The organism is Turneriella parva DSM 21527 (assembly GCF_000266885.1).
Lineage (GTDB): Bacteria > Spirochaetota > Leptospiria > Turneriellales > Turneriellaceae > Turneriella > Turneriella parva.
In genome coordinates this window covers 458,640-515,265 of record NC_018020.1, presented here as the reverse complement: position 1 = coordinate 515,265, position 56,626 = coordinate 458,640, and the positions used below count along the sequence as shown (strand labels likewise).

The window sequence follows — 56,626 nt, the reverse complement described above, 5'->3', positions numbered from 1 at the left end:
CGGTGGTGTCGCACGCCGACGTGAACAAAGTGGCTTTCACGGGCTCAACTCTTGTTGGCAAAAAAATTCAGCAGGCCCTCGCAGGCTCGGGTAAAAAAATGACACTCGAGCTCGGTGGCAAAGCGGCAAACATCATCTTTGAAGACGCTGCGATCGATCAGGCGGTCGAAGGTATCGTCAATGGTATCTACTTTAACCAGGGCCATGTGTGCTGTGCGGGTTCAAGGCTGCTCGTGCAAGAGTCGATTCATGACGTTGTTGTGAAGAAGCTTTTCCGTCGCCTGCAGACTCTGCGCGTGGGAAATCCGCTCGACAAAAATACCGACATTGGCGCGATCAATTCAAAAATGCAGCTCAACAAAATCTGTGAGCTCGCCGACTCGGGCGTCGCAGAGGGCGCAGTGATGCACCAGAAGGCTGGCAAGCTGCCCGACAAAGGTTTCTGGTTTCAGCCTACGTTTTTCACCAACGTGACCTCGTCGAGCCGCATCGCGCGCGAAGAAATTTTCGGGCCGGTGCTTTCGGTCATGACGTTCAGAACTCCCGACGAAGCAGTTGAAAAAGCCAACAACACGCCTTACGGCCTTTCGGCCGGCATCTGGACAGACAAGGGCTCAAAGGCGATGAAGATGGCAAATGCGCTGCGCGCAGGTGTCGTGTGGATTAACACGTTCAACAAATTTGACCCGACATCGCCCTTCGGCGGTTATAAAGAATCGGGTTACGGCCGCGAAGGCGGCAAACAGGGCCTGCTCGACTATTGTAAGATAGAATAGCATTGGCTATTCTATCTTTCCTGATAGTCACCGGCAAAGGTTTGCACACACATCGTGCCGTAGACCTTGTGCGCGCCGCATGAGATGCCCACAACACCGAATGCCTCGTTGTAAATATTCTTGCGGTGGCCGCGCGACGGCACGGCATCGTCGACGATCAACTGAATAATTACCGCGCGACCCTCGTCGTTACCGTAACTGATATTTTCACCGGCAGTCTTTTGCCACTTGCCGTGGCGGTTCATGCGGTCGAAAGGTTTTGACCCGTCGGTGCCAAAATGCCCGGTCGAACCGCGCGGGCCGGTGTCTTTGACATGGTCTTTTGCTGCGAGCGACATGCCCTTCGATGGGCGAAATGCATCTAATGGCTTCTGCGATTTCAGCGCGCGAATCGCTTCGTCGACGGCTCGCGTGCCTTCGCTCGTCATCAGATCGATTTTGCCGGGCCTCTTCACGATCTTGCCGTTAAACTGCGCCCGGTAGTCTTCGAGCAGCCGCGCGAATGCCTTTGGGTTGGTGCGCGCGAGATTCAGCTCTTGCAGCACATCGTTCTCGAGTTTCGAGAGATATGAAGGCGTCTCTATAGCGATCGAACGTGCGAAAATACCCGTCGCCAGAATCAGCACCAGCATCAGGCGGATTTCCCATTTATATGTTTGCATGGCTGCACTCGGGGTCTGCACGACTTATCGTCAATGAATTATGCTTGCCGGGTGCTTCGCTGCAGGTATGGTTGTGCGGCATGCGCGCTGACTATAAAAAGCTGATGGCATTATTTGCGTGCCTTTCGATCTCGGCAGTACAGCTCTCTGCAGCCGATAAAACCAAATCTCTCGCGCGCGTCGCGATATTGACCTACGAAGACGACACAGGCACCAAAAACTTTGGTTATATGCCGAATTCTCTGACTGAAGCGATCGACAAATCTCTGCAGCAGAAATTCGAGTACGTGCGCGAAGACCCGGCAAAGTCTGACGCGGCGCGAAGAAAAATTAAATCCACCGGCATTCTGAATGCGGCCGAGGCCGCGCAATATTGCGCAAGAAATGACGTTCAGATTCTGGTTCTCGGCCAGTTCAAGTACGACGCGGCTAAAAAACAAATTGTGGTCGATACCTACATTTCGCTCGGCAGCAAAGAAAATTATCGCGCCTTACCCGAGAGGCGCAACCCGACCGATGCTTCTATTTTTGGTCTCGCCGACAAAGTCGCCGATGACATCGTCGCCGAGATGACAAAAATTGCGAAAGAGCAGAAGCTGAATGCAGGTAAGGCGACTGCCGCGCAAAAGGGCGAAAAGCTCGAGCTTGAAAAACAGATACCCGTTGTCTGGGCGTTCAAAGATTTCACCGCCAATCTCTCTGTGGGTGTAGCGTCACCGATCGACGATCTGAAAGAACCTTACTCTTCGGCAGGCAGCATCGCAGTCTCGGCAAAGCGGCTCGTCTGGCGCGGTATGTACGCGGGAGCATTCATGCAATTCTTTAAGCTCAATTCACGCGAAACGCAGAGTGCTTCGTTCTCGAGTTCGCTGACGGCTATACCGCTGACGCTCAACCTGGGCTATTCATGGTTCTTCTGGTCAGACCGCTGGCGGTTCGACGTCGAACTCGGCGGGGGTTATTACGGTGGCAAATTTGCCGTCAATTCAGGCGGCAATTCGTCGGGCGATATCTACAGCAAGACGTTCAGCAATCCCGCGGCGCGCTCGGCAGTGGCGTTGCACTGGCTATTCTTGCAGAATGTCTCATTCGGGCTTGAGTTCGGCTCTGTGGTGCTGTTCGACAAGGGCAACGAGGCGGGCCGCGTCGTGAATCTGCTGCTGTCAGCAGGGTATGTGTTTTAGAGGTAAAGCGATGAAACGATACGCAAAAATACTCTTACTCGGCCTCGCGGTAACGCATTGCAGCAATATCGGGTTTGTCGAAAAGGCTAAAGCTGTTGCGAATAATTCGTTTGGTATCGAGGTATTCGCGTTCGGTGGCTCTCTCGCGAACGGTTCTTTTCTTTCTGCGGGTAATGGCAGTCTAAACCCCGTTTGTCTCGCCGGTGGTATCGCGACGGCAAACTGTGCCTGTCAGGCAGAGGCAACGAGCAGGCAATTTACGGGCACTTTCAGGGCATGGATATCCATAAGTTCCGGAGCGGGCGCTGTAGATGCCATCTGCAATATCCAGGGTATTGAAGCAACTGGCTGTAGCGCTGAGACCACGCTCGGTCCGTTCATAGCCAGAAAGTCTTCAGGATATGCTTTGCTTGCGACCGATTATGCAGAACTCTCAAGCAGTGGCTTCAGGGTAAATCTCGAAGATGTCGGGCGTCCCGTTTTTACCGGTACCCGAATCGATGGCCGAGCCTCGGGGGCAGACTGCACAGGGTTTACAAGCACCGGCGGTGCGGCGACTTTCGGTAATTCAGGCCTTTCTGGTGTTGGCTTTACGAGCGTTACCAGCTCTGACACCTGTGGCGCAGTCAGCGGAAGCGGTGGCACCATTCTTTGCATGCGCCAACCGAAATAGATGACCAACCCTTCGGTGTTGACTGCTGCTGATGCCTGCATGAGCGAACGGCTTTCGTGCAGCGCATGCTGCGGCATATTTAATCTGAAGGGCAGCGACGCCGATCGCCGCGCCTGGGTTGCAGAGAATACCCGACAGTTTCTCGAACTTGATATTTCTGTCGCGGTCAACATCGTACAATACCGCAAAGACCGCGAAGCAGTGACACTGCCGAACAGAGTGCGCGACGACATTTATGTTTGCCCGTTTTTAGGTTTTGTGGATACACAAAACCAAAAAACGGGATGTTTGCTCCACCCGCAAGGTTCGCCGCACCGGCAGATTTCGTTGTGGCCGCACCCGCAGAATTTTTCTTTTTATGGCGAGGGCATTTGCCTCAGCTATGACTGCCTCGCGAAAGACAGAAAGGCGTACACGGGGGATTTTTTCGCCTGGGCAAGTACCGCTACTCTGTTTGCGTATGCGCGGCTCGCGTCTGACCATACGTTGCACCGCGCGCTCGGCCGATTCGCCGGGGGCGGCGTTTCTCTGCAGCAATTCTATACCGTGGTGGCGCATTTATATGAACGGCACAATGTGGTAACTACCTCTTTTGAAGACATAGAGCGGGTGCTACCCGACTCGCCCGAAGAGTTATGTCGCTTTCTGGCCCAGCGGATAGACCCGAGTCAGGTCGAAGAGATTGCACAAGAACTCAGCGCGGCTTACTCCGCTTGCAGCTCGCACAGTTAACGGCTTTGCAGCCTGTTTGAAATAATCACTTTTTCCCATGATTGATCACCAGCTGCTGAAAACCGACGAAGGCTTTGAGCGTGTGCTGCAGAGTCTCGCGAAGCGCGGTGACACGGCTTCGGCCGCAGACCTGAAAGAAGCGGCCGAAAAGCGCAGATTAATGATTCGCGAGGTTGAGGCGCTCTCGAATGAGCGCAATGTGCAGTCGAAGAAACTCGGCGAGCTCAAGGCGCAGGGAAAGCAGGCCGAGTTCGATGCGTTGCGCGAAACGATGAAAGACGTGGCCGACCGCCTCAAGGCACTCAAAGAAGAAGAGGCGCCGATAGAAGAGAGGTTTCAGAACCTGCTGGCGCGCCTGCCGAACATTCTCGATGAAAAAGTGCCCGCAGGCAAAGATGAAACTGAAAATGTCGTCGTGCGCACGGTGGGTGAGATACCCCAATTTGATTTTGAGGTAAAGCCCCACTATGAAATTGCAGAATCGCAATCACTGGTCGATTTCGAGCGTGGCGTTAAGATTTCGGGTGCGCGCTTCTATGTCTACAACGAGCAGATCGCGCGGCTCGAACGCCAACTTGCCAACCTCATGCTCGACCTGCACGCTGAGGCGGGCTACAAAGAGCGCATGGTGCCGCTTTTGGTGAAAGACGAGTGCATGTTCGGCACTGGGCAGTTTCCCAAATTCAATGATGAATATTACCGCATGGAGAAAGACGGCCTCTCGCTGATACCCACGGGCGAAGTGCCGCTGACGAACCTTTACGCCGACGAAATTCTGAATGCGGCCGAATTGCCCATTAAACTCACTGCATTCACGCCCTGCTTTCGCCGCGAGGCGGGCAGCGCAGGTAAAGACACACGGGGGCTCGTGCGTGTACACCAGTTCAACAAGGTTGAGCTCGTGAAATTCGTCAGACCTGAAGAATCAGAAAAAGAGTGGATTTCTCTCACACACGATGCCGAACGCGTGCTGCAAAAATTGGGCCTTACCTACCGCGTGCTGAGTCTGTGTTCGGGCGACATGGGCTTCACCTCTTCGATTACCTATGACCTCGAAATCTATATGCCGGGCCTCAAACGCTGGCTCGAGATTTCTTCATGCTCAAACTTCAAAGACTTTCAGGCACGGCGCGCAAAAATACGTTACAAGAACGAAGCGGGCAAAAACGAATACGTGCACACGATCAATGGCTCGGGCGTCGCAGCGGGCAGACTCGTCGCAGCACTCTTGGAATACCACCAGACACCGTTCGGCAAAGTGGATTGGCGGGCGATTGAGGCGAAGCTGAAAAGCTGAGCCATGGCAACTTACGGTTTCAAGAACCCGCAGAAACTGCACGGCGAACGTTTTGATAAAGTCTTGCACGCTCTTTTGACTGAGCGCGTCGAAGGCGGCGTCTCGCGGGGCATGGTGCGCAAGCTGATTATGATCGGCGCAGCCTATCTCAACGGCAGCCGTTGCCGCATTGCTTCAAAACCCGTATTTGCCGGCATCGAAGTGCGTGTCGAATACAAGGCAGACAGGCTGCCGCAGGCGCGGCAACAGAATGTGCCAGACCTGAACCCGTCAGATATTCTCTACCACCAAAACGGACTCATCGTCGTGAACAAACCACCACGCCTGCCGACAGTGCCGACGCTCGACAATGCACGCGACAACCTCGTCGCGGCGCTGAAGCGACTGCTGGCAAACACGACGCGCTCTTCGCCGGAGACCATGTACCTTGGAATTCACCACCGCCTTGATGCGGAAACATCGGGATGTATACTTTTTACGACCGACCCTGCGATGAATGTTTTTGCCGCCAACCTCTTTCAGGAAAATCTCATCAAAAAAGAGTATGTGGCTGCGACGAAGATGAAGCCCGGCATGCGCGAAAAAAAGTGGGAAATCAAGAACGAGCTCGTGCGCGCAGAGAAGAAACACAATCGTTATGCATCCACCGAATGGCTGGCTGCGCATGGCAAAACGGGCGCGAAGCCCGAAGGCTCTTTTGCCTTTAGCCGTTTCGAAATTCTGCAGACGCTTGAACCCAGGGCTCTGGTTCGCGCCGAGCCTGTCACGGGTCGAACGCACCAGCTGCGTGTGCATCTCTCTGAATTCGGCATGCCGATAATCGGCGACCGAACTTACGGCGGTGAACCAGCCGACCGGCTCATGCTGCATGCACGCCGGCTCGAATTTCGTGGCCCAGATGGCAAAGACGTCGTCGTCGAAGCCCCGGTGCCAGAAGCCTTCAAAAAGCTTTTCACCGCCAGCTGATTTTATTATATTGAGTCTAATGAAAGACTACATTCGTGCGCAGGTTAAAGATTCGATCAGCGTCAAAGAACGTTACCTTGCTGACGAAGCGAACATTAACCAGCTCGATAAGATCTGTGCCGATGTGATCGCGGCCTATAAGGCAGGCAAGAAGACCCTGATCGCCGGCAATGGCGGCAGTGCAGCAGACGCGCAGCATATTGCGGCAGAATTTGTCAGTCGCTTTTATTTCGACCGGCCCGCGCTCGCGAGTATTGCACTCACGACCGATACCTCGGCGCTGACTGCAATAGGCAACGACTATGGTTACGAACTGCTTTTCTCGCGCCAGCTTGAAGCGAATGCACAGCCGGGTGACATCTATATCGCGATCTCAACCTCAGGCAATTCCAAAAACGTTTTACATTCGCTTGAAGTTGCTAAAAAAATAGGATTAAAAACGATTGGGCTTACCGGCATGAAAGGCGGTAAAATGGCCGACATGGTCGATTATTGCGTACGTGTGCCGTCAGACGAAACCCCACGTATTCAAGAATGCCATATACTCATCGGGCATATATTGTGCGCCGCGGTTGAAAAAGAACTGTTTGAGAAAGAATACCGAAAGTAGAACTTGACTTACTATGTCTGTTTGCAGTACGGCCGAGTCGCATGCTCGACAAAAACAAAGGCCTAACATTCAGTTTTAAAGACGAACCGAACTTCACTGTTGTACAGCTGACCGGCGATCTGAATATGTTTTCAGCGCCTGAGCTCAGAACGGCGCTCGTGAAGCACCTCGAAAAGGGTATTGCCCGATTTGTGCTCGACCTGACCGAACTGGCATTCGTCGATTCGTCTGGTATTGGGGTGCTCGTGAGTTTTGTCAGCATGGTCAAAAAGCGCGAGAGTTCTAAAGTAGTGATTTGCGGCCTCAATGAGCAGATTCAAAACATCTTTGAGGTGACGCGGCTCTTGTCGGTTTTCAATATTTCTGCCGATCTCGAATCGGCCACGAAAGATGTCATGGCCTGAACGGAATATTCCGAAAAGATGTACATTCGATGCAAATAACGTTTTTTGCCGCCATGGAAGAGACACTGAAAAAGGCTTTGCGCAGCGGCATCGAAGCCCTGATCTCAGTCACCGAAGAAGTGCGGCACGGGCTCACCGTGCTCGACCGTGATATTCAGCAACTCAGCCAGCGTATCGCGGCCTCAAACACAGCCGAAGATACCAACGAGAAACTCGATGAACTCATTGAAAAATCGATTCAGGCGATTCGTGACTATGAAAAGCGTGCCACCGAGGTGAGCCGTGCGATTCAGGGTTACCTCGAACAAGTTGACCCGATGGCGCGCCAAAGCGTTCAAGAGCTGGCAGAAAAAGTCAGCAATCTGTCGAAGAGCCTCAAAGAACGCGTCTAGTCGCTGCCCTGGCGGCAGCAAAATAAGCTATATCGTATAGCATAAATTCTGCCTGGACGCCCTCCTTGGCGGCAGCAAAATAAGCTATATCGTATAGCATAATAAGTCGATATTTACCCAGACGGGGCGTCTAACCGACTATGAAAATGCGCAATCCATACTCCTATTTTTTGCTGGCGATGTTGTTTTTCGCCTCTGCAGCCGGTGCACAGAACCAGAAAAAAAGCAGCAAAGACCTTGCGGCTGAGGTAGATAAGCTCAACTGGGAAGGTATCGACCTTTCCAATGATTCGCGCTACCTCGATGCTGCTGATCGTTTTCAAAAAGCAATCTCACTCGACGATTCACGCGCCGCGCGCTCATACCATAACGTTGCCTACACGTACGAGCTTGCGGGCGATAAGAACAAGGCGCTGGAAAACTACCAAAAAGCGGTCGTGCGCAATCCACAGCAGACGGTATCATGGGCGAGCCTCGGGCGAATGCAGTACACCATGGGGCTCTACAAAGATGCGGTTTTCTCTGGTGAAACCACGCTGAAGCTCGACCCGCGCAACGCGTCGGTTCAAAAGTGGTTACCCGATGCGTACTCGAAACTCGCCGAGCAAAAAATTTATGACGCACGCAATGATCTGACCGGTGACCCGGCCACAAACCCGAACTGCGAGGCACGGCCCGAAGTGATCGGTGAGGTGGGTGTGTTTGCTTCGGCAATCGGCGTCATCGATAAACAGTCGACGGCGCTGAATCTCTATAAACCTGCAGGGGTTTTGCAGACACCTGCGGGCGCCTATGCGGAGTTCAATCCGTTGCGCGAGCTGACGTTCAGATTGAATGGCCAGACGCCATATTACGGCATTTTGCAGCCCACGTTTTATGCAGGCTCGCAGAAGATCGAGATGCAGTACAACTTCAAGTACTTCTTTTTCGGCGGCGGCATTCTCTTCAGCCAGCTGAATGTCGAGAACAGCACCGTGCCCGTGTCGACGACGACGTATATTCAGAATACCGATTATACTTCAATCTCAGACACAAAATTCGGTCTCTTTATGGGCGGCCGCGACGATCTGACATTTTTCGTTCTGCGCATATACCCCCGTTATCTGTTTCGCGATGCTGAAAGCGCGCCGAAGAGCACGTCTTTCGACGTGGCGAAGGTTGAAATCGAATACCGCCGTAATCTGCGGCTGCAGCTGGGTTCGGTTGTCGACGAAAAGCAACCGATCAGCAAAGGCCCGTTCACCGATATTATCGTGAAATTCGTGATCGACGAAATTTACCTCACCGAATACAAGCCGACAACCGGCACCGATGCCGTGGGTCACTATTTCGGTACTTATGACCTCTCGATTGGTATGGAGTTCGGCAAGTTGCAGCGCGAGTTCGACAAGGTTGCCACGACCTGGGGTTTTTTACTCACCAATCGGCTCTACTTTCAGAATACCGGCAATACGAACCTGACAAGTTTCGGCAACGGCCAGGGTTATTTCGGCTTCAATTCAACCGGAGCAACCACCGGAAACGCCTTCTCATCGTACCGCGGCAATTCGTTCATCGTCACGCTGTTCGCCGCGCAGATGTTTAAAAACCGCTACATTCTGCGGGAGCAATTGTTCTTCGAAGGCACACCCGGCTCTGAGCGCAACCATGCGATCGGTCTTCAGCTTTCGTTCGGCGTGAGGTTCTGATATGCGGTGGGCGATGTCGCTCTTGCGGCATTGCGTATTGCTCTTCACGGTTGTTTCATTACACCGCGCACAACCTGTCACTGCCGAAGATTTTCTCGAGCGGGCACGCGAACATTTTGAGCGCCGGCGCTTCTTGAACGCACTCGATTCGCTTCGTGTCACCTTGCAGATGAATAGCGATCAGAATACACAGCTCGAGGCTGAAGTTCTCTCTGCCGAGGCACTGCTGGCACTCGGCCGGCACGAAGAGGCCGTCAACATGTATGAACGCGCAATGGAACACGGCTATAATAAGCCCGAAGCTTATGCGTATCTGGCGGTACAATACGATGATCGCGGCAAATGGACACAGGCGAAGAAGTTTTATGAGAAATATCTGGCTGTCAATAAGTCAGATTCGGCGACGCATATACGCTATGCGATAGTGCTGGGCCGGCAGGGAGACAGGCAGGCTGCGAAACAGGTGCTCGAGACGATCGAACCGGCAATGGCTGCGGTCGATACCGCGGAGTGTGATGCCATGGAGAAGAAGCAAAAAATACCTCTCGCACTGGCATGTTTCGAGCGCGCGAAGCTCAGCCGGCCTGACCGTGAGGGCAGCTACCTGGCGCTTTACCGCATCGCTGCGGCGGCGAGGCAGACTAAGGCTGCGGCCCGGCATGCGCTCGCTATTTATTCCCTATTTGGTTCAGAAGCGCGCTATATCTGGCCGCTGGTCGAGGTGAAGCTCGCCGAACGCCGGTTTTACGATGCCCGGCTTCTACTTGAAGAGATCATCAAAATTACCGGCGAGAACGCCGATGCCGAACGGCTGCTCAGTAATCTGCAAAGGCAGGCGCCGCAGGCTTTTGTGCGACCCTATCGCGCGAGCCCAAAAGAGATGCAGATGCTGAACGGCTATGAGCTGCGTTAAAGTGGTTAATCCTGCTGAGGAAAAAGTTTCTGCTTACCGCGCTCAGAATACAGTAAATAGAAGCGCGCGCCCGACTCTTGCGGAAAAGCCGCCATATGGACTGCGAATGGCTGAATCGTCACCATTTGCCCAGGATAAATATCGACGATGTCTTCTTCGATGATAAGGCGCATGACGCCCTCGAGTACGAGAATTGTTTCAGTGTGAGCGTGCGCGTGGTAGGGCACGATGGTGCCCTTTTCATTCTGCATCTCGTATATCTTGTAATCCTTGATCAGCAGCGACTTCAGAAACTTCATCAGCTCGACTTCGCTGCCGAAGATGCGCCGCGAATCTTGAATGTCGTAATATTGCGCTGCCATGTCTGACCTCACCTTTTGGGCAAATTATCGCTGTTAACGAACCCTCACTCTACGACTATGGGACGATTTTTCTCTTCGATTAACGCCAACTTATGGCGAATTTCTTCGCGGCGTTCTTCAATTGTCTGCGCGCGCAATTTTTTCTGCAGCTGCATCACCGCTTCGAGAATCGCCTCAGGGCGGGGAGGGCAACCCGGAACGTACACATCGACCGGCAGAATGCGGTCGATGCCCTGCAGCACCGCGTAGGTGTGGAACATACCCCCCGACGACGCGCAGGCCCCGACCGAAACCACGTATCTTGGGTCGGCGAGCTGTTCGTAAATATTGCGCAATACCGGAGCCATCTTGTAGGTGATGGTGCCGAGCACGAGAATCATGTCTGCCTGGCGTGGTGAGAATGACGGGCGTTCGGCACCAAAGCGCGCGATATCAAAATCAGAGGCACTTGTCGCCATGTACTCGATGCCGCAGCAGGCGGTCGCAAAGGGAAACGGCCAAAGCGAATAAGACTGCCCCCACGAGATAAAATCGTCGAGCGCGCCCACGATGAAGCTCTGGTCGAACTGGCCCTTTTCGGGGCCTGCTGAGCTGGCAGGGTGCATGGAGGCACCGGGTAGCCGCTCAACACGATGTTGATCTTGGCGGCTTCCAGGGTTAGTGAATCGGTTCGTGATCGTTTCAGTGCTCAATTTGGATCCTCCCAATTCAGGGCGCCTTTCTTCAGCACATAATAATAGCCGATGAAGAGAATTGCCATAAATATGACGAGTTCAACAAGCATCACGAAACCGAAGCCGGCTTCGCGAAACGGCTGAAACGATACCGCCCAGGGCATCAGAAAGATGGCCTCGACGTCGAAGATGATAAAAATCATCGCCACAAGGTAGAACTTTACGTTGAACAGCCCGCGCGCATCGTCGGTGTAGGGTATACCGCATTCGAACGTGTCAGGGTGCGATTCGGCGGGTTTGCTCGTGCGGGGTCTGATCTTGTGAGCGAGCAGCAGAATCAGCCCGGCAAAGCCGACGCCGAACAGAAGCTGCAGCAGAGCAGGCCAGAGAGAAGTGGGTACCGCCGAATTGGGCATACAGCAGTTTACTTAAACTTAAATCAGCCGTGAAGTAAAAAACCACAATACCAGAATCTTTAGTTTACATTATAGCGGGCATAGGCAGAACCGGGAATGCCCGCGTTGTATCCCAATTACTTCTTTGTAGGTTCGTTGCTGTCTTTTCTATTCTTATTATATGTGGCGATTCTGCTGTTTCGGGTGCCCAACCGCTCGCCGGCGAGCACGCAACTCGCGATTGCGATGGTTTTCACCGGAATTTTCAATCTGAGCTATCTGATCACGCATGGCATCTATACCGTGCCGAATTTTGCGACGCGCTGGCTGAATTTCTACACGGCGATGTGCGCAGGTCTTCACGTCGCCGCGTTCTTTCATTCGTTCCCGCGCGTTCACTCGACGCGCGTGGTAAAATGGGTTCTGGTTATTGGGCACTCCTCCATTATTCTGGTATCGGCATGGCTCGCATACGTCATGTTCAATTCGCCGCTCTATTATCTTTTTAACAGCCATTTCTGGGATTCAGATTCTCTGCCCGCGCAGAAGGCTGTCAGCCTCATGATTCTACTGCACTTCTTACACTTCGTCGCCACGGGTATCTGGCGCGGTTTCAAAGAGCGTGGCGACGAGCGCTCGGGCGTGTGGCTGATTGCGGCAGCGTTTCTGTTCGCGACAATACCGCCCGCGATCTTGCAGGTTCTCAGCCGCGACAATCTAATACCACGCTCGACTTTTATGACGGCCACGGTCATTTTTAACCTGTTCGGTTACTTTGCAGCGATCGTTACCTACATCAACGTCACGAAAGACCGTACCTCGGTTCTCTGGCGAATTACCGGCATTACACTCTTGACCGTGCTTTTGATATTTCAGGCGGTCGCGTATTACTGGCTGCACGATGCCGAGCGCAATTTCGATGCGCTGCTCTATGGCAGGGCGCGTGAAGGTTATGTTTTGGGCCGCCTACCAGACTATGGCGTCAAAAAAATAATCTATGACCACAAACAGAGTAAGCTTCTCTCTGCTCCCGGTGAGGATTACGAAAGTGAAACGGCCCTGTTGCAGCAGATGCAGGCAACCTATCTGCATGACAGTTTGCAGGTGCTCAAGGGCGATGCAGAAACGGTGAAGAAAGTGGCGCTCGATCTTCTCGCTCAGGTGTCGAAGCACTCGGCAATTCAATCGCGCTATTTGCAAGAACTGGTTTCGCGTGCCAATTATACCGATGGCGCAACGCTGACCGCAGCGATTCGCTCGCTCAGAAGCCAGCAGCTTTACCAGATCGCAAAGCTTCGGCAGATGAGCGACGCTGAGTTTGAGAAAAAAAGCGGTGAGGTGATTGCCGCACTCGATAAGAAATTTCCCGGGCTCGCCGAAGCCACAGAAAAATTGGGTGAACTCGCAGCTACGGAAAAGAAACAGCTGCTGATGGCATCTCTGACGCCATGGCGCGAAGAAGCGCAGCGGCTCTACCGAGGCCAGATACATTATGCCGGTAGCTTTCCGCAGCATTATGTATCTTACCCATTCGTTGACCAGGGACAGCAACGCGTCATTGAAGTTGCGTATCCCTATATCTATTACCGGCAGCAGATCGCCGCGGCAACGTGGCCGCTCGTGATCGTGATTCTGTCGTCGTACCTCTTTATACTTATTGGATTCTCCGTTTTCTTCAGGGGCGCCCTGATGCGGCCGATCAATTGGCTGGTCGATGGCCTTAAAGAGATTCACAACGACAATTTTGATGCCCGTGTCAAAGTTCAGGTTGAAGACGAGATCGGCTTTATGGCCAAGAGCTTTAACAAGATGGCGCGTTCAATTAAAGCCGGTCGCATGCGGTTGCAGCAATATGCCGAGCAGCTCGAAGAGAAAGTGAAAGAGCGTACGCAAGAACTGCAAACAACGCTCAAAGACGTGCAAGCGCTCAAGGCACAGCAAGACGGTGATTATTTTCTCACGACTCTGCTTCTAAAACCCCTCGGCGTGAATGAGGTCGACAGCTCCCTCGTAGGCATCGAGTCGGTCGTGCGGCAGAAGAAAAAGTTCGAGTTTCGCCACTGGAGTAAAGACATCGGCGGCGATATCAATATTTCGCACATAATTGAACTCGAAGGCAAACGGCACATCGCCTTCGTGAACGGTGACGCGATGGGCAAATCGATACAGGGGGCCGGCGGCGCGCTCGTCTTGGGGTCGGTTTTTCACACAATTGTTGAACGCACGCAGGCAACACTTGCGATGCAGCAGCAGGCACCGGAACGCTGGCTCAAGAATGCGTTCATTGAGCTGCACCGGGTGTTCGAGAGTTTCGACGGCTCGATGCTGATGTCGGGCTTTTTTGGCCTTATCGACGAGCACACGGGTCTGATGTACCATATTCTCGCCGAACACCCCCGCGCCGTGCTTTACCGAAACGGAAAAGCGGAGTTTATCGAGAACGATACCATGCTGCGCAAGCTTGGTACCGCAGGCGTTGAAGGTAAGTTGCAAATCGCAACAACCCAGCTCGAACCCGGTGATGTCTTATTCGTCGGGTCTGACGGTCGCGACGACATTATACTCGGGTACGATGAACATGGTGACCGTATTATCAACGAAGATGAGACGCTGTTCTTGCGCATTATTGAAGAAAATGGCGGACGCGTCACCGACATTGTGGGCGCAATTGAGCAGCGCGGCGAAATCATGGACGACCTCTCGATCATGCGTATCGAGCGCTATGTCGAGCAGCGCAACAACCACCACGCTTTCGACTATGGCGCGGTATTGAGCGGGGTGAAACGCGATCTTAAGACGGGGCAGACCGACAAAGCAATTCGGCGCATCGAAGCCTACCTGCGCCAAGATGAATTTTACCCCGAGGCGGTGAAGAATCTGGCGCAGATCTATTACCAGACCAAAGACTATGAAAAAGCCGCGCAGTATGCGCAGGATTATTTATGGCTAAAGCCAGCGGACGCACACTTTGTCTATTTCGCGAGCCTCTGCTTTCGCAGAATAAAAGACTACCGCAAGTCGATCGATCTTTCAGAGCGCCTGCGCCTCAGAGAAGTGCCGATCGCCAAGAACCTTGCGCTGCTGTGCGATCTGCACCTGCGCATGGGCAACTTCAAGCGGGCTGAGGCGATGCTCTCAGAACTCATTGAAATCGACAAGAATTTCGGTAGCATCGACATTTTGAAGCGCAAGCTCGCCGACGCACAGGCAAAAGCGGCGACGTAATTGCGGTATCGACGAAACCGCAACTGCGAGAGCTACCCGTAGCTTCCCTTCGACGAGCTCAGGGCAGGCTCCTCAGCTACGGTTACCCGTAGCTTCGGACGATTTCGTACGTGAGTAGTGTCCAGCCGTCGACGAGAACGAACAGAATAATCTTGAACGGCAGCGAAATCATGACCGGTGGCAACATCATCATGCCCATCGACATGAGCACACTCGCGACAACCATGTCGATAATCAGAAACGGCAAGAACAGGTAGATGCCGATGATAAATGCCTTTTTGATCTCGGTGAGCATGAAAGCAGGTATCAGTACCTGCATCGAAACATCGTCGATCTTCTTGGGCCTCTCGGCTTTACTTAACCGTACGAACAGGGCGATCTCTTTAATGCCCTCGCGGCCGATCTGTTTGACCATGAATTTTCTGAGCGGCGCTGCGGCTTCTTTAAAGAAACCCGTGTTGCTAATCTTGCCGTCAAGATAGGGGGTGATTGCCTTCTTGTTCATCTCGTCGAACGTCGGCGCCATGATAAAGAAAGTGATAAAGAGAGCCAGAGAAACCATGACCTGGTTCGGGGGCATGTTCTGCAGGCTGAGCGCGCGTTTCATGAAGTCGAACACGATAATAATCTTGGTGAACGACGTCAGCATCAGAATAATCGCAGGCGCGAGCGACAAGATCGTGAGCAGCAGCAGAATCTGCAGCGAGAGTGCGACCTGCTGTGGGTTCTTGGCCTGGGTGATATTAAAATCCACACGCGGGATAGGTACCTGCTGTGCGAACACGGCGCCGGCCGCGAAGAAAAGCGCGAGAACCACCGCGGCGCGAAATAACAATTTCATGGTTTATCCCGCCAGTCGAACTTTTCAGACCGCATTTTTCTCAGGCGCTCCATTGAGCTGCGGCGCTGCGCTTCGAGCTCTGTATTGTCGTCGCCGCTTTCTTGCAGCGAGAATGAACCTGGGTCTTTCTTGCCAAAGCGCTGCGAAAGGTTTGTCTTGATAACGCGCGAAAGTTCAGTTATAAAATCAACCTGCGGCGCCCGTTTGTCTTCGGCGCAGTCGAGCTTAATGCGGTCGACTGTGTACTTGTCTGTGACTTCGCTGATGAGCTGAACCGAGTTTTCGCTCACCCCCAGAATCATGAGGCGGCCGGCGATTTCGAGAATCTGCAGGCGCTGGTTCGGCCCGAGCGGAAAATCGTAAATGCTGGTGATCGCCGAAAAACTCTGTTGCGGCAATTCGCGTTTGAATTTGTAGAGGCGAAAGATACCATAAAATATTGCGAGCAGAAAACTCAACGTCAGCAGTGTGCGCACAAATTGCCAGACGAGCGAAGGTTGCTCGGTGCCATTCGCCGGCCGCCCCGGCGTGGCATCGAGCTCGCGCTGCAGTTGCCTGTCAAAATCGTCGAGTGTCTCGGCTTTGCGTGGCGCCTCGGTGGCAGGCTTCTCCACTGCGGCCGGGGCTGCGGGCGTTTTGACATCCGCATCTTGCGCCTTGAGATTCGGCGCGAACAAAATGAGGATAGAGAATACAATGGATAATTTCATCTGCCGAAGCCTGAACACAATGTGACATAATTCAAAACAGCGCGGCAACCAAAAAAGAGCGCCCGCGGTATTTTTCAGCACCGGTGAGAAAAAAACGGCGTTCTGTGGTATTTAGTCAGTAGAGGGGTTATGCTGACGACAAGTGTTTCATTGCCGGTAAAATTTGCGAACGTGTGGAGGCGCCGGCAGCGCGCGATCATGAGGCTCGCTATTCGGACGCTGCGCGTTCAGATGCGAAACGCCACCGTCAGGCGTGGGGTGAAGCGCACCTATAATCGCCAGGGCGGGGAGTTTGCCATCGTGACGACGCGTTTTACCGAGGCGGAGTATGATACGTTACACTTTGCGGCCTCGGCGATGCGCGTCAGCGTGTCTTGGCTGGTCTATTGCATGATCAAGATGTGGATTAAGCGCTCCAGAAGGCGACGCGCAAATCTGCACGTGACTAACTATGAACTCCATCTGCACGCGTGGGGTCAAAACGCCGGAATTTTGACCGAAAGCCTGTACTTCTACCCTAAATACCCGCGCTTGGAGAAAACCATAAACCTGAACTACGCCTCGACGAGCGCATGAACGACATTATTCCAGCCCGCAGCGATATTACTGAGGTTATAACCACCCCCGCCCAACGCCAAGAGCCGACCGCCGGCAAATTCACGCGCTATCGCCGCCAGATCGAGCGCCGCCTTGGTATACGAAGCGGGCGAATACTGCATGTGCGTCAGCGGGTCGCCGGCAATCGAGTCGGCGCCGCATTGTAAGATGATGAACTCCGGTTTGTGAGCGCGCAGATGCTCGACGACCCGGCCCCAGGCTCGGTCGAAATCCGCATCGTTCGAACCTGCACGCATCGGCAGATTCAGCTTCACGCCCGCCGCCGCGCCGACACCGATCTCGTGCGCATCGCCGGTACCGGGGTAGATGTGTTGCTGGTGCATGTCGGCAAAAATGAGGCCAGGGTGCGATTCGAAATCGTAGAAGACACCATCGCCGTGGTGCGCGTCGATATCGACGTAGGCAATGTGTAGATTCCAAAACGAAGTGCGATAGGATAAAGTAGTGTAAGGCCGCGCCGGGGTTTCGAGGTTGATTTGCGAAATACGACCACGGAGACCCCGGATGCGACCTTACGTTCAACTATCCAATGAAGAAAGACTGTGTATAGAAGAAAGCCTCAGGCAGGGCCGCCATGCCGGACGTATTGCCAGAGACCTGAAGCGCCACCCGAGCACCATTTATCGTGAAATCCGCCGCAATTCAATGCCGCGGCATTACAGCGCCCGCTGCGCAAAAGATGCAGCGCGCAGGCGCCAGACGAATACCAACGCCGCAAAGGTGACCCCGGAACTCTGGTCACAGATCGGCGCATCGCTCAAAGCGACGCTGTCACCGGAGCAGATCGCGGGGCGTATGCGGCTTGAACGCTTCGGCGGGGTTTGCATGCAGACGATCTATAATCATATCCGTAAGAAATCCGCCACATCGAATTTCTATCGCCTTTGCCTGCGCCGCAAGGGAAAACCATACAAGCGCACAGTGCGGATTGAGGCTGAAAACAAAGGGTTTTTACGCATTCACGACCTGCCAGCCGAGGCTTTGACGCGGCGAAAACCTGGCTATTGGGAGGGTGATTTGGTGGAGGGAAAAATCGGCACAGGACAAATCGCAACCTTTGTCGAAAGACATTCGCGCTACACCAAGGCGGCAAAAATCGAGCGCAAACTCGTTGAGCAGTTCAACGCGGCTGCACGCGACCTGTTCGCAGACGTCGATAATTCTCTGTTACGGGGTGTGATTTATGATCGCGGCACAGAAATGAGCGGATACCGGGACCTGCAACAGGTGCTGAATTGCGGAGTGTATTTCTGCGACCCAGGATCGCCCTGGCAGCGGGGAACGAACGAAAACACCAACGGCCTGCTGCGCGAGCCATTTCCGAAGGGAACGGACTTTCGGGAAATCGACCAGGAACAGGTTGACGCGGCGCTCGAATTACTGAATAATCGGCCACGCAAGCGACTGAATTTTCGGACGCCAGCCGAGGTCTACTTTCGGAGGTCGATTGCACTTCGTTTTGGAATGTAAGATGCGGTGGATTTTCTCCCGCGAGAAAAGCTTTTCGATCACGATGCCGGCATCGTTAAAGATACAAAAGCCGCCGGCCGTATCGCGCCGCGCATGGTGCAGCCCGGCAATCGGCACAAATGCCGCTTCGGTTTCACCCGCGATGATTGCATCTGCCGCCGCGAGCGCTGTCGCGCACACGGTGAGCGCAGCGTCGAAACAACCGGCAAAAGCCGGCGTGTCACCCCGGTCGAGCAGACCGAAGCCCTGTGCAGACGATCGGCGCACGAGTTCGATGTAGGCGCTCGTATGGTAATCTGCGAGAATCTGCGGGTCGCCTTCATGAGCATTCACCACAGTGCTGCGCTTCGGCAAATCACGCTTCAGAAACTCGTCATAAAACGCGCCGAAGCGTTTCGTGCTGAACGGATGCCCGCCGGGAAAACCGTAACGGGCGAGTGCCTCGCCGGCATAGACTTGCGTGCGCATTGGAGCAACTAGTATTCTAAGAGCAGCCCGGTCGTTGTGTCGATTGCGGCAAGATAATATGATGCTTTGGTTCCGATTGTACCGAAATTGCCGCCCGCGTAAAGCACGGAGCCGACAACAATAACGGTATGTACATCTGAACTGGCATTAGGGTCCCAGGCAGTCTCATTGCCTGTGGTCGCATCGAGTGCCGCGATACGGTTACGTGTCGCGCCGCTGATCACAGTGAAATCGCCAAATGCGTAGACGGTTGAGCCAGAGATCGCAAGACCGAATGGAGCGTCGCCTGCACTAGGGTTCCACGCTGTAATGCTTCCTGTGCCGATGTCAAAGGCCGCCGCTCGGTTACGCGATTGCCCTGCGATTGCGGTGAAATTGCCGCCGACAAAAACCGTTGAATCAGAGACTGCGAGTGCTGATACTGAGTTATTCGGGTCAGGCGCCCATGCCGTGGCATTACCGGTGGTGCTGTCGAGCGCGGCCAGCCGTAATCGCGGTTGGCCACCGATGGTTGTAAATGCGCCGATCGCGTACACGGTTGCACCAGAAACAGCGATTTCACTTACGGTAGAACTCGCATTCGGGTTCCAGGTAGTTGCGTCGCCTGTACTCAGATCGAGAGCCGCGATTCGGTTTCGTGATTGGCCGCCAATCGTGGTAAACGACCCCCCTACATACAAAGTGCTACTAGAAACCACCATATGATATACCGAGCTACTTGCGTTGGGGTTCCAACTGGTTGCATTGCCTGAGGCGCCGTCGAGTGCGGCTATGTAATTGCGGGTTTGCCCAGCGATTGTCGTAAAGTCTCCAGCTGCATAGATAGTTGATCCTGATGCTGCCAACTTTCTAATCAAGCCATTTGCATTCGGGTTCCATGGACGTAAGTATCCCGTTGCGGCATCAATGGCGGCTATATTATTGCGCGCTTGACCACCAATTGAACTAACGTTGCCGCCCACATAGACGGTCGAACCTGAAACGGCCACTGCAGTCACATTGCCCATGGAATTTGGGTTCCAAGATGTTGCCAACCCGGTCGTGCTGTCGATTGCGGCTACTCGACTGCGCGTTTGGCCGCCTATTGTAGTGAATAGACCGCCAGCGTAGACCGTGGAGCCTGATACGGCCAGAGAATAAACAGCCGCACTCGCACCCGGGTTCCAAGCCGTTGCGCTGCCGGTAGTTGCGTCGAGTGCGCCGATATAGCTGCGTGACGAGCCGATGCTTGTGAAGTCACCGCCAAGATAAATTGTCGAGCCTGAAACCGCAATTTTCCTGACAGTATCGTTCGCCGTTGGCGCCCAGGTAGTTGCGCTGCCAGTCGTCGCATCAAGCGCGGCGATGCGGGTACGCGCCTGGCCACCGATATTCGTGAAATCTCCGCCAGCATAGATCGTTGTGCCCGACACCGCGATTGCTTGCACAACTCCATCGGCATTGGGGTTCCACGCGGTTGCATTGCCCGTTGTTGCATCGAGCGCTGCGATGCGGTTGCGTGTTTGTCCGCCAATGGTACTGGTGAAATTACCCCCGGCATAAACTACCGAACCCGAAACTGCCAGGGCGTATATCACGCACGAGCATCCAGGATTCCACGTGGTGGGACTTCCGGTCGTCGCATCTATGGCGCCCATAGAACTGCGCGCTTGGCCACCGATTGATGCAAAAGTGCCGCCGACGTAGACAGTTGATCCAGAGACGACGATCGCGTTGACGGTTGAAGTGAACGTACCCAGGATGTTTGGATTCCAGGCATTGAGTGAACCATCGGCATTGATGCGTGCTATGCGATTTCGTGTCTGATTGCCAATTGCCGTAAAGCTACCGCCTATATAATAGCCACCACTGCCATCGGGTACGGCGGCATAGATATAGCCGTTGACGCGATCTACCCACGAACCGGCAAAGCCACCACTTGAATTCACCAAAACCCCGGTGCCGGTATTTGGCCCTAACTGCGTGAATGTGCCACCAATATACACGGTTCCCGACGTCTCGATTATAGTTTCAACTGTTCCATCCGTGACATACCGGGTTTCAGCTGAGACCAAAAATACGTCGGTTGGCGTAGTATTGCCGCTTGCATCGTATATCGCACTCGCCGCTGCCGCCAGTGTATCATTCTTGCCGTCGCCGGTTGCAAATGCCGCATTAAGCGTCAGCGTAACTTTGCGGTCTGAGCCATCGGCTTCTGAGATACCGGCTATGGTGCCCGCGCCGGCAGTGTTAGTGTCTACATAGTTGAAATCGGCAATCTGAAGGTCGCCGCTACCTGCATTCGTATATACGGGTTCTGAAAATCGCACAGTAAGATTGGTAGATGTTGCAGGCGCCACAGCCGATACAATCACCGGAGCCGCTTTATCAGTTTCAGTGATGCTGCCGGTATTCACCTGTGACATGGTTGCGCCGCTTAGCCCTTGTAAACCCGGTGCAAGCGAGGTTGTGATCTCTGGCACCTCTGAGGTATCTATCGCAATACCTTCATCGAACTTGATATAGATGATGCTGTCATTGTCGACATCGGCCGCGACCGTCGGGTCGATACGTACGTTGTTTTTGCCTGCAACCTGCCAGGTGGCAGTGGCGGCACCTTCACTTGCCGAAGAGGCATAATTGGGAAAAGTTGCATCATTGAGAGTTCTGTTAAAAGTCAGCTTAAAGTGATCGATCTTTCCGTTCTTGTCGATATCCATAGTTTCGGCGGCGGTAATCTGCGGGGGAATTGCATTCGTGTCTATCGTTCGCGTTGTGGCAGCGAGACTATTGCCACCTGCATCGTAAATGCCGCTTAAAAATTGAATCTGATCGGCAGAGTCGCCGGCGACGACCAGATTATTTGTCGTGAGAGATATAAATCTATCTGACCCGTCAGCGTCACTGATTGCTGTTCGAGCTGATGCGCCAGTGCCATTGTTATTTACGTACCCGAAAGACGCTAACAACAGACTTCCCGAGCCCCCTGTTGTACCATAGACAGGTTCGTTAAATTCGATTTGTATTTCGTTTGTACCTGCTTCGGCTCTTACACTGACGATTAACGGGGGCGTCGTATCTTTATTGACTGCAGACGCATCACGAAACGTTGCTTCTCTCGGGCCGCTGAGCTCGCGGCAATGATTCAGAGCCAGCAAGCCGACGCAAAAGACGAATTTGCATATTATCTTTTTCATAATGTACCTCATAATCTGAATGTTAAACCACCAGTCGCGATCACTTGCCCCACTGATGCACCAATATAAAAGTGCTGTCGGTAAAGACCCTGCACGTTCAGATGCAGGCGCTGTGTAATTCGAAATCCTAATTTTAGCCCGCCTTCTGCAAACGGCGCGCTGGTATTGATAGTGTCTGAGTTGAGTTCTTTACCGGTCGAATCTACCGGTGCTACAGAGAGCGTCGAATAGTCGAGATTGAGGCTTGCGAGAGAGAAACCACCGCCGGCGAGCGGCATGAAGCTGAAGCGCCAGGCATCGATGCGCAGACCCAGGTGTGCGGCGAGCGAATAGTCAGTTGCATCCGCCTTGACTTTTTTGCTGTCGTTCGCGACGTTGAGGTTAGTTGAACCGAACTGTGCGCCACCCGCGATATCGATCGCCAATCGCGGCCAGAGAAAGTCGTGGTAACGGTAAGTGCCGTAGACCCCGATAGTCTGCGGTACGTCTTTATTGTGCAGTTTTTTATCTGTGGTGAAATTACCGCTGAAGATATCGGGTACGGAATGGGCAGAGATGCCGGCGAGAATACCGATCTCATGCGGCGAGATATCGTCAGCCTCGATGGCTTCTTGCCCAAGCTCTCCCTTATTAGGCAGTACAGACTTTGCCTCTTTGACCACCCGCGCCGCAAGTTCTTCGACTGCGCCAAAAAGTGACGCATCGGCGGGCATCACCATGTCGAATTCGCTAACGACTTTGCGTTTGCCGATGTCGAGAACGAACACGTGTGCGCGAATGACATAACTACCGGCGCGCACACCCTTGCTGGCTTTCTTTTCGATAATCGCCTGGTAAAAACCACCGACGACGATATCTTGCCGTGCGACGGCGCCAAGATTCAAGCCGAAACTGCGCGTGTAGTTGTCTTCGGGCCAGAGAAACAAATTCTTCTCTGCCAGCTTATGCCAGTCACCGCGCTGCATTTCGCGAAAGTCGAACTTCGCCTTTAAGTCGTTGCGCACCGCCTCGGTGATTGAGTCTTCGAGATAGGTGTAGTCAGGGTTCTTGTCGAGATTTTTGAAGTCGAGAATCATTACTTTTTTGAGGGATTGGGCAAATAGTTGCGGCGTGAACGTCAATAGCCCGAAGACAATTAATGCGATGTTTTTACTCATGAGTTTCTAAACTCCAGTATAGTGCTGCCATGCAAATCACCCGCAACCGCCGCCTTCTGCCATGCCTCTTTCGGCGTTTCAGAGTAGGCAAAGTTCTCTTTCAGCTTCGCGGTGAACGCGTCAGTAATCGAGCCGACCAGATAGTCATAGTTTGCATTCTTGTCGATGTTGACGACGTCGAGAATGAGGACTTTCTTGAGCGCGGCGGGGTGGAGCGCCGAGCACAATAGAAGCAAAGCGAATATTTTCAACCGCATCGTAGTGTTACCCCCAAATGAGGACATATAAAGAGGAAAACGCTCTTTTCTGATCGCCAAAGCATTTTCACTTTAGACGCATCCACAAACAATCTTGCGACAGAACCATGGGGTGTATATCCCGTATTTCGTGCTCGGCCGCGTTGCCTAAAGTACGACTTTCTGCATTCGCCCACCTCGCCAGGGGCTGTTTGGGCCACGCGAAGAGTAAGTTTACCCATTCTCATACGCGAATTGTAGCACATCTGTGGCAAGAAGGCAATAGTGCAAATGCATTAGTGCATAGCCCCGCCCCACCCACATTAATATTCTCGTTGACGGTTGGCTCCAAACCGCCTACATGAACTGTGTCTACAATAATTCTCCAGAGCGATTCTGAAGAAAAACTTCAATCAGTGATGGAATACGCAAAGAAACAGGGCGTGATTTTTCAGCGGCTTCATGCATCCACAGCAGAGACAGACAAGGTCGCTGCGATACTGCGTGGCGGCGATGGGCAATCTATACCCGATGCGACCGTTTGGCAGAACGAAACACGGGAAAATCGTTTTTGATTCTAGTCGACAGTAATATCATTATATATTCCGCTCGACCGAGTTTGCTACAGTTGCGGGAATATTTTTTGTTGCAGCAGGCTGCGGTTTCAGATTTGTCCAGACTAGAGGTACTTGGTTATCACCGCCTGACCCAGCAGATCAGCATTACTTTGAAGCCGTGTTCGCCGGACTAACCATTCTGCCAGTAGATTCGGATATCATTAGCCAGGCAATCATGATTCGCAAAGCCCACAACATGAAAACTGCGGATGCTATTATCGCTGCCACGGCTATGCACGCGAATTGCTCTCTTCTCACCGCGAATACCACCGATTTTAAGAAAGTCCAGGGGCTAGCTTTAGCCGATATGCCAATCGCATTAGCATAGAGCGTATCCCAAAAACTACCTGCGCGTGTAGTTGTCTTCGGGCCAGAGAAACAGATTCTTCTCTGCCAGCTTATGCCAGTCACCGCGCTGCATTTCGCGAAAATCAAACTTGGCCTTCAGGTCGTTGCGCACGGCTTCGGTGATCGAGTCTTCGAGGTAGGTGTAGTCGGGGTTCTTGTCGAGGTTTTTGAAGTCGAGGATCATTACTTTTTTGAGGGATTGGGCGTGCAGTGTGACGGTGGCTGTGAGGAGGGTGAAGAAGGCGGCGGTTTTCATGGTTAGTATTCCAGCACACTTCCTGTTGTCGCGTCGATGCCGGCGAAGTAGCTAAAACCTGTTGTGCCGATAGTTGTAAAATCACCCCCGAAATAGATACTCGAACCGACTACGCTAATTGCGTAAACACTGCTACCTATATTTGGATTCCATGCCGTTGCTAAACCATTCACAAGGCTCAATGCTGCGGCCCCGTTTCGATTTTGCCCTCCGATATTAGTGATATTGCCGCCGACATATAGGGTTGATCCAGATAGTGACAGAGCAAAGATATTGGTTCCGCCAGCAACATTTGGGTTCCAAGCTGTTACGCTGCCAGTTGTTGCGTCGATCGCGCCAATTCTATTTCGAGTTTGCCCGCCAATAGTCGTAAAGCTGCCGCCCACATAAATGTCCGAACCAGATATCGCAATGGCTGATACCGAGGCATTTACATCCGGGTGCCAAGCTGTCACGGTACCAGAGGTTGCATCAATGGCAGCCAGTCGATTTCGGGCTTGTCCGTCAATGGTTGTAAATATGCCGCCCACGTAGATCGTAGACCCAGATATCGCCAAAGAAGAAACAGCACCATCAGGACTTGGAGCCCATGATGTTGCAGTACCGGTCGCAATGTCGAGTGCAGCGAGTCTTGATCGCGCCTGGCCACCAATATTGGCAAAAGTGCCAGAAACATAAAGATTCGTGCCATAAATCGCGAAATTTTGAGCTCTACCGTCAGCATTTGCGTTCCAGCTCGTTGCGCTACCAGTTGTGTTATCTATGGCAGCGAGGAAGTTTCGCGTCGCTCCGCCGACATTTGTGAAGTTGCCGCCAACGAATACATTCGCGCCAGACAATGTTATGGCTTCTACTGTATTATTTGCGCTCGGATTCCATGCAGTGGCGACACCTGTAGCGTATTGAATGGCCGCAAGTCTATCGCGAACTTGCACGCCAACACTCTCAAAATCCCCACCGACGTAAATAGTTGTGCCCGACATACCAAGCGTATAGACAGAGCCCTTCCCAACTTTTGGATCCCATGCCATTACCAGTCCCGTTGCACTGTCTAGCGCAGCTAAATTTTTTCGGGTCTGACCACCTATGGTCGAAAAGTTGCCACCTGTGAATACAGTATTTCCAGCCAACAAAATTCTGAATACGCTGCCTATTGCGTTTGGATTCCAAGAGTTTGCCAAGCCAGTTGTGGCATCAATTGCCGCTAATCGGCTGCGTGTCTGCCCGCCAATGGTCGTAAAATTTCCACCCGCGAAGATCGTCGAGCCTGAGACAGCAATGGCATGAACCGTACTGCTCGCATTGGGGTTCCAAGAGGTTGGCGAACCTGATATCAAGTCAATGGCTGCGATCCGATTGCGTACTTGGCCACCCACCGTGCTAAAAGAGCCGCCTGCATAGATAATGGGCCCCCTAACAACGATAGTTTCAACAACACCACTGATGTTCGGGTCCCATGAGCCGGCGACTCCGGTCCCTGCATCGATCGAGGCCAAGCGGTTTCGCGTTTGCCCTGCGACCATCGTAAAACTGCCTCCGGCGTAAATTGTCGAGCCAGATATCTCCAGCGTCTCGACAGCCCCGTTTGCATTTGGATTCCAAGCGGTCGCTATTCCTGTTGTTATATCGATGGCGGCGAGAGAATTTCGCGTTTGTCCTGCGCAGGTCGTAAAACTGCCACCAACATACAAATTAGCACCTGATAGAGCCATTGCTTTAACGAGTCCGCATCCAGGATTCCAAGCATGTAACGTGCCATCGGCGTTAATACGGGCGATATTGCTCCGTGGTTGCCCCCCCACTTGGGAAAAGAAACCGCCAATAAAGTAACCACCGTTACCATCGGGCGCCGAAGCATGTACTGTGCCTTTTACAAAATCGGGGGTAATATTCTGTTGCACACTACTCGTAGCCCCGACGAAAACACCACCTCCCGTATACGGCCCGATTTCTCTGAAATCACCACCGAGATAAATCGTCGCACCATCCGTCGCTATAGCATTCACCGTATTGTCGACGATATATCTCGCCGTCGAAAGTACCTTGCTTACGCTGGTCGAAGCATTTCCGGCAAGGTCAAAAACTTCGCCGCTGTTCGTACTGATTGTATCGGCATTTCCATCTGTTGATGTAAAGACAGAGTTGAGCGTCAGGACGATTTTGTGATCTGTTCCATCAGCTTCACTTAAACCAATAACGGAATTGGCGCCGTTGCCGCTAACATTTGCATAGATAAAATCATTTAGCTGCATAGTATCCCCACTACCCGCATTGGTGTATACTCTTTCTGAAAAAACCACCGTCAGGTTAAGGCCGCCCATTGGCGCCACGGCAGAAATAATTACTGGGTCGGATTTATCCTGCTCTGAGATATCGATGCTGCCGATTGGCGCAATCAGGGGCGTTGCACCCAAGGGTGTTAACCCCGGTGTTAGCGTGGTGGTAATATCCGGCATCTGACCTGTGTGATTAAAACCATCAAAGGCAATAAAAATCACACTATCGTTATCCCCAGTATCACCTGGACCATTTGGTGGCACAGCGTCTCGCGTATCGAGTCTCACATTACCTTGATTTGCTACAAGCCACTCCGTCGTAGCGGCGCCCAAAGTATTATTGCCGGCATACCCCGGAAATGTTGAGTCATCGACAGCCATTGAAAACGTCAGCTTATAGTGATCTATCGTACCATCACTATTAATATCCATCGTCTCAGCACTCAAGAGCAGGGGCACAACCCTCACCGCAGCCGTTGCGACGAGGGCATTATCACCCGCATCATAGATTGCATTCATCACCGCGACCAGATCATCAGTGTTGTCATCGGCCAATGCAAAACTGCCCGTCGTTGTCAGCGTCACCTTGCCATCAGCGCCGTTGGCTTCGCTCAAGCCCGCAATTGCTGTGGCGCCACCTGCATTGTCATTCTGGTAAGTGAAATCTGCGGCCGTGAGGTTGCCCGAGCCACCGGTGTTGGTGAAAACGGCCTCAGAGAAATAGGCGATGAGCGAGGTGGCATTGCCGTGGCCTTTCAGTGTGATTAGTTTCGGTGGCGCCTTGTCGGTCGCTGTAAAGCTGACAATTTGTGCTATGACGGTTGGGTCAAAATCGTTAAGCCCGGGTGATGCGGTTGTGCTGAGGTTGGGTGTGGCTCCGGTATCGCAACCAGATATGTCGTTGCCCGAGCAGGCGGCGGCGTTTTCGTCGAAGGCCAAATAGATGACGTTGTCGTTGGCAACGGTATCGCCGGGGCCGGTTGGGGGCAGCGCGTCGCGAGTGTCGATGCGTAGGTTCGTGCGGGTGCCGATGACCCATGCTGTGGTGACGGTACCTAACCCGTTGGCGCTCACATAACCGGGAAACGTCGAATCGTTCACAGGTACATCGAACGTTAGCTTGTAATGGTCAATTTTGCCGTTACCGTCAATATCCATCGTCTCTGCTGTTTGCAGGGTAGGGGCGTCGCCGTTGGTGATGCGTGTCGTAACATAGGTGCCGTTACAGCCTGTGCCGGTCTGACAATTCACGGCGACAAGGCCGACAGCGTCATAAACTTCGTTGTTGTTCACGGCGATACGATCAGTATTGCCGTCACCCAGAACATAGAGTGTATCCATTTGAATCGTGATATTGCTATTTGAGCCATCTGCATCGGTGATCGCTGAAAACGCAGTGGCGCCGCCGGGGTTGCTGTTCGTGTACGTAAAGTCGCCGAGAGTCAAACTGCCCGTGGCATTATTGTTCGCATACACGGGTTCTGAGAATGCCAAAACGAGATCGCGCTCACCCGCTTTTTCGGTGGCATCAATCAGCACCGGGGGTGCAGCATCGGTCTCTGTCACGGTAGCTGATTGAATTTGGTTAACGACTGCGCCATTCGTTGCCTGCAGCGCGGGTGAGGCCGTCGTTGTCAGGTCTGGCGTCAGCGCCGTGTTGGCTGTGACGGCTTCGTCCCATGTCAGGTAGATGATATTGTCATTATCGACATCGGCGGCGATCGTTGGGTCGATGCGTACATTGGTAAAGCCAGCCACAAGCCACGCGGTGGTGACACCCCCGAGTGTACCCGTGTTGACGTAGTTGGGGAAGGTGGCATCGGTCAGGTTCTTGTTGAAAGTCAATTTCAGATGATCGATTCTGCCGTTGCGGTTTGTGTCCATGGTTTCGGCGCCGACGAGCGTCGGGGGCACGATGGTTAGTACAATTAGCCTGTCCGTCGCCGCGAGCGCGTTGCCGGCAGCGTCGAAAATTGAATTCGCGGGAAAAACAACCCGGTCGCCGTTGTCGCCGGCAATGAGGTTTGCGTTGGTTGTAAGAACGACAATTCTGTCGGCGCCATTGGCCTCGAACATTCCCGTGACACTGGTAGCGCCGGTGGCGTTGTTATCCTGATAGCTGAAATCACCGATGACAAGATTGCCGCTGCCCCCAGCGTTAGTGTAGACCGGTTCGTTAAATTCAACGATCAGTTGGTCGGTGCCGGCCTCGCCTGTGACAGAAACGACAAGCGGCGCCGTCGTGTCATTGCCCACAGCAAAGCCGTCACGAAAGATGAGCGCCTCTGGGCGGTCGGGTTTGCGGCAATTCGCGAGAGCCGCCAGAATAAAGATGAAAAGAATTCGTGCTTTCATATATCCCCCTAAAAATCTCACAGGCGAAAACTGATGCCGCCTGCCGCGTAGGCCTGGCTTACGCTTTCACCGATGTAGAAACTTTGCCGCCACATGCCATAGGCGTTCAGCGACAGTCGATTCGTGAGTTTAATGCCGAGTTTCAACCCGCCTTCGGCGAAAGGCGCGCTGGTGTTGAGATTGTTGCCCGAGCGCGTGTTGCCATTCGCGTCGACGGGCAGGGTCGAGAGCGTTGTATAGTCGAGCTTGATACTCGCCATGGAAAATCCGCCGCCGGCTAGCGGTGTCAAGGTGAAGCGCCAGAAACTCATTTCGTAACCCAAGTGGCCCGCCGCCGAAATGTCGAGCAGCGATGCACGAATGCGTTTGCTGTCGGTGGCGACGGCGAGATCGTTGCTTGCAAACTGCGCGCCACCCATCAGGTGCAGCTGCATGTGCGACACCAGAAAATCATGGTAAGCATAGAACGCAGAAGCTGAAATCGCCGATTTAAAATCTTTGGTGTAGAGTGCGTTGTCGGTCGTGTAGTTACCGCTGAACTGCTTTGGCTGCGCATAGACGCCGGTGCCGGCGATGAGGCCGAGCTCATGCGGCCCAATCTCATCGTCGTCGAACTGCTGCTTACCCGCTTCGCCCTTATTAGGCAGCACCGACTTCGATTCTTTCACCACGCGTGCCGCGAGTTCTTCGACTGCGCCGAAGAGCGATGCGTCGGCGGGCATAATCATGTCGAATTCGCTCACGACCTTTTTTTTACCGATGTCGAGAACGAACACGTGCGCGCGAATGACAAAATCGTGCGCCTTCGCACCGCGCCGCGCTTTTTTTTCGATGATCGCCTGGTAATAGCCGCCGATGGCAATGTCTTGCCGCGCCAAGAGCCCGAGGTTCAGCGCAAAGCCACGGCTGTGGTTTTCTTCGGGCCAGAGAAAATAGTTCTTCTCGGCGAGGTTACGCCAATCTTTCTGCGGCAACTCTTTGAAATCAAACTTCGCTTTAAGGTCGTTACGAATCGCCTCAGTGATCGAATCTTCAAGATAGCTGTAATCGGGGTTCTTGTCGAGATTCTTAAAATCTAAAATTATGACTTTTCTGAGTTTCTCAGCATGGATCAGAGGAGCCATTAAAACCCCGAGCAAAACCCCTGTTTTCAGTAACTTCATATCAGCGCCATTTCCGCAGAAGGTGAGATGATTGCCTCAGCCACGATGCGGTGTTGACTGCAGCTGAATTTGCGCTCATTTCTTCTGGCTCTCGCATTCGCTGTATTTGCGCCATGAAGCATTGGCAGCTTCTAATTCTTCGGCGGTCATCTGGGCAGTGCTGGCCATGCGCCACTGGGCGATGCTCTTGCCTCTGATTTGGGCAATCAAAAGGCACTTCTTATCTTTGCAGGCGCAGCCCAACTCGGCAATTTCTGCAATAGCCGCAGCCATTTGGGGATTTCCCCCCGATTGTGCCTTTGCGCCGCAGTGACTGGCCAGCGCAGCAAGAACCACCGAAAATAGCAGTGTTGCTGTTCGTTTCTTCATAAGTATTTCTGCGCGCAATATCCCATGTGACGGAATAGTACCCCATTCATCGCCAAATGGCAATAGTGCAAATGCATTAGTGCATCGCCCCACCGCGCCGCCCGAAGGGCGGCCCCCCTCCCCATTGCACGGAGCGGGGTAGTGGCTAGTTCATGGCCCTGTGGCAACGCACCGGGCATAATGAGCGGAGGTCTTAACGCTGTTGTCAATATCCCCGCGTATCCGCCATGCATTGGTAGGCGTCCCTGCCACCGTTGATGAAGTCCAATAATAATTACTGAGCGTAGCAGGAAAGAACGCCGTAGAGATAGCCGGGCTGTTAACCGATCTGTCTATAAGGCTTTCGAGTTCTTTCACATTTGGTAAACGCCAATTGGCTCGATTGGCAAATCCCGTATCACCCAACGTCAGCCCATCGCAATACTGTAGCGCCAGTTGCCAGGTTGAAGCTGTTGCAGCACCCGTGCAGCTGGCGTCGTTGTTCTGACCTCGCGTACACTTTTGCCATCGCAGGTTAGCGTTAACATCAGTGACCGTGCCGTCCGTATTATCACTGAAATTGCGCACCGGGTTTGACGCGCCAGACGCGACACATCGCACATAACCGGGGTTTCCCATGTTCGACGCGGCAATTGCCGCGGCATTAAAGTAATAATGGCCGGCAAAATTCAGGCTCGCCAGGCTAGTCGTTGCAGACCTGTACTGCCCTGCAATTGTAGCAGGAAAAGGAATCGCTTCAAGCGTAGGGTTTGCGAGCTCATAATTCTTCAGTGTTGCAGCTTCACGTGAAGTCGGTAAGCGCCATGTATTAATCTGAGCGTAACCCACCCCTCCATTCGCCGCATTGAGTGTGCTACAGGGATTTACCGTATTGAACCATGATGTGAAACTGGTAGCGCTGCCGCCAGTGCATGTCGCGCCAGTCAAGCCTTCTGTGCAAGTTTTCCAGATCAAACCGGTTGAATTATCAGTGGTCGTATAATCTGTGTTGAACGTTGCGTTCTGTGTCGGACCGGTGAAAGACCTGGAATTCGGTGTGTCGGCGTAGTCTGCGTCCTGACCAGGATGGGTTGCCACCGGGCACGCCTGCGCGGTCGTGTCATCGTAACAAGTTGTCTGCCCGGTATCTGAAACCGGAAATACAACATTGCGCGTGGTAGTCATGAAAATTTGCTGCAACGGTGCCGTGATGCTGTTACCCACAGCGTCTGCGATGCCGGCGGCATCTAGCGTGAAGCGTAAAGGGGCGTTCTCAGGAAAATGGACCCAGCTAAGTCGAATACTAAGGGTGTCATAGGGTAGGTTTGTCTGAGCAAACGTGAACGTCGTACCCGTCGAGGGTATTAGCGTGTATGCAGGAATAGTGCTGGTCTGAATCTCCATCGTCAAGGTCTGTCCGAGCGAGGTATTCAGCGATTCATTGAAGACAAGCGTGATCGTAGCAACGCAGGGCGACCCTGAACAGGGCGGCACACCCGTCGCGCTACTCGCAGGTGTTGTCGACAACAGTGTCGGTGGCTGGGTATCAAGCACATATGTGGCTGATGCAATCGGATATGTCGCCGTACCTGATTTGCAGCCAACAGCCTTCACGGTTGTGGTCGTCACGGCAGAGACTGGCGCAATGATCGCGATGGGCGAAGAGTAGATTGTCCCAGCGGCGCAACCACTCTCGCTGGCGCAGCGCGGTATTGCGCCGTCGGTGCTGTAACAGATCGTTGAACCGGCTATATTTGAAGCGAGCGTAATGTTCTGCGAGGCGCCATAGGTTCCGGCAGCCGGTGAGAAGATGATGGCATTCGGTTCTTCAAGTATTGATGCCGGGGTTTTGAGTTGGCATGAAAGTGTCGTACTACAAAGAATAGCAAGAGCGGTGAGTAAGCTGCATTTCACAATACCTCACGGCCCGGTCGCTACGCAGCGAACGCGATTGTTGGAGCTCTTCAGTGGAGGGGTGGCACTCCCGGAAAAAAAATTCACCCCTCTTGCCTGGTTTGTCGCCGCACCAAACGTAGTCGAAGACCAATAATCGGCCGCGGCCGTTGCTGGGAAGTAAGTCGTGTCAATGGCGGGGGTGTAATTTGAGTACTCTACGATACTCCGCAGTTCATTCTCATTAGGCAGACGCCAGCTTCGGCCAGCGAGCGAAAGCCCTTGGCAGTAAGACAACGCCCCCACCCAGTTTACTGTGCTAAGCGTACCGCTACAGGCGGCGTCGTTGTTTTGGCCCATGCCACATTTTTGCCATACGACCCCAGTGTCTACTTCGGCAATTGTGCCGTCGCCTTTGTCTAAAAATGAAAGCTTATAAGCCCCTGCAGTCCCGGCAACACATCGCACGTGGTAAGGTGAACCTTTAGTACTTGGCTCTACATACCCCCATTGAAAGGAAACAAGCCAGCCTGAGGTCGAGGACTGTGCATTTACGGTTGCCGACCAATAATAGTTGGAGACTGTGCCCGGAAAATAAGTCGAATCGCTAGCGGGCGGCCCACTCGTCTGATAGATGAGCGTGGCTAGCTCCTGAATACTTGGCAATTGCCAATCTTTGCGGCCAGCATACCCTGCACCCGAATTAGCCATATTCAAGCCTGCGCATACCGGCGTAGCCGTATCGGGTGAAAGCGTATATGTACCTGCACTACCTGATGCGCAGGTTGCGCCCGATAAACCTTCACTACAGGTTTTCCAAACAAGACCCGTGACATTATCAGCAGTCGTGTAATCGCTCGTAAAAATTGAATGTTGAATGGGACCAGTGAAAGAGCGGGCTCGTGGTAGATCAGAATAATCACCGTCTTGACCCGTCACAGCTTGCGGGCAAGCTGCCATTGCACCGTCACCTGATGCGCCACTCGAACACAGTGTCTGTCCTGTGTCGGCAAACGGATACCCGCTTTGTACGGTCACCGTGTAGGTGCGCGAAACACCATCGAAGCCGGCTGCAACATAATTCTTAGGTGTCCCGAAGTCGTTCACCGTGACGCCGCTCTTCTGCGAGACGCCATCAACAGTTACTTTGCCGCCAGTACTGGAAAACGTCGCGATTGCACTCCGATGGTTTACTCCTGACCAACGCAAATCGACCGAAATTGAATTGCCACTGATAACTGCTGTTCTACCCTCGATAGCAAATTGCGTTAAGACGAATGGTGGCGTTCTGTCTAAAAGCGCATCTGGCGTTTCCAGTTGGCATCCCGAGGTAGCCCACGACATCATGATGATACAATAATTACCGAAACGCATATTCGACTCCCACACTCGCTCGGACATAGCTCAAATTCTGTCCGCTATAAATGAAACTGCCCGCCGCAAGCGTCAACACCCAGCGATAACGCAACTTATAACCAAACCGAAAATACTGGTTGATCCCGATCTCGGGCACTAAGGCCATCGCGTTCAAGCCCCCTCCAGAAAGTTCACGAAAGAAGCGCTGATAGTGTCCATAGAACCCGATGAACGGCGAAAGCCCGTAGCGCGTCCCGAAAAATGTCGGCCGATCGATACGCAATCCACCGCCCGCCGATGCCATGTGTACAAGCGCCGTGTAACCACTATCTGCAGCAAACTGTGGTAGATTGCCATGCCCGTAAAAAAGCTGTGTGACAAGCGCCCACTTGAAACCACCACCGAACTGCAGGCGCTCAGTGCCGAAACCCGCTTCAAAATGTGCATAACCGCGCATCGCGTCGAACGGTATGCCAGCATCTAGTATTAAAGCTTCAGGGTTTTTATGCCCCAGCTGAGAAAGACTTTTCGTATAAGGGTAGCCGGCCGTCAGCCACCAACGCGACACTACCGGCCCTTTTGGGTGCGGAAGGTGGATTTTTATTTTATATGATTTATCTTTTTCAGATGCCGATTTTGCGAATACCAGCGTCGGGCTTCGACTCGTGAAACGGCACTTGTCAGCTATGCATTCGCCATCGCTGACTGAAATTGGGGGCTTCAGGCGCTTGCCCCAGTATTGGTATTCAAGTACATACGTTTGTATGCCCTCGGCTTGGTCATAGTTCACGTACGCATCGTATTCGAACGTGTCGATATCGAATTCGGGCACAAACTTAACTGGCGGCGAACCAGGGGCAACGCCCAGCGTGAAACTATCGAGAAAACCAGTGGGGGGCTTCTCCAGTCGTCGAATTAAGCGTTCGAGGCGATCGTCACGTTTGAAGCTTGCGGCGTCGAGCAGTGGAAGTTTTTGATTGAGCTCATCTGAGATGCTGGCGGCAAGTTTGTCGACGGTATCGAAGATTTCAGCGTTGATTACGGCCTCTTCATTTTTTGCAACGACCGATTGTTTTTCGAGCGCATCGACACCTTCAGCTTCGAAGGCTACAACCTCTTTTTTGCGCCCGATTTTGCGAACCGAAAAGCGCCCAACGATAGCCACTTCGCAGTTAAGCCGCTGCGCAAAAGCCGAAGCATTTTGGGCATCTAAGTTCGCAAATTGTATGCCCGGATCGATCTTTCGCAGCAAAGTGACATCAAGAACATCGAACCGGCCCGTTTTCAGTAGGTCAGCCTTCAGATTTTCGCTGATCGAGTCTGACATCCATGCATAATTCTTATTCTTTATTGTGTTGTCGAAAGGCAGCACAAGCACGCGCCTTTTGAGCGTCTTGCCTGCCGGCAGCGGGGATATCGACAGCAAGGCCAGGGCGAGGGTCGGTAAAAGGGTGGCATTTCGCATGGGGTTCTGGTCGTTAATCAGCTGATAAATCAAATATGAGCTGCTCTGATCAGTCTACTATATCCCAACAACTGCCAATCGACAATAGTACAAATGCATTAGAGCGCAAAAAAGCTTGAAAAACCGGTCGTTGTGGGACAATAGTCCCTGTGCAGCGAGATCCGTTTCTTCAGCAGATCGACGAAACCCTGCTCAAAAGCCTGCGTTACATGGGTTTCGTCGTCATCTTTGGTTTTATTCTTATTGGTACCGTTGACTTTTTTTTCGAATCTGTCTTTAGCCCGCAAGATTTTATTTTCTTTCGCGCACGCATCGTTGCCGTTGAAATCATTCTCACCGGCCTCGCATTCACGCGCTGGGCGCGCCATCCGCTGGCGATGCGGTTCATCGGTGCCGGTATTCTTTCGACCGCGTGCTTTGGCGTATCGTATCTGACCTACATGACGGGCGGCGCGAGCAGCCCCTATTGGTCGATGATGGTGCTCGCTTTTTTCGGCACCACGGTGCTGCTGCGTTTCTCTCTGGGTGAAGCTGCGATCATTTATTTCGTGCAGTGGCTGATCTATAACGGCGTCATGTATTTCACGGGCACAGATTTTTCGCGCCCCGAATTCGTCACCAGCAGCGTCGCGATTCTGCTCGCGCTGGTTGTGAGTCTTGTCGGCAATTGGCAGATGCGCGCGCTCGAGCTCAATAAATTCAGGGCACAACAAGAGCTGGCCGTCGCCAACGAAGAGCTGAAAAAAAGCGTCAGCGAACTTGCCTTCAAAAAAGAACAGGCCGAAGTCAAATTCTTACAAGACAAGCTCTGGTTCGCTCATGATCTGCACGACACAGTCGGATCTCAACTTGCGCAGATGAGTTTGCTCGCGGGCAAAACTGACACGCGTTCAACCACGCATCTTGCCGAGCTGGCAAAGGGTACGCTTGAAAACGTGCGCAATTTTGCGCATGTGCTGAAGGGCGAACAGCGCGTCGACGACCTCAATTCACAGCTCTGGAAACTCGAACAAAGTTTTCGCGCACTCGGCCGCTATCAGGTAAGCTATGTTGCCGAAGCAGCCCCGGGTCGCGTCTCTGATCTGGCCCTCTTGCACGTCGACCGCATTTTATCAGAATGGACGGCAAACGTCATTCGCCATTCGGGCGCAGATCGGGTTGCGTTCGGCACCAAGACGCGCGGTGACGCTGTTCGCATCTGGTTTTATCAAGATGCGGGTGGCTTCACCTGGCGCGGCAGGGCAGAGCGCGGTGGTCTTCGCAGCATCGCGATGCGCGCGCAGAATATCGGCGCAGAGGTAACAGTTCGGCGCCGTGGCAAGGGCGCATATTTCGTGCTGACCGTCAATACGGGCTCATGACAAAGGTCACAGACATTGTGATTGTCGAAGACCAGCCGGTTGTGCAGCAGCGACTGACCGACCTTTTCGCGCAACATGCGGATTTTCACCTCAGAGCATTATGCAGCTCAGCCGAAGAAGTTTTGCCGAGGCTGCAAGAAACGCATTGCGACCTATTGATTCTCGATTTAGAATTACCGGGCATGAACGGTGAAGAGCTGTTACCCCTTGTGCGCGACAAATACCCCGGGCTGAAATTGGTGGTTTTTACCGTATTTGAAGATCAGGCGCGCATTGTGCGTCTGGTGCGCCATGGCGTGAATGGCTATCTGCTGAAAGATACCCCCGACGAGCTTCTCATCGCCGAGCTCAAGGTCATTCTGCTCGGCGGTGCGCCTTTAAGCCCCCGCGTTGCGCGCAAGATTCTTGACGATGTGCCCGATGACGTCAACCTCAGGCAAAACCCGCTGTCAGAGCGCGAAACTGAAATTCTGAACCTGATCGCACTCGGTATGAGCTATCGTGCAATCGCCGACGACCTCGACATTAGCCCGAACACCGTGCGCGTGCACATCGCCAACATCTACCAGAAACTCGCCACCACCTGCAAGATAGAAGCCTTAAACCGTGCCCGGCAGTTGGGAATAATCTCTTAGCAATGAAAATTTGTGATCAGACGACACTTTATCGATTTCGTAACGAATTGACTTCCCACTTGCAGGCCTTATTATGGTGGCATGAAATTCATTGCTGCCAGTTCAGTCTTTTTCGCCGTCATCTTTTCGCTTCGAGCGCAAGAAAATCTCAAAGCAGGCGACCTTGTCTATTCGACGGTGGCGGTGCTGCGCGTCAGGGCGACGCCCGATCTGAACGGCAAGCAGATCGGCAAGCTCGAAAAAGGAGACAGCCTGCGTATCTTGCAGATAACCGGGCCAGAAGTGACCGTCGACAAGAAAAAGGCGCGCTGGGTCGAATTTGATTTTGAAGGCCAAAAGGGTTACGCCTTCGCCGGGTTTCTTTCGACGAATTGGCCGCTCTTGGTTCACTCGGCAAAACAGTGGGAGAAGGCAGAGAAGAAGAATGCTGCCAGCCTCGCTGAGCGCGAGAGGCAGGCGAAAAAACTGCCGCCCGACGAGCCGCAACCCTTTGGTGAATGCCTCAGCATTTCAGCTTTTGGCTATCCCGCCGAATACGAGGCCGGGTGCAGTGAAAAGAAGATTGAAGCAATCCGCAAGCTCATGCAGCAGCGCAGCCTGAACCGCAACGATGCGGTCGAGCAGTACGGCGATGCTTACTGCCGCGGCTGGCTCGAACTCGAGGTGGCAGGGTATAACTGTTCTTTCGAGGGCGATAAGGTCTCGACTTTCCCGATTCAGAATTGATCCATGTGAAATGTTTTTTCATTGCCAAAGGCAATGAAAAAACAAATTCACGGTAATGCATCCCGTTCTCATTATTCAGGGGTTTCTAGCGCCCACTGCCACCAATTTCGTGCTCAAAACACGCCTCAAGAACGACGGCTTTCTTGCAGAAGATGTGCCGCTTGAAGGTCTGAATGCTGGCGATATCAAAGACTCGGCCCGCATCGTCGAGATGTCGGTGAATGCGATGCGCGCGCGCGCGGGAACAAAGCAGGTCGATCTGATTGGTATCAGCATGGGGGGGCTCATCGGTTTGCACTACATGCGCAAGCTCGGTGGCGATGCGTATATACGCCGTTTTATCACGATTGGTACTCCGTTTCACGGCTCGCACATGGCACGCTGGATGCGGATCTTGACGCTCGGCCGTGCGACGGGTGCCGAGCAGATGATACCGGGATCCGATTTTCTAAAAGAGTTGCACGCGCACGACGCAGAACACCAGGCAGAGATTTATAGCCTGCACACATCGGCAGATGCATTTGTGAGCGAAGAGGCTGCATATCTAAAAGGGGCGCGTCTCGTGAAATCTCCGCATGGTATCTGGCCCGCGGGGCATTACACGCCGCTTTTTCTTCAAGAAGACTACAGACTCATAAAAGAGATTCTCACCAAGTGAGAATCTTCTTGCCTCCGTGTACCTCCCCCTCGACTCCGCTCGGGGCAGGCGTACTCTCTGCGGTCTGTTGATTCTCTTGAGTTGAGGCAAGTATCTTATGAAGATGGAAACCTACGGCAGCGCTGAAAACCCCCGCCTGCTCTTTTTGCACGGCTATGGTGCGCACCCGAAACTCTATCGCGATTTTATCGCCGCTGCTGCCGAAGCGCATCATGTTTTTGTGCCTGAACTTTTCGGCCTCAGCGGTCATTGTCGCCGCGACTTCGAAGAGAACATGGTGGTGATACGCGGCATGCTTGCGCACCATGAACTCGACGATAGCCTTGTCATCGGCCATTCTTACGGCGCGCTGGCAGCGATGCACCTCGCTGCTGAGTTTCCCGCCATACAGCGCGCGATCGCCATCAATCCCCTTTTGCCGCAACTTTTTCACGCGGGCAAGTTTCGCCTGCAACTGGCGAACATGCAGCGCGACCTTAACTTTGCCACCGGCGAAACCCGGGGTATGCTGGCGAATCTTGAAGTCGGCCTCAGGTATGGCATGAATGTGCTCGCGAATCCTCTCGGGTATGTCGAAGGTGCGATGAAAGCCATCGCGACCAGGCTTCCCGACAGAAGGTCACCGGTTCCGGTTGATATTGTGTACGCAGATCTCGATTCATTGTTTCATATCGAAGATGCGGATTTAGGCCGTTGGCGCGAAGTTCTGCCCGTATTGAAATTCGTGCCGATACACGACTACAGCCACAATTGGGTGATCTACCACGGCCGCTTCGCTTGGAACAAGATCAAAGAGCTCATCTGATGGCAGGCCGCATGCGCAAGACTTTCGCGGCATTCAGCCGGCGCGTGAACCGCACCTCGATTGCCGGGGCCGTGCGCGGCGTTTTCGGCGACAAGCTGCCACAAAAATGGCAGGGACAAATGCAATTCTGCGCAGACGGCAAAACGCTTGAAACGGTGCCACTCGTGCGCCGCGCGCATGTCTGTATTTTTATCCATGGCAGTTCAGACACCGAGCTCGGCTGGCAGGCACCCGAGGGGCGCCTCAACTTTGGCGATCAGCTGTTCGTCGATTTCGGCGCGCAGCCTCTGTATGTGCGCTACAATAGCGGACTCAGCGTGGCCGAAAACGGTATCGCGCTCGCGCGGTTGATGCCAGAGCTTTTGAAAGTCAACACGTCGGTGCGCCGGGTCACGCTGATCGGCCACAGCATGGGCGGCCTTGTCATTCATGCGGCAGTTTATGACGCACGCGCACGCAAGATGCCCTGGCTCAAGAAAGTTCAATCCATCTTCTTGCTGGGCACTCCGCATGCGGGGGCACCGCTCGCCAAGCTGGCAGAAAAAGGTGAGCAGCTGCTGCAGTTCATACCGAACCCTTTCACGCTCATGGCGGCCTCTGTCATTGGCCTGCGCAGCAAGGGGCTCAAAGATCTGAGCCTCGGGCAGAAGGGCATCACCTCGCGTGACCCGGTGCTTCTGCCCCATGCTAAATATATTTTTATAGCAGGCGGATTACAAAAGAAACGCGGCGGCTTCATCAACAGACTCATCGGCGACGGCATGGTGCGGCAACCCAGCGCTCTGCCGAAAGGCGAAGGCGAACAGGGTCTCTGGCGGCAGATTATGTCGCGTGTCGCCAAAACGGCCGATGTTCGTATTGAAACCGCCGGGGGTGTGGGGCATCTTGCGCTGCGCCATGACCCCAGAGTTTATGCGCTCATCGCCCGGCATTTTTGAGCGCAAGTGACCAGGCGGGAACTCGCGAAGCGTAACACACAAGGCGCATTTTCTTGGCGATGCGAATTGCGATGCCGCCAAGGGCGGCAAATCAGGGCAAATTCGGGCGGCTTTGCGCCCCTGGCATAGCGAATCGCTTCGATTCGCGGAGGAATTTGCTCTGATTAGCAGTTCGTATGGGCAAGAAAATGTGCGTCAGCGAGTTCCCGCCAGGTCACGCAAGCATTCGCCTATTTTTTAATTGACGCGACTGCCGCAGCCCAATCTTTACGGTATGCTTATTGTCGATAAACCTTTCGAGAAGGGCGTGATTCTTTCGGTGAAAGAAACGCGCATCGACATGTCGATCTCACGAAAATTTCGCGAGCAGGTTTCGAAGTTTCTCGAGAAAAAGCCTGCGGTTGTCGTCTTCGATATGCACGACACCGAATACCTCGATTCATCTGCGCTCGGTGCGCTCGTCACTATTCTGCGCGATGTGAAGAATTATGGGGGCGAAATTCGCCTCGCGAACCTCAACCAGACACTCAAGACTCTGTTCAAACTCTCAAAGCTCGAATCGATGTTCAAAATATTTGAAACGGTCGAAGAAGCCGCGAAGTAATCAGGTATGAAATGGTACGTACCGGTACCGGCAGCCGTTCGCCTGAAAGTCCATTAACTGAGAGAGAAGAGATAACGAGAGCGACCCTCGCTCGCTCACGCTCCCTGCGATATGTCTATATTTTGCTCGGTGTTATTTCGCTCGTGCTGGGTATTGTCGGCGTCGTAACGCCTATTCTGCCGACGACGCCCTTCATATTGCTCAGCGGATTTTGTTTTGCCCGCGGCTCTGAGCGCCTGCATGACTGGATGCTCGGCCACCGTTACTTCGGGCCCATGATTAAGGCCTTTCGCGACGAACGGCGTATTCCCTTTAAGGTAAAGATTTTCGCGACGCTGATGATCGCGATAACCATGTCGATCACCGCGATTTTTGTTGTGCCGCTGTTGGCAGTGAAGCTAGGCATGGCTGCCGTCGGTCTCGGCGTCGTCTGGTATATCTGGACATTTCGCAATTAGGCGTATTTTTTGCTGAGGCCTGGTGCAAAGAGCTAGATGAATACTGTAGAGCGTAAATACCATCTGCTGACCAAGGCGAACTACCCGCAGATTGTGTCGCTTGTGAGCAAGCTGTGCCGGGTGCGCCGGTTTGAATTGCTCAAAAGAGCGCTTCACAGCCTGCATCCTACTTCACTCGCGTTATTATGGGATTCATTCGACGAACCTGAACGCGAAATGATTCTCGGCCAGCTCTCGAGCGAATACGCCGCGGAGTTCTTGACCGAACTGGGGTCAGATGAGCGTGAGGCGATTTTTCGCTCGAAAGACACCGCATGGATCTTCGACCGCCTCGAAGAGCTTGAAACCGACGACATCGCTGTGATCTTGCGCGATTTGAACCCGCGCGACACGAATTTTATTCTGCGGCGCTTCGATAAGAACTATACCGGCAAGATTAAAGAAATTCTGAAGTACCCTGAAGGCACCGCCGGCGCGCTGATGAGTTCAGATTTTCTCGCGGTCAGCCGCCATGCGACTATCAAATCTATCGTCAGCCAGTTTCAAAAGCTGGTGAAGCATGATCAGTTAGAAGACCTGCAATTCACATTCGTCGTCGACCGCGGCAACAAATTTGTTGGCTACATTCCCATTCGCAAACTGATTCTTGAGAAATCATCGCGCAAAGCGCAAGAGATTATGCAGCCTGCGCAGGTGATGGTCGGCCCCGAACAAGATCAGGAGACCGTCGCAAAAATTTTCAAAGACTATAACCTCTTAAGTCTGCCGGTCGTCGACTCGCGCGGTGTGCTGCTGGGACATATTACCGTCGACGACGTGGTCGATGTTCTCGAAGAAGAGGCGACTGAAGACATGCTTCGTCTTGGCGGTGTGACGCAAGACGCTCCGCACGTGCAGTCGCTGGCGCAAATGGCGCGCGGCCGCCTGCCGTGGCTCACCATTAACCTCGCGACACAGGTTCTGTCAGCCTGGATAGTGACGTTTTTTGATGAAACTCTGTCGAAGGTGATTCTGCTTGCACCACTCATGACCGTGATTGGCGGGCAGGGTGGCAATGCGACGATGCAGGCGGTCACGGTCGTCGTGCGCTCCCTGGCACTGGGGCAGATTAACGGTAAGAATGTCAGCAAGGTTATCGCAAAAGAGGTCGGCGTTTCATCGCTCAATGGCTTTGCAATCGGCACTTTCGCCGCGATTCTCGTGTACAGTTATACCCAGCGTGCAGGTATTGCTTTCTGCATGTTTACTGGACTCGTTTCAAACATGTTTATTGCCGGGCTTGTAGGTTCAATGCTGCCGGTTGTGCTGCGCGCATTTCGCCTCGACCCGGCGCTCGCTGCGGGGCCGATTGCGACGACATTCACTGACATGTGTGGATTTTCCGTTTTTCTGGGTGTTGCGACCCTGCTTATTGGCAAATTCGGCGGACTATGAGCAATGCACACACGGGCAACCTGATCGGCAAGAGCAAAGCTGCCGAAACGCCGAGCGTACTCGATCGCATTACGGAAGAAAGCAGGCGGCGCGCCGCGCAGCTTGTGGCGATTTCGCCGTCACCGGCAAAAAACGAGCTCGATTTTGCCGCTGCACTGCGCCGCAAAGGTCCGATGCCGCAGCTGATCGCCGAGCTCAAGCGCAAGAGCCCTTCGAAAGGTAACCTGAAAGAGGGTCTGCCGGTAGCCGATGCGGTCAGAATGTACGAACCCTATGCGGCCGCGCTCAGCATTCTTACCGAACCCGAGCACTTTTCAGGCGCGATTGAAGATCTGCGCGATGCGCGGGCGCTCACTGCGCTGCCGCTGCTCAGAAAAGATTTTATCGTGGATGTGAAACAGGTCGATGAGGCCCGCGCGGCAGGTGCCACCAGCTTCTTGCTGATTGTCGCCTCGCTGACCGATAGCGAGCTGCAAACCCTGATTGCGCATGGCCGCAAACTCGGCATGGAGCCACTCGTCGAAGTCTTGACAGAAGCCGAACTCGAAAGAGCGCTTCGGCTTGACATCGCGATTCTCGGCATAAATAATCGCAATCTGCACACCCTTGAAATAGATATGAAACGCTGCGAGAATCTTGCCCAACTGATAACCGAACGTGACCGCGAGCGCCTCGTGCTCGTCGCCGAATCTGGTTACGAAACGCGCGAACAGCTGCTCGCGCTGCCGCATTATTTTGACGCAGTGCTCATGGGCACGGGGTTTATGCGTGAAGCAGACCCCGCAGCCAAATTGCGTGAAATTTTTGGTCCGGGGGGTGCAGTTGTCTGACCCGCAAAAAGAAGTCGTTTGGCTTTATGGGCGGCGAGACAACGATGTGCTGCCTGGCGTCGTTACGAAAGACGGCGATAAATATTTCATTCAGGCTGCGCACCTCGCTAACATCGACCGGCAATTGTCTAAGCTCTCAATGCTCATGGATATCTCGCGCTCGATTATGGCAGAGATCGACCTGGATTCGTTGTTGCAGCTGATTATGCAGAAAGTGACGATCGTCATGCATGCAGACCGCTCATCGCTGTTTCTTGTCGACGATGAGAAAAAACAGCTCTGGACGCGAGTTGCGCAGGGTGCGCCTGAAATCCGTGTGCCGCTGGGGCAGGGTATTGCAGGGCACGTCGGTCTTACCGGAGAAACTGCAAATATTACCGATGCTTACGCTGACGATCGCTTCAGCCGCGATTTTGACGTCAAAACTGGCTACCGAACGCGAAGCATTCTCTGCATGGCGATCAAAAACACGCGTGGTAAAATCATCGGCACGATTCAGGTGTTAAATAAACAAGATGAAACACCTTTTACGACAGAAGACGAAGAACTGCTTTCGGCGTTTTGCTCGCTTGCGGGCATATCTCTCGAAAACGCGCGCGCATACGAAGAGCTGCAGAAAGAGCGCGATTCGCTCGAGGTCAAGGTGCAGGAGCGCACCAAAGATCTCGAAGTTGAAAAAGAAAAATCTGACGATCTGCTGCGCAATATTCTGCCGAATTCCGTGGCCGAAGAACTGAAATTGCGCGGCGAAGCGACACCGGGACAGTACGAAGCCGTAACTGTGATGTTCACCGATTTCAAAGGCTTTACGCAAATAGCCGAGAAAATTTCGGCCGAGGGCCTCGTCGCCGATCTCGACAACTGCTTCTATCAGTTTGACGAGATCATGGACCGCCACGGAGTTGAAAAAATAAAAACCATCGGCGATGCCTATATGTGCGCCGGCGGATTACCCATCGCCAATAAGACTCACCCTATAGACGTGATTTTGGCAGCGCTCGAAATCAAGAGTTTCATGGCGCAGATGAAAGAGATCAAGCAGGGCCTTAACGAACCCTATTGGGAGCTGCGGCTCGGTATACATACGGGGCCGGTGGTTGCTGGCGTCGTGGGCAAGCGCAAGTTTGCCTATGACATCTGGGGCGACGCCGTAAACACCGCCAGCCGCATGGAATCATCGGGAATTGTTGGCGAGATCAACATCTCTGGCGATACGTATGCGCTTGTAAAAGACTTCTTTGATTGTACCTATCGCGGTAAAATCGCGGCAAAAAATAAGGGTGAGATAGATATGTACCTGATCGCGCGCATCAGGCCGGCGCTCTCTGCAGACGCAGAAGGTAAGATTCCTAATGCTGAATTCTTACGTCTGCGCGAGGCGATGTAGGCCTGAATTAGAGCCCACCGAATTTGCGCTTGCGGCGCGAAAATTCGGCGATCGCCACATCGACATCGGCGGCAGCGAATTCGGGCCAGGTCTTTTCGGTGAAGTAGAGTTCGGCGTATGCCGCCTGATACAACATAAAGTTTGAGAGCCTTTGCTCGCCCGCTGTGCGCACCAGCAGATCAATGTCAGGCAGGTCGGGTTGCCACAGCAGCTTTCGGAATTGTTTTTCGGTCGGTAGTTTCTTCGCCTTTGCCGCGCCGCCAGCGGCCCAGAGTGATGCTGCCCGGTGAAGCTCGTCGCGCGCCCCATAGTTGAGGCAGAAATTTGCCGTCAGCTTTTTCCCTTTTGCAGTACGCTTCGTGGCATCAGCCAAAAGCAGCTGGCTTTTTTGCGGCAGACGGGTAAGATTGCCTGAGGTGACGATGCGCACTCCATTCGCGATCATCTTTTCGAGCTTGAGCTGAATAAACTCATTCAGCAGATTAAATATTTCACTGATCTCGGTCTTGGGTCTGCGCCAGTTCTCAGTGGAGAAGGCATAAAGGCTCACGCAGGGGATTTTAATCTTTAGTAGGTGATCGAGCAGCCTGTCAATGGTCTCGGTACCTTCACGGTGCCCCGCGCTGCGTTTGAGCCCCCGCGCAGTCGCCCAGCGTCCATTGCCATCCATGATGACGGCGATGTGCTGAGGAAATTTGGGCATGGATTCAGGTTTGAACGATTGGTTCTACCAATCGTTCAGACCGTCATGATGTCTTTTTCTTTCGCGGCAAAAAGATCATCCATTTTCTTGATATGGTCGTCGGTCAGTTTTTGCACCTGATCGCTGAACCCTTTGATCATGTCTTCAGAGACGCTGCCGCCCTTGAGTTTTTTCAGGGCGTCGTTGGCATCACGACGAATGTTGCGCACTGCTACCTTATGGTCTTCAACTTTGCCTTTTGCGAGTTTGACCATTTCTTTGCGCGTTTCGCCGGTCATTTCGGCAAGGTTGATACGAATCATGACGCCGTCGGTGTTTGGGTTAAAACCTTTGCCCGATTTCTGAATCGCCTTTTCGACAGCCTGCAGCTGCGATTTGTCCCAAACGTCGACGGTGATGAGGCGCGGCTCTGGGGCGTTGATCGACGCAACCTGGTTGAGCGGCATATTCTGGCCATAGATCTCGACGCGAATATCTTCGACGAGCGAAGGCGTTGCGCGCCCCGATCTGATCTGCGCCATCTGGTGGCCCAGGTCGTTCAGGCTTTTGTCCATGCGGCTGCTTGCGTCCGCGATGATTTTATTGGCTTCGTCACTCATAGAATTCGCTTTCTCCGTTGGCATCGATCAGGGTACCAATGGGTTTACCCTGAACGGCTTTCTTGAGGTTACCCTCTTTGCTCATGTCAAAAACCTGAATGGGCATCTTATTGTCGAGACAAAGGGAAAAGGCTGTTGAATCCATGACCTTAAGTTGCTTCACGAGCGCATCGTGAAAGCTGAGGCGCCGGTAGCGTTTTGCCGCCGGGTTCTTGACGGGGTCAGAATCGTAAACTCCGTCGACTTTGGTCGCCTTGAAAATGACATCCGCATCGAGCTCAACTGCTCTGAGAGCCGCCGTCGTGTCGGTGGTGAAATAGGGGTTGCCCGTGCCGCCCGAAAGAATTACAATACGCTTTTTTTCGAGGTGGCGAATCGCCTTACGGCGGATAAACGGCTCAGCAACTGACTTGATCTCAATGGCGGTCTGCAGTCGGGTTGTAAGCCCCTCTTTCTCTAAGAAGTCTTGCAGCGCAAGGCCATTAATGACTGTCGCCATCATGCCCATATAATCGCCGATTGCGCGATCCATACCGTCTGACGCGGCCTTTACACCGCGAAAAATATTACCGCCGCCGATGACGAGCGCGAGCTCGACGCCGTCACGGTGAATGTCGCGAATTTCTTCGGCGAGCGCGCGTATTACCTTAACGTTGATGCCGTGCTTGTCTTCGCCGGCTAGAACCTCACCCGAGAGTTTGAGCACCACGCGCCGAAAAGCCCGACCCTCGGTGGTACCGCGGGCCGGTTTTTCGCTGTTGTCGCTCATTGTCGTGGCTTACGGTACCTATTTCAGAGCGTAACGCACAAAACGCCCCACGGCGATGTTTTCGCCCAGAGTCGCAATGCTTGCTTTGATGATGTCGCCTACAGTCTTTTCTGGCTCTTTAACGAACGGCTGGTCGAGCAGGCAAATATCAGAAACAAATTTCTTGATTTTACCTTCGAGAATCTTGTCGACTTTGTCGGCAGGCTTGCCCTCTTCGATGAGAGCTGCGCGTTGCACTTCTTTCTCTTTTTCGACAACAGTTGGGTCGACGTCTTCTGCCTTCACAAACTGCGGGTTCGTGGCAGCAATGTGCATCGCGATGCTGCGGCCGAGTTCGAGAAACTTCTCATTGCGCGCCACGAAGTCAGTTTCGCAGTTGAGCTGCACGAGCACACCGATCTTGCCGTTGTGGTGAACGTATGACACGATTGCGCCTTCTGAGGCTTCGCGATCCATTTTTTTGACGGCTTTCACGATACCGCGTTCACGCAAAAGCGATGCAGCCTTTTCGAGATCGCCGTTTGTTTCTTCGAGAATCTTTTTGCAGTCGAGAATGCCCGCAGAGGTCATCTCGCGCAGGGTTTTGATTTTTTCCTGATCTATTGCCATGTGATTAACCGCGCGCTTCTTCGTATTTAGATTCGATTTCTTCGAGGTCGTCGAGTTTTTCCATCGATGATTTCAGCTGGTGCTCGTCCATGCTCTCGCCTTCTTCGATCTCGACTTGTGCGAACTCGCCGCCTTCTTTGCCTTCTTCAACGGCGTTTGCCATGATTTCGAGAAAGAGCGCCACAGCACGAATAGCGTCGTCGTTTGCGGGAATCGGGTACTGAATCAGGTCGGGGTTACAGTTTGTATCAACCATCGCGAAAATGGGGATGCCGAGCGTATTTGCTTCTTTTACCGCAATCGCTTCGCGATCTGGGTCAACGATAAACAATGCATCGGGCAGCTCGTTCATGTCGCGAATACCCGCGAGGTCTTTGCGCAGACGCGCGATTTCGCGGTCGAGTTGAAGAATTTCTTTCTTTGTTTTGACGATTTCGTGTACGGTGTTAGTCGCAAACGCCTCTTCGAGTTTGCGCAGGCGCTGAATCGACAGTTTTACGGTGCGAAAGTTTGTCAGCAGACCACCGAGCCAGCGGTTGTTGATATAGAACTGGCCGCAACGGGTTGCCGCCTTTTCAATATCGGCCTGCGCCTGTTTCTTGGTGCCGACGAACAGAACCTTGCCGCCTTTTGACGCCAGATCGCGCATCGCTTCGTACGCGTCTTTCGCGAGCACGATCGTCTTCTGTAGGTTGAGAATGTGAATGCCGTTGCGCGCTGTGAAGATGTATTTTTTCATCTTCGGGTTCCAGCGGCGTGTCTGGTGCCCAAAATGTACGCCTGCTTCGAGCAGGCTTTTCATCGAAATAGTTGCCATGGTTTCCTCTTTATGTTGCGCGTGCGCTCGTTTCGAGCGCCTCAACGAGCGTGTGCCCTGAGGTGCTCGAAGGGAACACGCCCCTTCCATTTATATCCCTGAGCTTTTGACTCGCCACTGGCAGGCACGGGAGATTTAGCCAGTAGGCCAGAGGCAAAGATTTAGACAGGTTGTCAGTATTTTTTGAACTGAAAATCCTCACCGGCGTCAAAGAAATATGCTTCAGATGCGAAAACCATACCGCTGCTTCTTGCTGGTAGCGGGCATAACCTGCTTGCCGGTTCTCACGGCCTGTGGCAGCTCGAGCCGGTCAACGCGTGCTGAAATGCCCGCGGCCGAGGCCAAAGCCATAAATGACCGTGAGGGTGGCGACAGTGCCCCTACCGGCGGCCAGCTTGCGCAGGGTGCTCAGGCCGGTACTTTGATGATCTACAACGGTTCGTTTACGCTTGAAGCGGGCGAAGGCGATGCAAAGATCTTTGGCGGTCAGATTATCGACAAGACCAAGAGCCTTGGGGGCTATCTGTCGCAGCGCTCGTCAAACGCACTGACTGTGCGCGTGCCGGCAAAAGAATTTGGTGCCGCGAGCGATTTTATACGCTCGCTCGCCAAGGTGAAGTACGAGAACGTCACCGCGCAAGATATCACCATGCAATACAGCGACCTCAAAATTCGCCTCGACGTGCAGCAGAAGATGCTCGCGCGCTATCAAGAACTGTTGAAGAAGGCAGATTCGGTCAAAGACGCAGTCGAAGTTGAGCGCGAGCTCGGGCGCATTACCGAACGGGTCGAACAGCTGAAGGGGCAGATTCGTTACTATGACAATCAGGTTTCGTTTTCAACGATCAGCGTGAATTTTCAGGAGCCTTACACGGCCTTTACCAAAGAGAAAAAACCCGGGCCACTCGGTTGGGTCTTTTACGGCGCATACGTAGCAATAAAGTGGTTATTTGTGTGGGATTAAAGAATTTTCTGAATCTGACCGCGTGCTCAGAGTCATGATCGTTTCGGTCAGTATATTGATCGTCATGCCCGCGAACTCTTCGACCGGCTCAGTGGTGGCGCGGGCATCTGCCTTGTGAGTAATGTTGCTAGATTCCCGCGTTCGCGGGAATGACCGTTGGCTTTAATCATTGCGAAGTTTCATGCCGGGCTTCGGTCAAGACGCAAACACAGCCGACCGATGCAAAGGCGGATAACCCTCAATACTGGTTCCGTCGGCCGTGACAAAATCGGCGAGGGTCTTTTGCGGCGAGAACTCGCTGCGGCGTTGCTCGGCAGCCGTCATGCGCTCGGTGTGCTGGACCGTGACGTTTTGAAATCCTGCTGATTGCAATTGTCTTTGCAGAGCGCGGGGCGTGGGTATCGCATAGACGCCGCCGATGCCTGTGTATTTGCCTGCGGGAAAGATTTCAAAGTCGCCGTCAGCGTCGACAGTGACCGATTCACAAATCAACAGGCCACCGGGCTTCAGCGCCGACCGGCAGGTGTGCAGCAGGTTGAGCGGGTCGGCTTCGTGGTAGTTGACTCCCATCAAGAAAATGACATCGAAGGCTTTTTGAACTCCGGCCAGAGCCTGCCAGCCCAGAGGCAAAAAAGTCGCAGGCAGGTGCCGAGCGTGCGCCGCAAGCAGCTGGTATTGCAGCCAGTATTTCAGCGTCGGGTCGAAGCCGATAACATGCCGTGCGCCCTCGGCCGCGATACGAAACAGGTAATAACCGTTGTTGCAGCCCACATCGGCGACAACCTTGCCACTGAGGTTCGGTAAGTCAGGTGCAAGGCGATTCCATTTCGCATCAGATCGCCATTCGGCGTCGAGATCAAAATCGAACAAGCGAAACGGGCCCTTGCGCCAGGGTATCAGTTCGTGTGCCAGCGCACGGGCTTGCGCGGCGGATTCAGCTGTTGTATATGTGCCGTGAAATTCAACCCCACCTTCGTGAATCTTCATGCTTTCGGGCAGTGCCGATATTCTGCCGAGTCTATCGGTGAGGTCGGCAAACGGCGGCTCTCGCAGCCGCGCGATGGCGGCTTCGCTGTTTTGGAGCCAGCTTTCGCGTGTCGCGGTTGTCAGTTCAGGCAAGTCTGGTAATCGCGGCGCCTGAGGCAGTGTCATGGCTTAAGCGCAACAAATGAAGTGAAATTATAGCATTTAAAGAAAATGGAAACGGGGTTGAAGCCTGCTGCGCGCAGCATTTCGGTATTCTCGCTCATTCTGAAGGGTATCAGAACATTTTCGAGTGCGTCGCGTTTTTCTGCAATTTCGAGCTGGCTGTAACCATTGCGCGCCTTCATGGCGTGGTAAAGATCGGCATAGATGCGCGACATGTCGGCGGCGTCTTCAAGGCACTTTTCAGAAACGATAAGGCAGCCGCCGGGCTCGAGCGCGGCGAATATCTTGCGTAGCAAAGTCTGCCTCGCAAGGGGCTTTAAGAATTGAAAAGTGTAGTTTGAGACAAAAACCGAAGCCGGTTTAAAATCAACAGCCGTAATATCTGCTACGGAGAATTCTGCCTTCATGGCCTCTGGTTTATTTCGGGTGCAATGTATATTTGCCTTCGCGATCATGTCATCTGAACTGTCGATGCCGCAATATAGAAATTGCGTCCCGATGAATTGGTCTTCTAAATGAGGTAAAAGGGCACCTGTCGAGCAGCCGAGATCGTAAATTTGCGTACCGGGTTGATAAAAGGTTTTTGCCAGCTCGGCGCTCATGCGCAAGACCTCGCGGTAGAAGGGTATAGAGCGGGATACCATGTCATCGAACACCTGCACAACCTGCGCATTGAACTCGAAGGGCTTTTTACCAGAGCCGGGTTGTTTGAAGATTTCGTCTTTCATGCAAAAACGGGCGTGTCAGGCGCCCGCGCTCTCAACTGCCCTGCGCCAGTGGTCGTTCGAGTTTCAGCTGCAGGGTAGTGAACGGTATTTGCGCACCTGGAGATTTGTTCACGAGCACATATTCGCTGCCTTTCTTGATCAGCTTTGCGCTCTGTATGAACACCTTCTCGCCTTTGTTGCCCTTAACTTGCGCGCAATCTCTGCCGCAGCCGTTACAATCGTGGCCCATCTCAATGTATTCAGATGAGCTTACCTCGACGGCTTTCACAAAGCCGAAGAGTTTAATATCGATCTCATTGGCCACAGGCTTTTCTGCTTCAAAGTTGCCAATCGCGTAGAAAGAAGTGTTGGTGGTTTCGCTCTTGCCCACTTCATAGTCGTGCGACACGGTCTGTGCATTGCCTTCGAAATAGAGGCTGCCATCGCTGCGCAGGCGAAGCTTCCACGCGCTGCTGTGCGAGCTGTTGCCTGATTCGGCTGCGGGTTGCTGCAAGAAAGCATCGAAGGCCCAGCCGGTTTTGCCGGCGTAGGTGACTTTGACCCAATGGCCTACCTCATCGCCCACCTTGAGCTCGTCGCCCGTCTCGCCTTCGAACTTCACCCTGCCACCCTGCGGTGCCAGAATCAATACAGCGGCGGTAGTCGAAGCGCTCTCTCGAATACGCAGGCCGCCGCGGGCAGTTACGACTCTTGCGAGGCCGGGTTCAATCGTTTCGCCTTCTTCATCGGATACCAGACCCCGGTTTAAGATTTCTTCAAAACCTGCCGTGCGAAAGAGCTCGTGATTTTCTGTCGCAACTTCTTTGGCGAGTGGTGCAGGTTCAAACATGACTGCCTTGGTGCCGTTCAAGAAGCGAAGCTCGCTAATGACGACACCTTCGAGCTCTCCGCGGTAGATTTCTGCCATACGCAGGCGTAGATTTTTTCCTTTGAATGGTTTTGGTAATTGTACTGTTTGTGCATCCATTTCGTCGGCAACGGTCACTCGTTCGTTGTAGCCTCCATCGCCGTTGATTTCGAGAGTTTTGACCCGGCCATTGCGAATGCAGTGGAGCGGCGACCTCTGGTAGCCGTTCCAGATTTTGAGCGCGGTGATTTCGGTTTCGGTGCCGAAACTGAAATCGAGAAAGATGTCTTTTTCGCCGAGCGAAGACGCCCAGGCTGTTTCATAGCGGGAATCGAAAAGGTTGAGCGGGTGGTAGGCTTTCGACTTGCTGATTTTCGAAGTCTTCACTTCGCCAGCAATCGTCTCGGGAGTCTGAAATTTAATTTTTTTGCCCGATTGGTTCCAGAGCGTCAGGCCGCTCAGACACGAGTTTGAATTGCGGTTAAGGTTAAAGGTAATCGACCGGGCGTTTACCGGCGTGTCGAGGGTTATCCCCAGTTTGCTGTCGCCCTTCTTCTTTTTGAGGTTATAATTGTATTCGTCAAAGTTCACGAACATATGCACGTTGTCGTCGAACTTGTCGCAAGCGCGAATCTCGACTTCTTTGAGCTGAATGGGTTCGTCAAGGTACAGGTGAATCTTGACGTATTCGGCTCCCGGTTCAGCTGACCATTTCTTGCCGTTCAGGAAATCAAACACCGAGGCACCGGCGAGTGAGGTTGAAGTCGCCATTGAAATTGTCGAATTTTGGCTGCAGTTCGTCGCTAGTGCTGCGAGTAACAAAGCCACGATATAGGCATTCATTTTGTTTTTCATAGAATTCTCCCTGTTCAAACAAGTTTGCGCGGCCGCACAACTAGCCCTCGGGTTCGGGTGCGTCAACCAAATATCCTTCGCGTCCCTTCTTGTCGACGCCAACGATGTCGTGACTGATGTCGATAGTTGCGGCGCGATTTTCACGCGTGATGCGCAGCCGCACAACGCGGTACCAGATTTCGCCAGGTTTAATTTTGAACAAATGGTTCACGCAAAGGCATTTAAATTGGAAACCAAGCCCTGCATGCGCAGGTTCAAGATGGTGGGGAGCTGCAAAGAAATAGATCGGCCTGCCCGTGGTGTTTCGGGCCGCGAGTACGAAATTTTTCTCTTTGCCGGGTTGAATCGCAAATACACCACCTTTGATCTCTTCACCAACAGGTGTAGTTGTTGTGTCGCGGCCCGATCCGGTCTGCCAAAGCTCGGCTTTCTTGCCTGGGCGAATTTCGTGTATCGTCAGCTCTGTGGGAAAATTCTGGTATTTCCAGCTGATGGTTACGCGCGTGTCACCGCTAGTCAGCGACATTTCTGCGGGTTTTACGCGGTCGCACGCTGCGAACAACATGGCCAGCAGGGCGAGTCGCAGCGCGTTCATAAAATCTTCATCACGACCATGGTCATGTCGTCGTGCTGCTCGGCCCCTGAAGCAAATTCATCGAGATCGCGCACGAAGTTCTCGATGATTTCTTTTGGGTTGAGGTCGGCGTATTCAATGAGTTTCTCGCGCACACGCCTTAGGCCATATTCTTCTTTTGCCTGGTTCCAGCATTCGGTGATGCCGTCAGTGTAGAGCATAACGATGTCACCGCTACCCAGTTGCAGTTTTGCGAGCTTGTAGACATTTTCTTCTTCGATGCCCATCGGCAGCCCTTCAATCTTTGAGGCGGTGCAGAGCTTGCGGTCTGCGCGGTAGACGAAGAGGGGGCCGTGTCCGCCATTGCTGAATTCAATCGTTTTCGTTGCCGGGTCAAAAACAAAGAAGATAATCGTGGCGAACTTGTCGATGTGCGCTTCGCCGCACATGACGCGGTTAATCGTACGAATTATTGTGTCGCCACGAATCGTGTTGAACAGCTTCAGGTAAGTTGAAACGACGGTCTTGATGAGTACCATGACCAGCGACGCAGAGATGGATTTACCGCTCACATCAGAGATGAGCACCGCGATGCGCCCATCGCCCATCAGCTGAAAGTCGTAATAGTCCCCACCGACGCCTTTGGCAGCACGCGTAAAACCTTTAATCTGGTATTCGGGCTTTTTTAAGAAGCGAGAGGGATTCATGCCCTCTTGAATTTCTTGCGCCTGCTTTACCTGGTCGTTAAAGATCGCCTGTTCTTTCGCTTCTTCACCCGCGCGCTTGAGCGATGCCGTCATCGCGTTGAATTGTTTTGCGAGCGCGCCAAGTTCGTCGCTGCCGAGCGGGGGCAGGGTCACGTCAAAATTGCCTCGCCCCACCTCTTGTGCGCCGTTCGACAGAATTTTGACGGGCTTCACCACAAACCGTGACAACAAATAGGCCGCAGCAAATGCTAAAATAAAAAAAACAGATGCCACGATCGCCAGTTCAATCATGCTGTTGCGAATCGAACGGTTTATATACTCATCGGTGACGGCTACCTGTGCCACCGCCAGCAGCGGCGGGTTAACTTTGACAAACGGATGAAATACGGCCTTGTGAAAATATTGAATTTTGACGCCGCTGTCGCCGAGAAATATTTTCGTCGTGGGGGTGACGACTTTTGAGGTCGAAGCGACCGCAGCGTCCCATTCGGCACGCACGGTTTCGAGTGCATCGCGCTCGACGTCTTTTTGCCTTTCCGTCAGCTCTTTGCCGATGCGGTTAATCAGCGGCGTCTTGGTTTTCGGCAGGTAAACCGCGCCGACGGTAAAGCCGGGCAGCCCCTGCGCATTTTGCAGCGAGTCGGCGAGCGCGAGATCGTCGCGGTCAAGAATCGCGCGCGAGGCGATAAAGGCCAGGCTGGCCAGTTCTTTGCGCGCCGTGGCCGCGGCGGTTTCAGTGAGCACGCTCTTTTTCTCGCGCGCCACGTAAATGCCGAGCGATGCGATAACAGCCATGACAAGCGCAACAATCAGCGCGGTGAGCTTGAACTGCAGGCCAAAACGCATCGAAGATGCAATTTGCCGTAGAATTGACACGCTATGTCAAACACTAGTTCAGGAAGATAGGGGTTGTCTAAAAAGTCGTGAACCGCGCTGGAAAGGCGCGGCGACTTTTTAGACAACCCTACCCCCAAATCACTATGAGGTTTCTACTATGAGTACAACACAGACATTTGAATTTCAGGCCGAAACCCGGCAACTGATGGATCTCATGATCCATTCGATCTACTCACAGAAAGAGATTTTCTTGCGTGAGCTGATCTCGAACGCTTCAGATGCGATTGATAAACGTAAGTTTCTGGGGCTCACCGACAAATCGATAACACAAGAAGAAAACAACTATATCCGCATTGAGATCGATAAGGCGGCGCGCAGGCTCACGATTTCAGATACCGGCATCGGCATGAGCCGTGAAGAGGTTGTCACCCATATCGGCACGATCGCCAAATCGGGAACGAAAGAAATTCTCGAGCAGGCTAAGACGACGCAAAACCCTGTCGACCTGATAGGCCAGTTCGGTGTCGGCTTCTATTCGGCGTTTATGGTCGCCGACAAGATTACCCTCGTCACGCGTCGTGCAGGCAGTGACTCTGCGGTGCGCTGGGTCTCGACCGGTGCAGGCACGTATACAATCGACGACGACCAGCGCCTCACCGCTGGCACGACTATCACACTCGATCTCAAAACGGCCGACAAAGAAAACGGCCTGCCCGACTTCTGCGACGAATTTGAAATTGAACAGGTGGTGAAGAAATACTCTGACTTCATTGCATACCCGATTCTCATGAAGAAAGAGGTGCATAAGACCGTCGGTGAAGGTAAAGATGCCAAAACGGAGACGACCATTGAAGAGGTGACGCTCAACTCGATGAAGCCGATCTGGACGCGCAGCAAGAATGACGTCAAAGATGAGGAGTACAACG

Annotated in this window: 58 protein-coding genes and 1 pseudogene (2 of these 59 only partly in view); 30 read left to right on the top strand and 29 right to left on the bottom strand. The window is 53.2% G+C overall.

From position 1 onward, the window contains the following. Positions 1–776: the 3' portion of an aldehyde dehydrogenase family protein gene (locus tag TURPA_RS02395; protein ID WP_014801684.1), read on the top strand. The gene continues 766 nt to the left of window position 1, outside the view; only the last 776 of its 1,542 coding nucleotides appear in the window; its start codon lies beyond the left edge, outside the window; the stop codon is at positions 774–776. An 11-nt stretch (positions 777–787) separates the two neighbouring features. On the opposite strand, the gene TURPA_RS02390 is transcribed toward TURPA_RS02395, so the two are convergent. After that, positions 788–1,438, bottom strand: a complete 651-nt coding sequence (locus TURPA_RS02390; RefSeq protein WP_014801683.1) for a CAP domain-containing protein — start codon at positions 1,436–1,438, stop codon at positions 788–790. 80 nt (positions 1,439–1,518) lie between these two features. On the opposite strand from TURPA_RS02390, the gene TURPA_RS02385 reads away from it, so the two are divergent. The 10 genes from TURPA_RS02385 (at position 1,519) to TURPA_RS02340 (ending at position 10,297) form a co-directional block, all read left to right on the top strand. Then, a complete protein-coding gene (locus tag TURPA_RS02385; protein WP_014801682.1) occupies positions 1,519–2,622 on the top strand; it encodes a hypothetical protein in 1,104 nt (367 codons plus the stop codon). A 10-nt stretch (positions 2,623–2,632) separates the two neighbouring features. Beyond that, on the top strand, positions 2,633–3,295 hold the full coding sequence (locus TURPA_RS02380; RefSeq protein WP_014801681.1) for a hypothetical protein: 663 nt from the start codon (positions 2,633–2,635) through the stop codon (positions 3,293–3,295). 39 nt (positions 3,296–3,334) lie between these two features. Next, a complete protein-coding gene (locus TURPA_RS21295; RefSeq protein WP_169314391.1) occupies positions 3,335–4,027 on the top strand; it encodes a hypothetical protein in 693 nt (230 codons plus the stop codon). 37 nt (positions 4,028–4,064) lie between these two features. Further along, a complete protein-coding gene (gene serS, locus TURPA_RS02370) occupies positions 4,065–5,324 on the top strand; it encodes a serine--tRNA ligase (RefSeq protein WP_014801679.1) in 1,260 nt (419 codons plus the stop codon). 3 nt (positions 5,325–5,327) lie between these two features. After that, entirely contained in the window at positions 5,328–6,290 is a 963-nt protein-coding gene (locus TURPA_RS02365; protein WP_014801678.1) for an RluA family pseudouridine synthase, read from the top strand. Between the two features lie 19 nt (positions 6,291–6,309). Then, positions 6,310–6,900 (top strand): D-sedoheptulose-7-phosphate isomerase, encoded by a 591-nt coding sequence (locus tag TURPA_RS02360; protein WP_014801677.1) that lies wholly within the window; start codon positions 6,310–6,312, stop codon positions 6,898–6,900. A 41-nt stretch (positions 6,901–6,941) separates the two neighbouring features. After that, complete coding sequence (locus TURPA_RS02355; protein WP_014801676.1) at positions 6,942–7,304, top strand: STAS domain-containing protein; 363 nt, start codon at positions 6,942–6,944, stop codon at positions 7,302–7,304. Positions 7,305–7,333: 29 nt separating this feature from the next. Next, positions 7,334–7,696 (top strand): hypothetical protein, encoded by a 363-nt coding sequence (locus TURPA_RS02350; RefSeq protein ID WP_014801675.1) that lies wholly within the window; start codon positions 7,334–7,336, stop codon positions 7,694–7,696. 146 nt (positions 7,697–7,842) lie between these two features. Beyond that, a complete protein-coding gene (locus tag TURPA_RS02345; protein WP_157210366.1) occupies positions 7,843–9,384 on the top strand; it encodes a tetratricopeptide repeat protein in 1,542 nt (513 codons plus the stop codon). Between the two features lies 1 nt (position 9,385). Continuing rightward, on the top strand, positions 9,386–10,297 hold the full coding sequence (locus TURPA_RS02340) for a tetratricopeptide repeat protein (protein WP_014801673.1): 912 nt from the start codon (positions 9,386–9,388) through the stop codon (positions 10,295–10,297). A gap of 5 nt (positions 10,298–10,302) precedes the next feature. On the opposite strand, the gene TURPA_RS02335 is transcribed toward TURPA_RS02340, so the two are convergent. From TURPA_RS02335 to TURPA_RS02325, 3 genes are all read right to left on the bottom strand, one after another. Next, on the bottom strand, positions 10,303–10,659 hold the full coding sequence (locus TURPA_RS02335) for a cupin domain-containing protein (protein ID WP_014801672.1): 357 nt from the start codon (positions 10,657–10,659) through the stop codon (positions 10,303–10,305). Positions 10,660–10,703: 44 nt separating this feature from the next. Further along, positions 10,704–11,264, bottom strand: a complete 561-nt coding sequence (locus TURPA_RS02330) for an NADH-quinone oxidoreductase subunit B (RefSeq protein WP_014801671.1) — start codon at positions 11,262–11,264, stop codon at positions 10,704–10,706. 83 nt (positions 11,265–11,347) lie between these two features. Then, positions 11,348–11,749 carry an NADH-quinone oxidoreductase subunit A gene (locus TURPA_RS02325; RefSeq protein WP_014801670.1) on the bottom strand — a complete coding sequence of 134 codons (402 nt, stop codon included), beginning with the start codon at positions 11,747–11,749 and terminating at the stop codon, positions 11,348–11,350. Between the two features lie 96 nt (positions 11,750–11,845). On the opposite strand from TURPA_RS02325, the gene TURPA_RS02320 reads away from it, so the two are divergent. After that, positions 11,846–14,953 carry a SpoIIE family protein phosphatase gene (locus tag TURPA_RS02320; RefSeq protein ID WP_014801669.1) on the top strand — a complete coding sequence of 1,036 codons (3,108 nt, stop codon included), beginning with the start codon at positions 11,846–11,848 and terminating at the stop codon, positions 14,951–14,953. 82 nt (positions 14,954–15,035) lie between these two features. Here the strand turns inward: TURPA_RS02320 and fliP are convergent, their stop codons facing one another. Continuing rightward, positions 15,036–15,794, bottom strand: a complete 759-nt coding sequence (fliP, locus tag TURPA_RS02315) for a flagellar type III secretion system pore protein FliP (protein ID WP_014801668.1) — start codon at positions 15,792–15,794, stop codon at positions 15,036–15,038. After that, a complete protein-coding gene (locus TURPA_RS02310) occupies positions 15,791–16,522 on the bottom strand; it encodes a FliO/MopB family protein (RefSeq protein WP_157210365.1) in 732 nt (243 codons plus the stop codon). Before TURPA_RS02310 ends, fliP begins: the two co-directional genes overlap by 4 nt. Positions 16,523–16,633: 111 nt before the next feature. On the opposite strand from TURPA_RS02310, the gene TURPA_RS02305 reads away from it, so the two are divergent. After that, on the top strand, positions 16,634–17,080 hold the full coding sequence (locus TURPA_RS02305) for a hypothetical protein (RefSeq protein ID WP_014801666.1): 447 nt from the start codon (positions 16,634–16,636) through the stop codon (positions 17,078–17,080). On the opposite strand, the gene TURPA_RS02300 is transcribed toward TURPA_RS02305, so the two are convergent. Further along, positions 17,059–17,514 carry an arginase family protein gene (locus tag TURPA_RS02300; RefSeq protein ID WP_245536822.1) on the bottom strand — a complete coding sequence of 152 codons (456 nt, stop codon included), beginning with the start codon at positions 17,512–17,514 and terminating at the stop codon, positions 17,059–17,061. The genes TURPA_RS02305 and TURPA_RS02300 overlap by 22 nt on opposite strands. Positions 17,515–17,626: 112 nt before the next feature. On the opposite strand from TURPA_RS02300, the gene TURPA_RS02295 reads away from it, so the two are divergent. Then, complete coding sequence (locus TURPA_RS02295; RefSeq protein WP_014801665.1) at positions 17,627–18,592, top strand: IS30 family transposase; 966 nt, start codon at positions 17,627–17,629, stop codon at positions 18,590–18,592. Here TURPA_RS02295 and TURPA_RS02290 read toward each other — a convergent pair. The 4 genes from TURPA_RS02290 to TURPA_RS02275 are packed head-to-tail and all read right to left on the bottom strand — an operon-like array spanning position 18,500 to position 23,650. Continuing rightward, entirely contained in the window at positions 18,500–19,060 is a 561-nt protein-coding gene (locus TURPA_RS02290; protein WP_053332098.1) for an arginase family protein, read from the bottom strand. The genes TURPA_RS02295 and TURPA_RS02290 overlap by 93 nt on opposite strands. An 8-nt stretch (positions 19,061–19,068) precedes the next feature. Further along, positions 19,069–22,236 carry a beta strand repeat-containing protein gene (locus TURPA_RS02285; protein ID WP_014801664.1) on the bottom strand — a complete coding sequence of 1,056 codons (3,168 nt, stop codon included), beginning with the start codon at positions 22,234–22,236 and terminating at the stop codon, positions 19,069–19,071. Positions 22,237–22,244: 8 nt separating this feature from the next. After that, positions 22,245–23,393: an autotransporter domain-containing protein gene (locus TURPA_RS02280; RefSeq protein ID WP_014801663.1), complete on the bottom strand. Its 1,149-nt coding sequence runs from the start codon at positions 23,391–23,393 to the stop codon at positions 22,245–22,247. Next, on the bottom strand, positions 23,390–23,650 hold the full coding sequence (locus TURPA_RS02275; RefSeq protein ID WP_041948248.1) for a hypothetical protein: 261 nt from the start codon (positions 23,648–23,650) through the stop codon (positions 23,390–23,392). The genes TURPA_RS02280 and TURPA_RS02275 overlap by 4 nt, the downstream gene beginning before the upstream one ends. 347 nt (positions 23,651–23,997) lie before the next feature. Here TURPA_RS02275 and TURPA_RS02270 point away from each other — a divergent pair, with 347 nt between their 5' ends. Both TURPA_RS02270 and TURPA_RS24290 read left to right on the top strand, forming a co-directional pair. Continuing rightward, a complete protein-coding gene (locus TURPA_RS02270; protein ID WP_041948247.1) occupies positions 23,998–24,204 on the top strand; it encodes a hypothetical protein in 207 nt (68 codons plus the stop codon). A gap of 25 nt (positions 24,205–24,229) precedes the next feature. After that, positions 24,230–24,574 (top strand): PIN domain-containing protein, encoded by a 345-nt coding sequence (locus tag TURPA_RS24290; RefSeq protein ID WP_083847687.1) that lies wholly within the window; start codon positions 24,230–24,232, stop codon positions 24,572–24,574. Positions 24,575–24,589: 15 nt separating this feature from the next. On the opposite strand, the gene TURPA_RS02260 is transcribed toward TURPA_RS24290, so the two are convergent. The 8 genes and pseudogenes from TURPA_RS02260 to TURPA_RS02225 form a co-directional block, all read right to left on the bottom strand. Beyond that, positions 24,590–24,850: a hypothetical protein gene (locus tag TURPA_RS02260; protein ID WP_014801661.1), complete on the bottom strand. Its 261-nt coding sequence runs from the start codon at positions 24,848–24,850 to the stop codon at positions 24,590–24,592. Between the two features lie 2 nt (positions 24,851–24,852). Beyond that, on the bottom strand, positions 24,853–29,481 hold the full coding sequence (locus TURPA_RS21290) for a beta strand repeat-containing protein (RefSeq protein ID WP_014801660.1): 4,629 nt from the start codon (positions 29,479–29,481) through the stop codon (positions 24,853–24,855). A gap of 17 nt (positions 29,482–29,498) precedes the next feature. Then, complete coding sequence (locus tag TURPA_RS02245) at positions 29,499–30,644, bottom strand: hypothetical protein (RefSeq protein WP_014801659.1); 1,146 nt, start codon at positions 30,642–30,644, stop codon at positions 29,499–29,501. Between the two features lie 75 nt (positions 30,645–30,719). Beyond that, on the bottom strand, positions 30,720–31,031 hold the full coding sequence (locus TURPA_RS02240) for a hypothetical protein (protein WP_041948245.1): 312 nt from the start codon (positions 31,029–31,031) through the stop codon (positions 30,720–30,722). 132 nt (positions 31,032–31,163) lie between these two features. Then, positions 31,164–32,216, bottom strand: a complete 1,053-nt coding sequence (locus tag TURPA_RS23950) for an Lcl C-terminal domain-containing protein (protein ID WP_245536802.1) — start codon at positions 32,214–32,216, stop codon at positions 31,164–31,166. 18 nt (positions 32,217–32,234) lie between these two features. Further along, positions 32,235–32,906: pseudogene (locus TURPA_RS24285) on the bottom strand (chitobiase/beta-hexosaminidase C-terminal domain-containing protein); the annotation flags it as partial. Positions 32,907–32,912: 6 nt separating this feature from the next. Then, complete coding sequence (locus TURPA_RS22430; protein WP_014801656.1) at positions 32,913–34,259, bottom strand: Lcl C-terminal domain-containing protein; 1,347 nt, start codon at positions 34,257–34,259, stop codon at positions 32,913–32,915. Continuing rightward, positions 34,246–35,706, bottom strand: coding sequence for a hypothetical protein (locus tag TURPA_RS02225; protein WP_014801655.1), 1,461 nt, complete (start codon positions 35,704–35,706; stop codon positions 34,246–34,248). Before TURPA_RS02225 ends, TURPA_RS22430 begins: the two co-directional genes overlap by 14 nt. Before the next feature lie 149 nt (positions 35,707–35,855). On the opposite strand from TURPA_RS02225, the gene TURPA_RS02220 reads away from it, so the two are divergent. The 11 genes from TURPA_RS02220 (at position 35,856) to TURPA_RS24120 (ending at position 45,542) form a co-directional block, all read left to right on the top strand. After that, positions 35,856–37,067, top strand: a complete 1,212-nt coding sequence (locus TURPA_RS02220) for a sensor histidine kinase (RefSeq protein ID WP_014801654.1) — start codon at positions 35,856–35,858, stop codon at positions 37,065–37,067. Then, positions 37,064–37,702 carry a response regulator gene (locus TURPA_RS02215; RefSeq protein WP_014801653.1) on the top strand — a complete coding sequence of 213 codons (639 nt, stop codon included), beginning with the start codon at positions 37,064–37,066 and terminating at the stop codon, positions 37,700–37,702. Before TURPA_RS02220 ends, TURPA_RS02215 begins: the two co-directional genes overlap by 4 nt. An 81-nt stretch (positions 37,703–37,783) precedes the next feature. Next, a complete protein-coding gene (locus tag TURPA_RS02210) occupies positions 37,784–38,428 on the top strand; it encodes an SH3 domain-containing protein (RefSeq protein ID WP_014801652.1) in 645 nt (214 codons plus the stop codon). 55 nt (positions 38,429–38,483) lie between these two features. Further along, entirely contained in the window at positions 38,484–39,086 is a 603-nt protein-coding gene (locus tag TURPA_RS21285; RefSeq protein ID WP_014801651.1) for an alpha/beta hydrolase, read from the top strand. 97 nt (positions 39,087–39,183) lie between these two features. Then, positions 39,184–39,891 carry an alpha/beta hydrolase gene (locus tag TURPA_RS02200; RefSeq protein ID WP_014801650.1) on the top strand — a complete coding sequence of 236 codons (708 nt, stop codon included), beginning with the start codon at positions 39,184–39,186 and terminating at the stop codon, positions 39,889–39,891. Next, complete coding sequence (locus tag TURPA_RS21280; RefSeq protein WP_014801649.1) at positions 39,891–40,829, top strand: esterase/lipase family protein; 939 nt, start codon at positions 39,891–39,893, stop codon at positions 40,827–40,829. Before TURPA_RS02200 ends, TURPA_RS21280 begins: the two co-directional genes overlap by 1 nt. A gap of 274 nt (positions 40,830–41,103) precedes the next feature. After that, positions 41,104–41,433: an STAS domain-containing protein gene (locus tag TURPA_RS02190; RefSeq protein ID WP_014801648.1), complete on the top strand. Its 330-nt coding sequence runs from the start codon at positions 41,104–41,106 to the stop codon at positions 41,431–41,433. Between the two features lie 11 nt (positions 41,434–41,444). Next, positions 41,445–41,891 carry a YbaN family protein gene (locus tag TURPA_RS02185; protein ID WP_014801647.1) on the top strand — a complete coding sequence of 149 codons (447 nt, stop codon included), beginning with the start codon at positions 41,445–41,447 and terminating at the stop codon, positions 41,889–41,891. A gap of 36 nt (positions 41,892–41,927) precedes the next feature. Beyond that, entirely contained in the window at positions 41,928–43,325 is a 1,398-nt protein-coding gene (gene mgtE, locus TURPA_RS02180; protein WP_014801646.1) for a magnesium transporter, read from the top strand. Continuing rightward, on the top strand, positions 43,322–44,155 hold the full coding sequence (locus TURPA_RS02175) for an indole-3-glycerol phosphate synthase TrpC (protein ID WP_014801645.1): 834 nt from the start codon (positions 43,322–43,324) through the stop codon (positions 44,153–44,155). The genes mgtE and TURPA_RS02175 overlap by 4 nt, the downstream gene beginning before the upstream one ends. A 139-nt stretch (positions 44,156–44,294) precedes the next feature. Then, the gene (locus TURPA_RS24120) at positions 44,295–45,542 is read left to right on the top strand and encodes an adenylate/guanylate cyclase domain-containing protein (protein ID WP_157210617.1); all 1,248 of its coding nucleotides are present in this window, start codon (positions 44,295–44,297) and stop codon (positions 45,540–45,542) included. Between the two features lie 7 nt (positions 45,543–45,549). Here the strand turns inward: TURPA_RS24120 and uppS are convergent, their stop codons facing one another. From uppS to rpsB, 5 genes are read right to left on the bottom strand one after another with little or no spacing between them, the layout of a single operon-like run. Then, positions 45,550–46,245 (bottom strand): polyprenyl diphosphate synthase, encoded by a 696-nt coding sequence (gene uppS / locus TURPA_RS02165; RefSeq protein WP_014801643.1) that lies wholly within the window; start codon positions 46,243–46,245, stop codon positions 45,550–45,552. 35 nt (positions 46,246–46,280) lie between these two features. Continuing rightward, positions 46,281–46,844 (bottom strand): ribosome recycling factor, encoded by a 564-nt coding sequence (gene frr, locus TURPA_RS02160; protein ID WP_014801642.1) that lies wholly within the window; start codon positions 46,842–46,844, stop codon positions 46,281–46,283. Continuing rightward, complete coding sequence (gene pyrH, locus TURPA_RS02155; RefSeq protein ID WP_014801641.1) at positions 46,837–47,613, bottom strand: UMP kinase; 777 nt, start codon at positions 47,611–47,613, stop codon at positions 46,837–46,839. The genes frr and pyrH overlap by 8 nt, the downstream gene beginning before the upstream one ends. A gap of 18 nt (positions 47,614–47,631) precedes the next feature. Further along, positions 47,632–48,222: a translation elongation factor Ts gene (gene tsf, locus TURPA_RS02150; RefSeq protein ID WP_014801640.1), complete on the bottom strand. Its 591-nt coding sequence runs from the start codon at positions 48,220–48,222 to the stop codon at positions 47,632–47,634. A gap of 4 nt (positions 48,223–48,226) precedes the next feature. Further along, on the bottom strand, positions 48,227–49,039 hold the full coding sequence (gene rpsB, locus TURPA_RS02145) for a 30S ribosomal protein S2 (RefSeq protein ID WP_014801639.1): 813 nt from the start codon (positions 49,037–49,039) through the stop codon (positions 48,227–48,229). Between the two features lie 217 nt (positions 49,040–49,256). Between rpsB and TURPA_RS02140 the strand changes: the two genes are divergently transcribed. After that, on the top strand, positions 49,257–50,003 hold the full coding sequence (locus TURPA_RS02140) for a DUF4349 domain-containing protein (RefSeq protein ID WP_014801638.1): 747 nt from the start codon (positions 49,257–49,259) through the stop codon (positions 50,001–50,003). Continuing rightward, on the top strand, positions 49,990–50,121 hold the full coding sequence (locus TURPA_RS24115) for a hypothetical protein (protein ID WP_281054943.1): 132 nt from the start codon (positions 49,990–49,992) through the stop codon (positions 50,119–50,121). Before TURPA_RS02140 ends, TURPA_RS24115 begins: the two co-directional genes overlap by 14 nt. A 77-nt stretch (positions 50,122–50,198) precedes the next feature. Here TURPA_RS24115 and cmoB read toward each other — a convergent pair whose 3' ends face one another. The 5 genes from cmoB to TURPA_RS02115 are packed head-to-tail and all read right to left on the bottom strand — an operon-like array spanning position 50,199 to position 55,709. Beyond that, complete coding sequence (gene cmoB, locus TURPA_RS02135; protein WP_157210364.1) at positions 50,199–51,122, bottom strand: tRNA 5-methoxyuridine(34)/uridine 5-oxyacetic acid(34) synthase CmoB; 924 nt, start codon at positions 51,120–51,122, stop codon at positions 50,199–50,201. A 29-nt stretch (positions 51,123–51,151) separates the two neighbouring features. After that, complete coding sequence (cmoA, locus tag TURPA_RS02130) at positions 51,152–51,880, bottom strand: carboxy-S-adenosyl-L-methionine synthase CmoA (protein ID WP_014801636.1); 729 nt, start codon at positions 51,878–51,880, stop codon at positions 51,152–51,154. A 31-nt stretch (positions 51,881–51,911) separates the two neighbouring features. Then, a complete protein-coding gene (locus TURPA_RS21270) occupies positions 51,912–53,582 on the bottom strand; it encodes an NADase-type glycan-binding domain-containing protein (RefSeq protein WP_014801635.1) in 1,671 nt (556 codons plus the stop codon). 40 nt (positions 53,583–53,622) lie between these two features. Further along, on the bottom strand, positions 53,623–54,177 hold the full coding sequence (lsa20, locus tag TURPA_RS02120; protein ID WP_014801634.1) for an LIC11469 family lipoprotein adhesin Lsa20: 555 nt from the start codon (positions 54,175–54,177) through the stop codon (positions 53,623–53,625). Further along, positions 54,174–55,709, bottom strand: a complete 1,536-nt coding sequence (locus TURPA_RS02115; protein ID WP_014801633.1) for a PP2C family protein-serine/threonine phosphatase — start codon at positions 55,707–55,709, stop codon at positions 54,174–54,176. Before TURPA_RS02115 ends, lsa20 begins: the two co-directional genes overlap by 4 nt. Before the next feature lie 148 nt (positions 55,710–55,857). Here TURPA_RS02115 and htpG point away from each other — a divergent pair, with 148 nt between their 5' ends. Continuing rightward, on the top strand, positions 55,858–56,626 hold the 5' end (the start) of the coding sequence (gene htpG / locus TURPA_RS02110) for a molecular chaperone HtpG (protein ID WP_014801632.1). Its footprint extends 1,154 nt past the window's final position; only the first 769 of its 1,923 coding nucleotides appear in the window; it begins with the start codon at positions 55,858–55,860; its stop codon lies off the right edge, out of view.

Excerpts from the sequence above, each read along its gene's own strand:
- TURPA_RS02345 (WP_157210366.1), top strand. The coding sequence starts at position 7,843 with ATGCGCAATCCATACTCCTATTTTTTGCTGGCGATGTTGTTTTTCGCC.
- TURPA_RS02210 (WP_014801652.1), top strand. The coding sequence starts at position 37,784 with ATGAAATTCATTGCTGCCAGTTCAGTCTTTTTCGCCGTCATCTTTTCG.
- TURPA_RS02140 (WP_014801638.1), top strand. The coding sequence starts at position 49,257 with ATGCTTCAGATGCGAAAACCATACCGCTGCTTCTTGCTGGTAGCGGGC.
- TURPA_RS21280 (WP_014801649.1), top strand. The coding sequence starts at position 39,891 with ATGGCAGGCCGCATGCGCAAGACTTTCGCGGCATTCAGCCGGCGCGTG.
- TURPA_RS02200 (WP_014801650.1), top strand. The coding sequence starts at position 39,184 with ATGAAGATGGAAACCTACGGCAGCGCTGAAAACCCCCGCCTGCTCTTT.
- TURPA_RS02390 (WP_014801683.1), bottom strand. The coding sequence starts at position 1,438 with ATGCAAACATATAAATGGGAAATCCGCCTGATGCTGGTGCTGATTCTG.
- TURPA_RS02275 (WP_041948248.1), bottom strand. The coding sequence starts at position 23,650 with ATGCGGTTGAAAATATTCGCTTTGCTTCTATTGTGCTCGGCGCTCCAC.
- TURPA_RS02360 (WP_014801677.1), top strand. The coding sequence starts at position 6,310 with ATGAAAGACTACATTCGTGCGCAGGTTAAAGATTCGATCAGCGTCAAA.
- TURPA_RS02190 (WP_014801648.1), top strand. The coding sequence starts at position 41,104 with ATGCTTATTGTCGATAAACCTTTCGAGAAGGGCGTGATTCTTTCGGTG.
- TURPA_RS02225 (WP_014801655.1), bottom strand. The coding sequence starts at position 35,706 with ATGCGAAATGCCACCCTTTTACCGACCCTCGCCCTGGCCTTGCTGTCG.
- TURPA_RS21270 (WP_014801635.1), bottom strand. The coding sequence starts at position 53,582 with ATGAAAAACAAAATGAATGCCTATATCGTGGCTTTGTTACTCGCAGCA.
- TURPA_RS21290 (WP_014801660.1), bottom strand. The coding sequence starts at position 29,481 with ATGAAAGCACGAATTCTTTTCATCTTTATTCTGGCGGCTCTCGCGAAT.
- TURPA_RS02385 (WP_014801682.1), top strand. The coding sequence starts at position 1,519 with ATGCGCGCTGACTATAAAAAGCTGATGGCATTATTTGCGTGCCTTTCG.
- frr (WP_014801642.1), bottom strand. The coding sequence starts at position 46,844 with ATGAGTGACGAAGCCAATAAAATCATCGCGGACGCAAGCAGCCGCATG.
- TURPA_RS21285 (WP_014801651.1), top strand. The coding sequence starts at position 38,484 with ATGCATCCCGTTCTCATTATTCAGGGGTTTCTAGCGCCCACTGCCACC.
- TURPA_RS02115 (WP_014801633.1), bottom strand. The coding sequence starts at position 55,709 with ATGCGTTTTGGCCTGCAGTTCAAGCTCACCGCGCTGATTGTTGCGCTT.
- TURPA_RS02280 (WP_014801663.1), bottom strand. The coding sequence starts at position 23,393 with ATGAGTAAAAACATCGCATTAATTGTCTTCGGGCTATTGACGTTCACG.
- cmoA (WP_014801636.1), bottom strand. The coding sequence starts at position 51,880 with ATGAAAGACGAAATCTTCAAACAACCCGGCTCTGGTAAAAAGCCCTTC.
- TURPA_RS02285 (WP_014801664.1), bottom strand. The coding sequence starts at position 22,236 with ATGAAAAAGATAATATGCAAATTCGTCTTTTGCGTCGGCTTGCTGGCT.
- TURPA_RS02380 (WP_014801681.1), top strand. The coding sequence starts at position 2,633 with ATGAAACGATACGCAAAAATACTCTTACTCGGCCTCGCGGTAACGCAT.
- TURPA_RS02325 (WP_014801670.1), bottom strand. The coding sequence starts at position 11,749 with ATGCCCAATTCGGCGGTACCCACTTCTCTCTGGCCTGCTCTGCTGCAG.
- TURPA_RS02295 (WP_014801665.1), top strand. The coding sequence starts at position 17,627 with ATGCGACCTTACGTTCAACTATCCAATGAAGAAAGACTGTGTATAGAA.
- TURPA_RS02340 (WP_014801673.1), top strand. The coding sequence starts at position 9,386 with ATGCGGTGGGCGATGTCGCTCTTGCGGCATTGCGTATTGCTCTTCACG.
- TURPA_RS02175 (WP_014801645.1), top strand. The coding sequence starts at position 43,322 with ATGAGCAATGCACACACGGGCAACCTGATCGGCAAGAGCAAAGCTGCC.
- TURPA_RS02365 (WP_014801678.1), top strand. The coding sequence starts at position 5,328 with ATGGCAACTTACGGTTTCAAGAACCCGCAGAAACTGCACGGCGAACGT.
- TURPA_RS02330 (WP_014801671.1), bottom strand. The coding sequence starts at position 11,264 with ATGCACCCTGCCAGCTCAGCAGGCCCCGAAAAGGGCCAGTTCGACCAG.
- uppS (WP_014801643.1), bottom strand. The coding sequence starts at position 46,245 with ATGCCCAAATTTCCTCAGCACATCGCCGTCATCATGGATGGCAATGGA.
- TURPA_RS02260 (WP_014801661.1), bottom strand. The coding sequence starts at position 24,850 with ATGAAAACCGCCGCCTTCTTCACCCTCCTCACAGCCACCGTCACACTG.
- TURPA_RS02355 (WP_014801676.1), top strand. The coding sequence starts at position 6,942 with ATGCTCGACAAAAACAAAGGCCTAACATTCAGTTTTAAAGACGAACCG.
- rpsB (WP_014801639.1), bottom strand. The coding sequence starts at position 49,039 with ATGGCAACTATTTCGATGAAAAGCCTGCTCGAAGCAGGCGTACATTTT.
- TURPA_RS02215 (WP_014801653.1), top strand. The coding sequence starts at position 37,064 with ATGACAAAGGTCACAGACATTGTGATTGTCGAAGACCAGCCGGTTGTG.
- TURPA_RS24120 (WP_157210617.1), top strand. The coding sequence starts at position 44,295 with ATGCTCATGGATATCTCGCGCTCGATTATGGCAGAGATCGACCTGGAT.
- TURPA_RS02305 (WP_014801666.1), top strand. The coding sequence starts at position 16,634 with ATGCTGACGACAAGTGTTTCATTGCCGGTAAAATTTGCGAACGTGTGG.
- tsf (WP_014801640.1), bottom strand. The coding sequence starts at position 48,222 with ATGGCAATAGATCAGGAAAAAATCAAAACCCTGCGCGAGATGACCTCT.
- TURPA_RS02245 (WP_014801659.1), bottom strand. The coding sequence starts at position 30,644 with ATGAAGTTACTGAAAACAGGGGTTTTGCTCGGGGTTTTAATGGCTCCT.
- TURPA_RS22430 (WP_014801656.1), bottom strand. The coding sequence starts at position 34,259 with ATGCGTTTCGGTAATTATTGTATCATCATGATGTCGTGGGCTACCTCG.
- lsa20 (WP_014801634.1), bottom strand. The coding sequence starts at position 54,177 with ATGAACGCGCTGCGACTCGCCCTGCTGGCCATGTTGTTCGCAGCGTGC.
- TURPA_RS02320 (WP_014801669.1), top strand. The coding sequence starts at position 11,846 with ATGCCCGCGTTGTATCCCAATTACTTCTTTGTAGGTTCGTTGCTGTCT.
- TURPA_RS02185 (WP_014801647.1), top strand. The coding sequence starts at position 41,445 with ATGGTACGTACCGGTACCGGCAGCCGTTCGCCTGAAAGTCCATTAACT.
- TURPA_RS02290 (WP_053332098.1), bottom strand. The coding sequence starts at position 19,060 with ATGCGCACGCAAGTCTATGCCGGCGAGGCACTCGCCCGTTACGGTTTT.
- TURPA_RS02350 (WP_014801675.1), top strand. The coding sequence starts at position 7,334 with ATGCAAATAACGTTTTTTGCCGCCATGGAAGAGACACTGAAAAAGGCT.
- serS (WP_014801679.1), top strand. The coding sequence starts at position 4,065 with ATGATTGATCACCAGCTGCTGAAAACCGACGAAGGCTTTGAGCGTGTG.
- TURPA_RS21295 (WP_169314391.1), top strand. The coding sequence starts at position 3,335 with ATGAGCGAACGGCTTTCGTGCAGCGCATGCTGCGGCATATTTAATCTG.
- mgtE (WP_014801646.1), top strand. The coding sequence starts at position 41,928 with ATGAATACTGTAGAGCGTAAATACCATCTGCTGACCAAGGCGAACTAC.
- fliP (WP_014801668.1), bottom strand. The coding sequence starts at position 15,794 with ATGAAATTGTTATTTCGCGCCGCGGTGGTTCTCGCGCTTTTCTTCGCG.
- TURPA_RS02335 (WP_014801672.1), bottom strand. The coding sequence starts at position 10,659 with ATGGCAGCGCAATATTACGACATTCAAGATTCGCGGCGCATCTTCGGC.
- pyrH (WP_014801641.1), bottom strand. The coding sequence starts at position 47,613 with ATGAGCGACAACAGCGAAAAACCGGCCCGCGGTACCACCGAGGGTCGG.